The organism is Pseudomonas gebzensis (assembly GCF_034427815.1).
In the GTDB taxonomy this organism is placed as follows: Bacteria; Pseudomonadota; Gammaproteobacteria; order Pseudomonadales; family Pseudomonadaceae; genus Aquipseudomonas.
Genome location: NZ_JAXQNS010000010.1, coordinates 114,598 through 170,085 on the forward strand (window position 1 = coordinate 114,598; position 55,488 = coordinate 170,085).

Annotated in this window: 54 protein-coding genes, 1 tRNA gene and 1 riboswitch (2 of these 56 cut by a window edge); of the genes, 26 read left to right on the forward strand and 29 right to left on the reverse strand. The window is 63.5% G+C overall.

What is annotated here, in order from left to right:
- The 3 genes from SJI00_RS18465 to SJI00_RS18475 form a co-directional block, all read right to left on the reverse strand.
- Window positions 1–429, reverse strand: partial view of a leucine-rich repeat domain-containing protein gene (locus tag SJI00_RS18465; RefSeq protein ID WP_322463117.1) — the 5' portion only. 597 nt of this gene lie to the left of the window's left edge; 429 of the gene's 1,026 nt are visible here — the first part of the coding sequence; it begins with the start codon at window positions 427–429; its stop codon lies beyond the left edge, outside the window.
- Between the two features lie 181 nt (window positions 430–610).
- Window positions 611–1,270 (reverse strand): hypothetical protein, encoded by a 660-nt coding sequence (locus tag SJI00_RS18470; protein WP_322463118.1) that lies wholly within the window; start codon window positions 1,268–1,270, stop codon window positions 611–613.
- 106 nt (window positions 1,271–1,376) lie between these two features.
- On the reverse strand, window positions 1,377–2,837 hold the full coding sequence (locus SJI00_RS18475; RefSeq protein ID WP_322463119.1) for a M48 family metallopeptidase: 1,461 nt from the start codon (window positions 2,835–2,837) through the stop codon (window positions 1,377–1,379).
- A gap of 542 nt (window positions 2,838–3,379) precedes the next feature.
- On the opposite strand from SJI00_RS18475, the gene SJI00_RS18480 reads away from it, so the two are divergent.
- A complete protein-coding gene (locus SJI00_RS18480) occupies window positions 3,380–4,327 on the forward strand; it encodes an AraC family transcriptional regulator (RefSeq protein WP_322463120.1) in 948 nt (315 codons plus the stop codon).
- A gap of 140 nt (window positions 4,328–4,467) precedes the next feature.
- Here the strand turns inward: SJI00_RS18480 and SJI00_RS18485 are convergent, their stop codons facing one another.
- Window positions 4,468–6,135, reverse strand: a complete 1,668-nt coding sequence (locus SJI00_RS18485; protein WP_322463121.1) for a phosphoethanolamine transferase — start codon at window positions 6,133–6,135, stop codon at window positions 4,468–4,470.
- Between the two features lie 360 nt (window positions 6,136–6,495).
- On the opposite strand from SJI00_RS18485, the gene SJI00_RS18490 reads away from it, so the two are divergent.
- Complete coding sequence (locus SJI00_RS18490; protein WP_322463122.1) at window positions 6,496–7,245, forward strand: phosphatase PAP2 family protein; 750 nt, start codon at window positions 6,496–6,498, stop codon at window positions 7,243–7,245.
- A 251-nt stretch (window positions 7,246–7,496) separates the two neighbouring features.
- On the opposite strand, the gene ychF is transcribed toward SJI00_RS18490, so the two are convergent.
- The 8 genes from ychF to SJI00_RS18530 form a co-directional block, all read right to left on the reverse strand.
- Window positions 7,497–8,597, reverse strand: a complete 1,101-nt coding sequence (gene ychF, locus SJI00_RS18495; RefSeq protein ID WP_322463123.1) for a redox-regulated ATPase YchF — start codon at window positions 8,595–8,597, stop codon at window positions 7,497–7,499.
- A 22-nt stretch (window positions 8,598–8,619) separates the two neighbouring features.
- The gene (pth, locus tag SJI00_RS18500; protein ID WP_322463124.1) at window positions 8,620–9,204 is read right to left on the reverse strand and encodes an aminoacyl-tRNA hydrolase; all 585 of its coding nucleotides are present in this window, start codon (window positions 9,202–9,204) and stop codon (window positions 8,620–8,622) included.
- A gap of 76 nt (window positions 9,205–9,280) precedes the next feature.
- Complete coding sequence (locus SJI00_RS18505) at window positions 9,281–9,883, reverse strand: 50S ribosomal protein L25/general stress protein Ctc (RefSeq protein ID WP_322463125.1); 603 nt, start codon at window positions 9,881–9,883, stop codon at window positions 9,281–9,283.
- Between the two features lie 123 nt (window positions 9,884–10,006).
- Complete coding sequence (locus SJI00_RS18510) at window positions 10,007–10,948, reverse strand: ribose-phosphate pyrophosphokinase (protein ID WP_028696334.1); 942 nt, start codon at window positions 10,946–10,948, stop codon at window positions 10,007–10,009.
- A gap of 46 nt (window positions 10,949–10,994) precedes the next feature.
- Window positions 10,995–11,069: transfer RNA gene (locus SJI00_RS18515), tRNA-Gln, on the reverse strand.
- A 34-nt stretch (window positions 11,070–11,103) separates the two neighbouring features.
- Window positions 11,104–11,943 (reverse strand): 4-(cytidine 5'-diphospho)-2-C-methyl-D-erythritol kinase, encoded by an 840-nt coding sequence (gene ispE / locus SJI00_RS18520; protein ID WP_322463126.1) that lies wholly within the window; start codon window positions 11,941–11,943, stop codon window positions 11,104–11,106.
- A 3-nt stretch (window positions 11,944–11,946) separates the two neighbouring features.
- Complete coding sequence (gene lolB, locus SJI00_RS18525; RefSeq protein WP_322463127.1) at window positions 11,947–12,564, reverse strand: lipoprotein insertase outer membrane protein LolB; 618 nt, start codon at window positions 12,562–12,564, stop codon at window positions 11,947–11,949.
- Between the two features lie 3 nt (window positions 12,565–12,567).
- Window positions 12,568–14,295: a tetratricopeptide repeat protein gene (locus tag SJI00_RS18530; RefSeq protein ID WP_322463128.1), complete on the reverse strand. Its 1,728-nt coding sequence runs from the start codon at window positions 14,293–14,295 to the stop codon at window positions 12,568–12,570.
- A gap of 168 nt (window positions 14,296–14,463) precedes the next feature.
- Between SJI00_RS18530 and hemA the strand changes: the two genes are divergently transcribed.
- Genes hemA through murI form a run of 5 tightly spaced genes read left to right on the forward strand, consistent with a single transcriptional unit; the run spans window position 14,464 to window position 19,190 of the window.
- Window positions 14,464–15,741: a glutamyl-tRNA reductase gene (gene hemA / locus SJI00_RS18535; RefSeq protein ID WP_322463129.1), complete on the forward strand. Its 1,278-nt coding sequence runs from the start codon at window positions 14,464–14,466 to the stop codon at window positions 15,739–15,741.
- Complete coding sequence (prfA, locus tag SJI00_RS18540; RefSeq protein ID WP_322463130.1) at window positions 15,738–16,820, forward strand: peptide chain release factor 1; 1,083 nt, start codon at window positions 15,738–15,740, stop codon at window positions 16,818–16,820. Before hemA ends, prfA begins: the two co-directional genes overlap by 4 nt.
- Complete coding sequence (gene prmC, locus SJI00_RS18545) at window positions 16,821–17,651, forward strand: peptide chain release factor N(5)-glutamine methyltransferase (RefSeq protein ID WP_322463131.1); 831 nt, start codon at window positions 16,821–16,823, stop codon at window positions 17,649–17,651. It begins immediately after the preceding gene.
- Window positions 17,645–18,400, forward strand: coding sequence for a molybdopterin-synthase adenylyltransferase MoeB (locus SJI00_RS18550; protein WP_322463132.1), 756 nt, complete (start codon window positions 17,645–17,647; stop codon window positions 18,398–18,400). Before prmC ends, SJI00_RS18550 begins: the two co-directional genes overlap by 7 nt.
- Window positions 18,393–19,190, forward strand: a complete 798-nt coding sequence (gene murI / locus SJI00_RS18555; RefSeq protein WP_322463133.1) for a glutamate racemase — start codon at window positions 18,393–18,395, stop codon at window positions 19,188–19,190. The genes SJI00_RS18550 and murI overlap by 8 nt, the downstream gene beginning before the upstream one ends.
- A 223-nt stretch (window positions 19,191–19,413) precedes the next feature.
- Here the strand turns inward: murI and SJI00_RS18560 are convergent, their stop codons facing one another.
- The 5 genes from SJI00_RS18560 to SJI00_RS18580 all read right to left on the reverse strand — a co-directional run bounded on the left by SJI00_RS18560 (window position 19,414) and on the right by SJI00_RS18580 (window position 24,475).
- Window positions 19,414–20,094: an SDR family NAD(P)-dependent oxidoreductase gene (locus SJI00_RS18560; protein ID WP_322463134.1), complete on the reverse strand. Its 681-nt coding sequence runs from the start codon at window positions 20,092–20,094 to the stop codon at window positions 19,414–19,416.
- A gap of 21 nt (window positions 20,095–20,115) precedes the next feature.
- Window positions 20,116–21,534 carry a deoxyribodipyrimidine photo-lyase gene (gene phrB, locus SJI00_RS18565; RefSeq protein WP_322463135.1) on the reverse strand — a complete coding sequence of 473 codons (1,419 nt, stop codon included), beginning with the start codon at window positions 21,532–21,534 and terminating at the stop codon, window positions 20,116–20,118.
- Window positions 21,535–21,564: 30 nt separating this feature from the next.
- Window positions 21,565–22,437, reverse strand: a complete 873-nt coding sequence (locus SJI00_RS18570) for a MerR family transcriptional regulator (protein WP_322463136.1) — start codon at window positions 22,435–22,437, stop codon at window positions 21,565–21,567.
- The gene (locus SJI00_RS18575) at window positions 22,427–23,395 is read right to left on the reverse strand and encodes a YbgA family protein (protein WP_322463195.1); all 969 of its coding nucleotides are present in this window, start codon (window positions 23,393–23,395) and stop codon (window positions 22,427–22,429) included. Before SJI00_RS18575 ends, SJI00_RS18570 begins: the two co-directional genes overlap by 11 nt.
- Before the next feature lie 93 nt (window positions 23,396–23,488).
- The gene (locus SJI00_RS18580; protein ID WP_322463137.1) at window positions 23,489–24,475 is read right to left on the reverse strand and encodes an NAD(P)/FAD-dependent oxidoreductase; all 987 of its coding nucleotides are present in this window, start codon (window positions 24,473–24,475) and stop codon (window positions 23,489–23,491) included.
- Between the two features lie 189 nt (window positions 24,476–24,664).
- Here SJI00_RS18580 and SJI00_RS18585 point away from each other — a divergent pair, with 189 nt between their 5' ends.
- The gene (locus SJI00_RS18585; protein WP_322463138.1) at window positions 24,665–25,570 is read left to right on the forward strand and encodes a TIGR01777 family oxidoreductase; all 906 of its coding nucleotides are present in this window, start codon (window positions 24,665–24,667) and stop codon (window positions 25,568–25,570) included.
- Between the two features lie 13 nt (window positions 25,571–25,583).
- Window positions 25,584–26,600, forward strand: coding sequence for a ferrochelatase (hemH, locus tag SJI00_RS18590; protein WP_322463139.1), 1,017 nt, complete (start codon window positions 25,584–25,586; stop codon window positions 26,598–26,600).
- A gap of 85 nt (window positions 26,601–26,685) precedes the next feature.
- On the opposite strand, the gene SJI00_RS18595 is transcribed toward hemH, so the two are convergent.
- A complete protein-coding gene (locus tag SJI00_RS18595; RefSeq protein ID WP_322463140.1) occupies window positions 26,686–27,960 on the reverse strand; it encodes a uracil-xanthine permease family protein in 1,275 nt (424 codons plus the stop codon).
- 2 nt (window positions 27,961–27,962) lie between these two features.
- Window positions 27,963–28,601 carry a uracil phosphoribosyltransferase gene (gene upp / locus SJI00_RS18600; protein ID WP_312931291.1) on the reverse strand — a complete coding sequence of 213 codons (639 nt, stop codon included), beginning with the start codon at window positions 28,599–28,601 and terminating at the stop codon, window positions 27,963–27,965.
- A gap of 165 nt (window positions 28,602–28,766) precedes the next feature.
- On the opposite strand from upp, the gene SJI00_RS18605 reads away from it, so the two are divergent.
- From SJI00_RS18605 to SJI00_RS18615, 3 genes are all read left to right on the forward strand, one after another.
- Entirely contained in the window at window positions 28,767–29,324 is a 558-nt protein-coding gene (locus SJI00_RS18605) for a hypoxanthine-guanine phosphoribosyltransferase (RefSeq protein ID WP_322463141.1), read from the forward strand.
- Between the two features lie 146 nt (window positions 29,325–29,470).
- Window positions 29,471–29,941, forward strand: a complete 471-nt coding sequence (locus SJI00_RS18610; protein WP_322463142.1) for a hypothetical protein — start codon at window positions 29,471–29,473, stop codon at window positions 29,939–29,941.
- A 70-nt stretch (window positions 29,942–30,011) separates the two neighbouring features.
- Window positions 30,012–30,302 carry a PA4642 family protein gene (locus SJI00_RS18615; RefSeq protein WP_322463143.1) on the forward strand — a complete coding sequence of 97 codons (291 nt, stop codon included), beginning with the start codon at window positions 30,012–30,014 and terminating at the stop codon, window positions 30,300–30,302.
- Between the two features lie 56 nt (window positions 30,303–30,358).
- Here the strand turns inward: SJI00_RS18615 and mqo are convergent, their stop codons facing one another.
- Both mqo and SJI00_RS18625 read right to left on the reverse strand, forming a co-directional pair.
- Window positions 30,359–31,864, reverse strand: coding sequence for a malate dehydrogenase (quinone) (mqo, locus tag SJI00_RS18620; RefSeq protein ID WP_322463144.1), 1,506 nt, complete (start codon window positions 31,862–31,864; stop codon window positions 30,359–30,361).
- Between the two features lie 583 nt (window positions 31,865–32,447).
- Window positions 32,448–32,681, reverse strand: a complete 234-nt coding sequence (locus tag SJI00_RS18625) for a hypothetical protein (RefSeq protein ID WP_322463145.1) — start codon at window positions 32,679–32,681, stop codon at window positions 32,448–32,450.
- Window positions 32,682–32,826: 145 nt separating this feature from the next.
- Here SJI00_RS18625 and SJI00_RS18630 point away from each other — a divergent pair, with 145 nt between their 5' ends.
- A complete protein-coding gene (locus SJI00_RS18630; RefSeq protein WP_322463146.1) occupies window positions 32,827–33,411 on the forward strand; it encodes a YajG family lipoprotein in 585 nt (194 codons plus the stop codon).
- A gap of 57 nt (window positions 33,412–33,468) precedes the next feature.
- Here the strand turns inward: SJI00_RS18630 and SJI00_RS18635 are convergent, their stop codons facing one another.
- Both SJI00_RS18635 and SJI00_RS18640 read right to left on the reverse strand, forming a co-directional pair.
- On the reverse strand, window positions 33,469–33,675 hold the full coding sequence (locus tag SJI00_RS18635; RefSeq protein WP_322463147.1) for a hypothetical protein: 207 nt from the start codon (window positions 33,673–33,675) through the stop codon (window positions 33,469–33,471).
- Window positions 33,676–33,816: 141 nt separating this feature from the next.
- Window positions 33,817–34,986, reverse strand: a complete 1,170-nt coding sequence (locus SJI00_RS18640; protein ID WP_322463148.1) for a 1-acyl-sn-glycerol-3-phosphate acyltransferase — start codon at window positions 34,984–34,986, stop codon at window positions 33,817–33,819.
- 125 nt (window positions 34,987–35,111) lie between these two features.
- Here SJI00_RS18640 and SJI00_RS18645 point away from each other — a divergent pair, with 125 nt between their 5' ends.
- The 4 genes from SJI00_RS18645 to SJI00_RS18660 all read left to right on the forward strand — a co-directional run bounded on the left by SJI00_RS18645 (window position 35,112) and on the right by SJI00_RS18660 (window position 37,096).
- Window positions 35,112–35,297: a CPXCG motif-containing cysteine-rich protein gene (locus SJI00_RS18645; protein WP_322463149.1), complete on the forward strand. Its 186-nt coding sequence runs from the start codon at window positions 35,112–35,114 to the stop codon at window positions 35,295–35,297.
- Window positions 35,297–35,557, forward strand: coding sequence for a putative signal transducing protein (locus SJI00_RS18650; RefSeq protein ID WP_322463150.1), 261 nt, complete (start codon window positions 35,297–35,299; stop codon window positions 35,555–35,557). Before SJI00_RS18645 ends, SJI00_RS18650 begins: the two co-directional genes overlap by 1 nt.
- A 15-nt stretch (window positions 35,558–35,572) precedes the next feature.
- Window positions 35,573–36,193: an SOS response-associated peptidase gene (locus tag SJI00_RS18655; protein WP_322463151.1), complete on the forward strand. Its 621-nt coding sequence runs from the start codon at window positions 35,573–35,575 to the stop codon at window positions 36,191–36,193.
- Window positions 36,194–36,280: 87 nt separating this feature from the next.
- A complete protein-coding gene (locus tag SJI00_RS18660) occupies window positions 36,281–37,096 on the forward strand; it encodes a M48 family metallopeptidase (protein ID WP_312931266.1) in 816 nt (271 codons plus the stop codon).
- A 177-nt stretch (window positions 37,097–37,273) separates the two neighbouring features.
- Here SJI00_RS18660 and SJI00_RS18665 read toward each other — a convergent pair whose 3' ends face one another.
- From SJI00_RS18665 to SJI00_RS18685, 5 genes are all read right to left on the reverse strand, one after another.
- Entirely contained in the window at window positions 37,274–37,858 is a 585-nt protein-coding gene (locus SJI00_RS18665) for a TMEM165/GDT1 family protein (protein ID WP_322463196.1), read from the reverse strand.
- A 90-nt stretch (window positions 37,859–37,948) separates the two neighbouring features.
- Window positions 37,949–38,071, reverse strand: a riboswitch (yybP-ykoY riboswitch).
- A 39-nt stretch (window positions 38,072–38,110) separates the two neighbouring features.
- A complete protein-coding gene (locus tag SJI00_RS18670) occupies window positions 38,111–39,109 on the reverse strand; it encodes a class I SAM-dependent methyltransferase (RefSeq protein ID WP_322463152.1) in 999 nt (332 codons plus the stop codon).
- A 53-nt stretch (window positions 39,110–39,162) separates the two neighbouring features.
- Complete coding sequence (locus SJI00_RS18675; protein ID WP_322463153.1) at window positions 39,163–40,128, reverse strand: 2-hydroxyacid dehydrogenase; 966 nt, start codon at window positions 40,126–40,128, stop codon at window positions 39,163–39,165.
- A gap of 41 nt (window positions 40,129–40,169) precedes the next feature.
- A complete protein-coding gene (locus tag SJI00_RS18680; protein ID WP_322463154.1) occupies window positions 40,170–40,748 on the reverse strand; it encodes a hypothetical protein in 579 nt (192 codons plus the stop codon).
- The gene (locus tag SJI00_RS18685; protein WP_322463155.1) at window positions 40,729–42,000 is read right to left on the reverse strand and encodes a PAAR domain-containing protein; all 1,272 of its coding nucleotides are present in this window, start codon (window positions 41,998–42,000) and stop codon (window positions 40,729–40,731) included. Before SJI00_RS18685 ends, SJI00_RS18680 begins: the two co-directional genes overlap by 20 nt.
- A gap of 206 nt (window positions 42,001–42,206) precedes the next feature.
- Between SJI00_RS18685 and SJI00_RS18690 the strand changes: the two genes are divergently transcribed.
- The 9 genes from SJI00_RS18690 to SJI00_RS18730 all read left to right on the forward strand — a co-directional run bounded on the left by SJI00_RS18690 (window position 42,207) and on the right by SJI00_RS18730 (window position 54,806).
- Window positions 42,207–43,889, forward strand: coding sequence for a fatty acid--CoA ligase (locus SJI00_RS18690; protein ID WP_322463156.1), 1,683 nt, complete (start codon window positions 42,207–42,209; stop codon window positions 43,887–43,889).
- A gap of 303 nt (window positions 43,890–44,192) precedes the next feature.
- Complete coding sequence (locus SJI00_RS18695; RefSeq protein WP_322463157.1) at window positions 44,193–46,079, forward strand: DUF1302 domain-containing protein; 1,887 nt, start codon at window positions 44,193–44,195, stop codon at window positions 46,077–46,079.
- 168 nt (window positions 46,080–46,247) lie between these two features.
- Window positions 46,248–47,612, forward strand: a complete 1,365-nt coding sequence (locus SJI00_RS18700; RefSeq protein ID WP_322463158.1) for a DUF1329 domain-containing protein — start codon at window positions 46,248–46,250, stop codon at window positions 47,610–47,612.
- 413 nt (window positions 47,613–48,025) lie between these two features.
- Complete coding sequence (locus SJI00_RS18705) at window positions 48,026–50,737, forward strand: winged helix-turn-helix domain-containing protein (RefSeq protein ID WP_322463159.1); 2,712 nt, start codon at window positions 48,026–48,028, stop codon at window positions 50,735–50,737.
- 155 nt (window positions 50,738–50,892) lie between these two features.
- Entirely contained in the window at window positions 50,893–52,497 is a 1,605-nt protein-coding gene (locus SJI00_RS18710; protein WP_322463197.1) for a response regulator, read from the forward strand.
- A complete protein-coding gene (locus SJI00_RS18715; protein WP_322463160.1) occupies window positions 52,494–53,186 on the forward strand; it encodes a sensor histidine kinase in 693 nt (230 codons plus the stop codon). The genes SJI00_RS18710 and SJI00_RS18715 overlap by 4 nt, the downstream gene beginning before the upstream one ends.
- 186 nt (window positions 53,187–53,372) lie before the next feature.
- Window positions 53,373–53,627, forward strand: coding sequence for an AbrB/MazE/SpoVT family DNA-binding domain-containing protein (locus tag SJI00_RS18720; protein WP_322463161.1), 255 nt, complete (start codon window positions 53,373–53,375; stop codon window positions 53,625–53,627).
- The gene (locus SJI00_RS18725) at window positions 53,624–53,971 is read left to right on the forward strand and encodes a type II toxin-antitoxin system ChpB family toxin (RefSeq protein WP_322463162.1); all 348 of its coding nucleotides are present in this window, start codon (window positions 53,624–53,626) and stop codon (window positions 53,969–53,971) included. Before SJI00_RS18720 ends, SJI00_RS18725 begins: the two co-directional genes overlap by 4 nt.
- Window positions 53,972–54,080: 109 nt before the next feature.
- Entirely contained in the window at window positions 54,081–54,806 is a 726-nt protein-coding gene (locus SJI00_RS18730; RefSeq protein ID WP_322463163.1) for a YiaD family glycine zipper/OmpA-like lipoprotein, read from the forward strand.
- 59 nt (window positions 54,807–54,865) lie between these two features.
- Here the strand turns inward: SJI00_RS18730 and pta are convergent, their stop codons facing one another.
- Window positions 54,866–55,488, reverse strand: the final stretch of a protein-coding gene (gene pta / locus SJI00_RS18735) for a phosphate acetyltransferase (RefSeq protein ID WP_322463164.1). The gene runs 1,465 nt beyond the window's last position; the window shows 623 of its 2,088 coding nt (coding positions 1,466–2,088); the start codon falls outside the window, past its right edge; its stop codon occupies window positions 54,866–54,868.

Here is a 55,488-nt window from a genome sequence, read left to right on the forward strand (position 1 = left end):
ATCGAGCTTCGTCCCGATTTCCTGGGCGACCCTCAAACTGCGCAATGTGCGCAGGTTATCCAGGGCCAGCACGGGGTTGAGATCGAGCCTGTCCATGCCCAGCGCCAGGCTGTGCAGCTGAGTCAGGCCCCCTAGCCGTTCAAGGTTCTCGACCTGATAGAGGCAATCGAGGGTCAAGACGTGGACGTGGGGCAGCGACGCCAACGTGCGTCCATCGAATGGCTGCCCCGCGAAGTGGCCCCAGAAGCGCACTTCGAGCCGGGGGCCGTGGGCTGCGCACAACGCATCCAATGCCGCCAGGATGGGCGCCGGGTACTGCTCGGGGGCGGAGAACTGCACGACCAGCGCTGCTTCGGTGCTGGCCAGTCGCTCGGTAACGGTGGTCTGCAGATCGTGCAAAGACGGCGACTCAAGGCGCTGCGCCAGCATGGCGGTGTCTTCCATCGGAGGGGGATTGGTTGACCCGCCAGCGCAGGCGCGGTTCCGCGCTGCCAGCGCCCCAGGTGTTGCCGAAAACGCTCGCGCGGTGGAGGGGCGTCACGCGCGCGGGCTCGGATCAGCGAGGTTTGCCGCGCATACACGGTGCGGCGAGCGGCCCGGCGAGCACCGATCAGCGACGTTGCAGGGCATCGAGCTGCTGCTGGGCATGCGCGGCCATGCGGTAGGCATCCAGCACGGCAGCGATTTCTTCGATGTGCAGGCGTTGGCCATTGCGCATCACGCCGGCCGACTGAATGCGGATGTTCGGCGCAGGCTTGGCCAGCGCGAGGGCCTGATTGCCGAACAACTTGAACGTGGCGCGGTGCTTGGGCAGCGGCGCGCCAGGGCGCAGGGTCAGCGTCTGCTGGGTGATCAAGCCCTCATCCTTGACATGGATGTCGGCGATGTCGGTCAGCTCGACCGGGGCGCTCAGGGTGTCGACCGTCAGCTGCCGGCGGTTCAGCCGCATGAACACAGCGTTGCCGGCGTTGCGGTGTTGCCAGGTCAGGACCGCGAAGAGGGCGACCATCACCAGGGTGAAAATCATGGACTTGGTGTTGCCGGCGTGGATCGCCATGCCCAGGAGTACCAAGGCCCCCACCAGCAGGATGGGCCCCCACACCTTGAAGCGGCGGGTGTTGGTGAACTCGCTTTGCTCAGGGACCTGCGCGATGACCGCCTTGAGCTCATCGATCACTTGCTGGCGGCTGGCTTCTTGGGCCTGGCTGTGTTCACGGGTCAGCGATTCGGCCAGGTTGGCCAACGGGTCGGGATTCTGTGGGGTGCTCATGGCTGGGTTTCCTGGTAAGGGAGGGACGGGGTGAGGGGCCGTGGTGGCGCGGCCTGAAGAGAAACGGGTGGGACGCTGTGGGCGGCAACGTGCCGAGCACCGAGGCTCATGCCCAGGCCCCAGCGATGTTCGACGGCGCAGGCGCTTGGGTCAGTTGGCCGAACCACTGGCGGTCTTGCTCTCGGGGTGTGCGGGTGGCCTGGGCCAACAGCTCGGCATCGATCTCCACCTGCAGATGGCGCAAGCGCAGCGCTGTCGCGGGGTGGGTATCGAATGGGTGGTTCACGGTGTGTTCCAGCACCTGATCATCCAGCCGCATCGGCGTGCGCTGGAGATGCTCGGCCAGGGCCTGGAGCACATTGCCGTGCTGGCGGTCGTCGAGCAGTTGCCTGATTTCGCTTTCCAGCGCGATGACCCGCAGCAGGGCCTGGGCGAACAGACGTGTGCCGGCTATCTTCGCGGCGCTGCGGTCGGCCAGCAGTTCCTCGGCGCGGCCCCAGTGATGCACCGCCAGCTGAAAGTGCAGCAGGAACTGCGCGGTGATCCAGATGGCGGGGCGTTCGATCCACGAGGGGTCAGGGTCTTGGGCGCGGATCAGCTCGAAGTGCTCGCACATCAAGCGGAAATGCGCCGAAACCTCACTGCCGCGCTCAGTATCGCGGTTGTTGAAGTGGCCCAGCTCATGACCAATGATCGCGGCAGTCTCTGCCTGGCTGAGGGTGCACAGGTAGGGCAGCGGTAGATACATCGTGCGACCGCTGAGCGTCTGGCCTGAAGGCTGCAGGGTGACGTTCACGCAGGTCACGAAGAACGACTGGTCCACACCCACGACGATGTGATCGGGCATGGGCGCGTCGAGCTTGCTGGCCAGGGCCTCGACCCAAGCCCATACACCGGGCGCCTCGCTACGGCTCAGGCCACGACCGAGAACGCTCGACATCGGCGTGTCCATCGCCTGCCAGCGTTTGCGCAGACGCACGATCAGCATGATGCCAATACCCATCACCCCCAGCACGGGAATCGCCACCAGCGCCATGGCCCAGCCACCGCCTTTGAGGTGGCTCCAGCCGTAGCTCAGCTCATACAGCAGGCTGGTGCCGATGGCGGCCACCAGCAGGCCGGTATAGGCCACCAGCCAACGCCCGATCACGTGCCAGCTCTGGCTCAGGTGGTTGTACAGGTACTGTTGGGATTTCAGTGCGCGCCAGGCATCCATGCGCAGTTTGATCCACGTACCCGGTCCTGCCAGTAGCGCAGCCAGTGCCAGCCAGTAGGCCAGCCAGGCCAGGGCCTTGCGCATGAGCAGGGGGGGGCGATCGGCTTGGGCCTCGCGTATTTTCCACGCGAACTGGTCGCGCCGACCCTGCGCCGAGATGGCCTGGGTGCGTTCGGCGTACGACAACCGCTGCAACAGCTCATCGCTCGGGTTGGCCAGCCACTGCTGCATCACCTGCGCCTCTTCCAGCACGTTGCTGGCTCGCCAGCTTTGCAGGCTGCTCCAGGCCATCAGGGCTAGCGGCAACAGCACAACCATCAATGGCCAGGCCATCCGTCGCAGGCGATTCATCATCTATTCATTCTCGACATCATCAGGTGTGGCAGGGCTCAGGTGGGGCCTGGGGCGGCCGCGAGATCGGCAGCATCAGCGGCCTGTGACGGTGGCCGTTGCGATCGTTGCAGCGCCGGCTCGATAGCCGGTCTCGCAATGACCGCGCAATGGCTCCGCGTTTCGGTTTCCTGGCCGTGAAATTTCTGGCCTGGCCCACGGTCTACAGCGCCTGGACGATTCCTTTGCAAGGCACGCTACCGGTGCGCTTGCAGGCCGGTGAAAGTGGCCTTGCGCCATGGATGTGGGCCCGCAGGCCCTCAGTTCCTGGCCGTCCTGAAAAGGGTTTGCGCAGCGCGGCGCACTGTCGCGGCCGTTGCAAGCACGCCGCTGTATCAGGGCCTCGGGCACGCCAAAGCCGTATTGAAGGCAACCGAACACGATCTGCCAAGCACCTGGGCCGTGGCCCACAACAAACAAGCCGTTGCTCACAACGCACAAGGAATCTGCTGTGACGGCGTTATCATGCACACCGTCTTGCAGCACCCGTGGATATGCGACCGATGAAACGCTGGACCCCTTACCTGGATACGCACTTTGTGTACGACCATCCTGCGGTGCTGGCCACGGCCGGCGTGCTGGACGACAGCGCGCAGCAGGTGATCGGCAGCGCCATCGGGCATTACCGGGCGCGCACGGTGCGTGCGCATTTGCAGTACTTCGACTGCAACCTGCAATTTCCTGAGCCGGTGCGCATCGACAAGGTCCTGCCAGGCAGCCTGTGTCTGGTGCAGGTGCTCGATGGCCAGTGGCAACACCGGGTCGACGGGCAACTGAATCGTTATACCTTGGGCGGTATCCATTGCCTGGGCTTGAGCGAGAGCATGGAGGCGGTGGACCAGTTGCCCGCCGGCAGCCATGCGCGCATGGCCGGCCTGCGTATTGCGGGGGATTTCCTGCAAGAGCTGGCCGAAGAAGATGACGCCCTACGTCCGTTGTTGGGCCTGCTCTACGACGGCATGCAATTCACCGAGTTCAACCGCTGCAAGGCCCTGGGTGTGTTGCTCGAGCGGCTGTACCACTCGCCGTACGAGGGCGCACTCGAGCGCTTGAACCAGGAAAGCCTGAGCCTGGCGGTACTGGTGGAGCTGGCCGCCTTTCTCAAGGGCGAACCGGCTCGGCCCAAGCCCACGCCGCGAGGGCAACGTGACATCGCCCATGAAGCCCGCAGCATCCTCGACGCACACTTGATCGACCCACCGGGCAGCGTGGCCCTGGCGCGCCAGCTCGGGGTTGGCGAGACCACCCTGCGTCGGGCATTTGTCAGCGTGTATGGTCAGTCGATGCTGCAGTACTTGCGCCAGGCGCGCATGGAACTGGCGCGCACCTTGCTGCGTCAGCGCAAATGGCAAGTGGCGCAGATCGCTTTTCGCCTGGGCTACGCCAACCCGGCCAACTTCAGCCATGCGTACAAGGCGCATTTTGGACATCCGCCGGGGGCGCAGACCTAGGCAGCGTGAGCCCGGCGCGAATCACCCGGCCGGCCTCCTGCGGCCGTTGGCGCTCCGTTCAGGCAGGTCGCTGGACCGGTGGCACTCGCCACCTGCGCAGGTGGCTGCGCTGTGACGGAATAAGCGCGCCCTGGACGGGCCTAGTTCGTTGCCGCCAGCGCCTTGGCGGGGAGGTTGCTCGCCAGGTGGGCAGGCCGGCAGCCCGAAAACAGGTCCAGCGCGGGCTTGTAGGCCTGCGTTTGTACATTCAACAGCCCCAGCATCGAGTGGAACAGGTTGTCCTGGCTCAACGGGGTATCGCGGTCGTGTTCCAGGCAGGTCATGTCCAGCCCCGTGCTTTTCTGGTACGACGGCGACAGCCACACCAGCAACGGCACGTGCTTCTGCTGATCGGGCGCGAGCATGTACGGCGTACCGTGCAGGAACAGGTTGTACTCGCCCAGTGATTCGCCGTGGTCCGACAGATAAATCATGGCGGTGTCGACGCGGTCCTGGTTTTTGCGCAGGGTGTCGATCAGTTGCGCGAGCACATGGTCGGTGTAGAGCAAGGTGTTGTCGTAGGCGTTGACGATGCTGTCGCGGCTGCATTTGTCCAATGCGTTGCTTTTGCACACGGGCGTGAAACGCTCGAAGGCGGCGGGGTAGCGTTTGTAGTATTCCGGGCCGTGGCTGCCCATCTGGTGCAGCACCAGTACGGTGTCATGGTCGAGGTGGTCGAGGGTCTGTTGCAGGCCTTGCAGCAGGATCTCGTCGCGGCACTCATGGTCTGCGCACAGGGCGGGGTCCTTGGCGTTGCTGACATCTTGCACGGTGACATTGCCACAGGTGCCTTTACAGCCAGACTGGTTGTCGCGCCAGATCACGTGCAGGCCAGCCCGCTTGAGCACATCGAGCAAGCCCTCTCGATTGCTCACGGCCGCGGCGCTGTAGCCCGCACGCCCGAGGTTGGAGAACATGCAGGGCACCGACACGGCGGTTTCGGTGCCGCAGGAGTGCATGTCGGTAAAGGCCACCAGGCCTTGCTCTTTGCTCAGTTCAGGGTTGGTCTGGCGACCATAGCCCAGCAGGCTGAAGTTTTCAGCGCGGGCGCTTTCACCCACCACCAGCACGGTCAAGGATTTGCGTGTCTGCGGGCTGGTCGTTCGGGCGCGCACGGCATCTTCGCCGACCGGCGTGAACGGGGTTTGTGCGGTGACCCATTGTTCACGCAGGTAATTGATCGAGGCGCCGATATAGTTGCTGGGTACCACCAGCAACCGAAGTTCATGGTGATTGCGCAGCATTGACGACAACCCTTGATAGTTGATCAAGCCCGCTGCCGTGATCAGGGCTGCGCAACTGGCTGTGACCAGCGTTTTGCTGAATAGGCTTGGTAATACCGAGCGGTAGTGTATGGGCGTTCGCCAGAGCAGCGCCGACGGCAATACCCCTAACAGCGCTATATAAATAAAAAGTTTCGGAGAGAGCAGGTCGCGTACTTCTGTGGCATTGGTTTGTACGGTATTGCGTAGCATCCCCGCGTCGATCATGATGCCGTAGCGGTTCATGAAATAAGTTACACCTGCACTGACCATGAACAGTGTGATCAATACCGGTTTCAACAGTTTCGGCAATGCCAGCCAGGTAAGAATTGCGGTGAACACGCCGAACAGCATGACGGCAAACGCCACGGCCGGCTGCCAGCCGGCGCCGGCCGAACCGGTGATGCTATCGAGGTGCCGCCAGAGCGGCAGGTTGAAGGCTGCCAGAAGGAACCCACTGGCAAGTACCGTCACAACTTCAGGACGCACAGGTTTGATGTTCAGCATGGGAGTCTTTGAGGAAAGGTAAAGGAGTCGAGGCGTGAGCCGTTCTTGGATGGCGCCAACTCTATGCCGCCAATCATCAAGTTTTCGTGAAAGCTTTTTGCTGAAAGTGTAATTATTTGTAGGGAAATTATTAAAGTCTGTGCGCGCTGGATGAATGATTATTTAGAATGTGCCGCGGCACTGTTTTGAACGGATTTTTTACAATCTTTTCACTAGTTGGCGATACCTGTCGAACTATCGTCGCGCCGAAATCGATCTACTGTAATTGCGCGCCAGTGCTGGGTAACTGCGCGCCTTTCGACGGCAGCCGACGCCTTTCGCTGAGCGCTGTGTCATTTCCTTTATTAGCGGAGTTTCTGCATGGCTATCGCGCTTTCGTCCACTGCCTCGCGGCCGTTCAATTTCCGCCTGGCGCTGGGCATTCCTCTGTTGCTGATGGGGTTGATGCTGTTGTTCGACATGACCCACATCGACTTCCAACTGGCCCATCTGTTCTACCAGCCCGGTACAGGTTTCATTGGCCGCAACAGCTACTGGCTGGAAAACATCCTGCATGACCGCGTCAAGCAGGCGGTGATCGTGCTGGCGGTGCTGCTGTTGGTGGCCTTTGTGGCCAGTTGGTTCTATGCACCGCTGCGCCCGTGGCGCAGAGTCTTGGGCTATGTGGTGCTGGCCTTGAGCCTGACCACCTCGGTGGTGATGCCGCTGAAGATCGCCACGGGCGTGCACTGCCCATGGAGCCTGAGCGAATTCGGCGGCAGCGAAACCTACACGCCATTACTCGCCCATCGCGCCGAAACCCTCAAACCCGGCCTGTGCTGGCCAGGCGGGCACGCCTCCACCGGTTTCTCGCTGCTGGCGCTGTTCTTCGCGTTGCGTGATCGGCGTCCGAGGGCCGCGCAGGTGGCGCTGGTGCTGGCGCTGAGCTTGGGTGCGGTGTTGTCACTGGGGCGCATGGCCCAAGGGGCGCATTTCCTCTCGCACAATCTGTGGACGCTGTTGATCGACTGGATGATCTGCGTGCTGTGTTACCGGGGGCTGGTGTATCGACCCGCAGGTGAGCGAGCGAGGGGGAAGGGCTTGCGCGGGGCGGTGCGCATCGGTAGCTGAAAGATCCTCGCGGCAAGGATGTTTTGCGCTCGGAAACAACAAAGCCCCCCATCGGGGTCATACCAGTCAGTTAACGATTCACGGTAGAAGCGAAGGAAAGCCCAGTTCTTGCTCGCGAAGCGCGCCTAGGCAACGCGTTCATGCTCGATAAGCGCGCTGGCCCTGAGTGCTTCGCGAGCAAGCTCGCTCTTACGTTAACTGACTGGCATGACCCCGATGGGGGGCTTTGCCGTGGTGCTGCGCGCAGCCGCTTAGACGTTGAAGCGGAAGTGCATCACGTCACCGTCCTTGACGATGTAGTCCTTGCCTTCCAAGCGCCATTTGCCCGCTTCCTTCGCGCCGCTTTCACCCTTGAACTGGATGAAGTCGTCGTAGGCCACGACTTCGGCGCGGATGAAGCCCTTTTCGAAGTCGGTATGGATCACGCCAGCCGCTTGTGGGCCGGTGGCGCCGATGCGCACGGTCCAGGCACGGACTTCCTGCACGCCGGCGGTGAAGTAGGTCTGCAGGTTGAGCAGCTCGTAACCGGCGCGGATCACGCGGTTCAGGCCGGGTTCTTCAAGGCCCAGGGCCTCGAGGAACATGTCTTTTTCTTCGCCGTCATCGAGCTCGGCGATTTCGGCTTCGATCTTGTTGCACACCGGCACCACGACCGCGCCTTCTTCTTCGGCGATGGCGCGCACCACATCAAGGTGCGGGTTGTTGTCGAAGCCGTCTTCGGCGACGTTGGCGATGTACATCACCGGCTTGCTGGTCAGCAGGTGGAAGCCGTGAATCTGGGCTTTCTCGTCGGCGCCCATGTTCTTCATCAGGCTGCGCGCAGGCTTGCCTTCGGTGAAGTGGGGGATGAGTTGTTCCAGGATGGCTTTCTGCGCCAAGGCGTCCTTGTCACCGCCCTTGGCGTTGCGGGTGACTTTCTGCAGTTGCTTCTCGCAGCTGTCGAGGTCGGCGAAGATCAGTTCCAGGTCGATGATCTCGATGTCGCGCTTGGGGTCGACGCTGTTGGAGACGTGGATCACGTTCTCGTCTTCAAAGCAGCGCACCACGTGGGCGATGGCATCGGTTTCGCGGATGTTGGCCAGGAACTTGTTGCCCAGGCCTTCACCTTTCGACGCGCCCGCCACCAGGCCGGCGATGTCGACGAATTCCATGGTGGTCGGCAGGATGCGGTTGGGCTTGACGATCTCGGCCAGCGCTGCCAGACGAGCGTCGGGCATCGGCACGATGCCGCTGTTGGGCTCGATGGTGCAGAAGGGGAAGTTCTCAGCGGCGATGCCCGATTTGGTCAGCGCGTTGAACAGGGTGGACTTGCCAACGTTGGGCAGACCGACGATGCCGCAATTGAAACCCATGTGAATTCCCCTCTCTAGGAAGTCAGGCCTTCTGGCCGTGCAGCTCGCGCATCGCCTTGGCGAAGTCGCCAGCGAGGACATCTGGCAGCACGCCGAGGGCGTAATCGATACTGGTGTCTAGCTTGTCCTGTTCGGCGCGCGGTGCGCGGCCCAGCACGAAGTTCGATACCAGCTTGGCGTCGCCCGGGTGGCCAATGCCAAGCCGCAGGCGGTGGAAATCGTTCTGGTTGCCGAGTTGCGCGATGATGTCGCGCAGCCCGTTGTGCCCGCCATGGCCGCCGCCTCGCTTGAGCTTGGCGACGCCGGGGGGCAGGTCGAGTTCGTCGTGGGCCACCAGGATTTCTTGCGGCGTAATGCGGAAGAAATTGGCCAGAGCCGCGACGGACTGGCCGCTGCGATTCATGTAGGTGGTGGGGATCAGCAAACGAACGTCGCGGCCCTGATGGCTGAATTTTGCCGTCAGGCCGAAATACTTGCGGTCAGCGCTGAGTGAAACACGCTGGGCGCTGGCAATGCGTTCAACGAAAAGAGCCCCTGCGTTATGCCGGGTCTGTTCGTATTCGGGGCCGGGATTTCCCAGGCCAACGATCAACTGGATGGCGGTCACGTCAGGGGCTCTTCCTTGGGGCAGTCAGGTTACAGTGCGCGGCACTGTACCCTGACCTACACCGGCGTGCGAGTGATTACTCGGCAGCGCCTTCTTCACCTTCTTCTTCAGCAACGACGCGCGGTGCGTGAACGTTGGCAACGGCTTTGTCGTCGCCGTGGGCCAGGGCCACGAACTCGACGCCTTTCGGAGCCTTGAGGTCGGACAGGTGAATGATGGTGCCGACTTCAGCGCCATTGAGGTCAACTTCGATGAACTCAGGCAGGTCCTTGGCTTCGCAGGACACTTCGATCTCGGTTTCGGTGTGGGAGATCTCGCCGCCGTTCTTGACGGTGGTTTCTTCGTTGACGAAGTGAACCGGAACCTTGGCAGTCAGTTTCTGGCCAGCAACGACACGAATGAAGTCGGCGTGCATGATGAACTGCTTGACCGGGTGACGCTGCATGGCCTTGACGATGACGTTTTGCTTGGTGCCGTCGACGTTCAGCTCGATGACGTGGCTGAAAGCAGCTTCGTTTTCGAACAGCTTGGCGATTTCCTTCAACACGATGGTCAAGGATTCAGCTTCTTTGTTACCACCGTAGACAACGGCAGGGATGCTTTGCGAATGACGCAGGCGGCGGCTCGCACCTTTCCCCAGGTCAGTACGCTTTTGGGCGTTCAGGATGAAATCAGTCATGGTATATCTCCAAAATAGCCAGCTCCCGAAGGCGTTTGCGACCAGCGCCAAACGGGGTGGGCAAAAAAGCCCCGCCCCAACAAGAGGTTGGGGCGGGGCGCTTTTCGTCAGGGCGGGTTCCGCTTAGCGGAACATCGCACTGATCGATTCTTCGTTGCTGATGCGGCGAACCGCTTCGGCAACTACCGGTGCGATATCCAGTTGGCGGATACGGTCACAGGCTTGAGCAGCGGCGGACAGCGGGATGGTGTTGGTCACCACCAGTTCGTCCAGGACCGACTTCTCGATGTTCTCGATCGCGCGGCCGGAAAGCACAGGGTGCGTGCAGTAGGCATAGACCTTGGCAGCGCCGTGTTCTTTCAGGGCCTTGGCCGCATGGCACAAGGTGCCGGCGGTGTCGACCATGTCGTCTACCAGGATGCAGGTGCGCCCCTCGACGTCGCCGATGATGTGCATCACTTCGGAGTGATTGGCCTTTTCACGGCGTTTGTCGATGATCCCGAGATCGACGCCCAGTGACTTGGCCACGGCACGTGCACGCACGACGCCACCAATGTCTGGGGAAACGATCATCAGGTTGTCGAAACGCTGGTCTTCGATGTCATCGACCAGTACGGGCGAGCCGTAGATGTTGTCGACGGGAATATCGAAGAAGCCTTGGATCTGGTCAGCGTGCAGGTCGACGGTGAGTACACGGTCGATACCGACGACAGTGAGCATGTCAGCGACGACTTTGGCGCTGATGGCTACACGTGCCGAACGCGGACGGCGATCTTGGCGGGCGTATCCGAAGTAGGGAATCACGGCGGTGATTCGAGACGCTGAGGAGCGGCGGAAGGCATCTGCCATCACGACCAGTTCCATCAGGTTGTCATTGGTTGGAGCGCACGTGGGCTGGATGATGAAGACGTCTTTACCGCGAACGTTTTCATTGATCTCAGTGCTGATCTCGCCGTCGGAGAACTTGCCGACAGAAACATCACCCAGTGGAATATGCAGCTGACGTACGACACGCCGAGCCAGATCGGGGTTGGCATTCCCCGTGAAGACCATCATCTTGGACACGCGCAGTACCTGAAGGCTGAGGGTAACCTGGATGAGAATAGGAAAATGGCAGGGGCGGCTGGATTCGAACCAACGCATGGCAGGATCAAAACCTGCTGCCTTACCGCTTGGCGACGCCCCTGTATCTGTTGCTGCGAATACGCTGTATTCGACTTCTAGAGCAGACTTTGCAGCTTCCGATGCAACATTGAAGTGTTGCAACCTTTAGCGACAAACCCTGTTTGGGTCTCTGAAAGAAGGGCCAGAACTTTATCAGCTTCGGCTTTGCTTGGGAAGGCCCCAAACACGCAACTTCCAGTACCGGTTAATCGAGCTTCCGTGTATTTACCCAATGAAATCAGCGAATTGCGAACTTCTGGATAACGTTGCTCTACCACCGGCTGGCAGTCATTACGACTGTTTCCCTCGGGAACGGGGCGCATCTTAAGGGGGAGGGAATCCCGTGTCAACTCTGGATGTGAAAAAATTTCTGCTGTGCTGACAGACACTTGCGGCACCAGCACCACATACCAGGGCTCGACGGGATCGACAGGCGTGAGCTGTTCGCCCACCCCTTGTGCGAAGGCGGCGTGACCGCGCACGAACACCGGAACATCCGCACCCAGTGCCAGGCCCAGCGTGGCCAGCCGGTCAGGGCTCCAGCCCAGTTGCCAGAGATGATCGAGCCCCAGCAGGGTGGTGGCGGCATCGGAACTGCCGCCGCCAATGCCGCCGCCCATGGGCAGCACCTTGTCGAGCCAGATGTCGGCGCCCAGCCTGCAGCCCGACTGCTGCTGCAGTTGCCGGGCGGCGCGAACGATCAGGTTGCTGTCGTGAGGCACCGACGCGAGGCTGTGGTGCAGGCGGATCTGCCCGTCTTCGCGCAACGCGAAACGCAGCTCGTCAGCGTGGTCGAGAAACTGGAATACCGTTTCCAGCAGGTGGTAGCCGTCATCGCGTCGACCCAGGATGTGCAGCCACAGGTTCAACTTGGCCGGGGCGGGCAGGGTCAGCATGGTTCAGCGGCCCAGCTGGCGCGGTTGCCAGTCCTTGATCACCAGGGTCACGTCGATCTTTTCGCCATGCAGCTTGATGCGCTCGGGCAGCCAGTAGCCGTTCTGCTCGGTGTAGCTCAGGTATTCGACCTTCCAGCCATCCTGGGCGAGGCTGGCCAGGCGGCTGTCGCCATCGAGGGTGAGCTGGCTCTTGCTGTCGGGTGCGGGCAGGCCGCGAACCCACCAGACCAGATGCGAGACGGGCAAACGCCAGCCCAGCTGTTCTTCCAGCAACGCTTCGGGGGTCGGGGCCTCATAGCGGCCCTGGTTGGCCACTTCCAGCACCACCGCCCCAGGGCGGCCGGTAAGCCGTGCAGCACCCCGACCCAGTGGGCCGGACAGGCGGATATCGTAGTAATCCTGGCGCTGCAGCCAGAACAGCGTGCCGCTGCCCGAGTCCTGCGGCGCGCGGATACCGACCTTGCCGTTGATCTGCCAGCCGTCCAGCGCGGTCAGTTGCGCCTTGTGCTCGCGCCATTGCGTGGGGTTGCCTTGGCCCTGAAGGGCTTCGTGGGAGCCGAAACCGGCGCAGCCAGCCAGTACGGCGAGCAGGCTGAAGGTGATGCAGTGGCGCAAAAACATGTCTTAGAGAGCCTCGGAGCCGGTCATGCGCAGGATGGTCTGGCGCAGGACGGTGCTGTCGGATTGGATGTCCAGGCCCTTGGCCCAGACCTGACGGGCGTCGCGGCGCTTGCCGTTGGCCCAGAGCACTTCACCCAGGTGTGCGGCGACTTCAGCGTCGGACAAGCGCTCGAAGGCCTTGCGCAACGCACGCTCGGCCTCGTCGAGATTGCCCATGCGATAGTTGACCCAGCCCAGGCTGTCGAGCACTGCCGGGTCGTCAGGGGTGATGCTCAGGGCTTTCTCGATCAGCCGCTTGGCCTCGTCGTAGCGTGTGGTGCGGTCGGCCAGGGTGTAGCCCAGCGCATTCAGCGCCATGGCGTTTTCCGGCTCGCGGGTGAGGATGGTGCGCAGGTCTTTTTCCATCTGCGCCAGGTCATTGCGTTTTTCCGCGAGCATGGCGCGGCTGTAGAGCAGGTTGAGGTCGTCGGGGTAGCGCTGGATGGCCTGCTGCAGCACCTGGTCGGCCTGGGCGGTCTTGTCGTTGTTGCTGTAGCTCTCAGCCTCGATCAGGTAGAGCTGGATGGCGTAGTCGGGCTGCGCTTCACGCGCTTCGGCGAGCAGGCGCGAGCCTTCGCGGGCGCGGCCGTTGGCAATCAGGATATCGGCCTGGCGCAGTTGTGCGGCGAGGTAGTCCGGCCCTGGCCCGACCAGCGCGTATTCGCGCAGCGCAGCCTCGGGGTCGTTGCGTTGCTCGCGGATGCGACCCAGGTTGAGGTGCGCGGCATCGGCGTTGGCGTCGCGCTCGACCAGTTCCTGCAGGTAACCCTCGGCTTCGTCGAGGTCCTGATTTTCCAGGCTGACCAGCGCCAGCGAGTAGCGCAGGTCGTCGTCCTCGGGGTACTGCTGTACCAGGCTGATGAACTCGGCTTTGGCGTCCTTGATGCGATCGAGCTCGACCAGGGTGCGGGCGTAGGTCAGGCGCAGGCGCTTGTCGTCAGGGTTGTCGGCAATGGCGCTGCGCAATAGCGGCAGGGCTTCCTCACCCCGATCGAGGGTCTGCAGCAGGCGCGCGCGCAACAGGATCGGCGCGACTTCACCGTCTTGTACAGGGTGCGATTCGAGCAGCTCCAGCGCTTCCTGGGTCTTGCCATCCTGGTTGAGCAGCAGGGCCTTGCCGAAAATCAGCTGACCATTGGCCGGATGCTTGGCCGACAGGCGATCGAAGCTTTGCAGCAGGCCGTCACGCGTGCTCTGGTCGGTTTCGGCCGCCGACAGGGCAAGGAAATCGAAGTGAGTGTCGCCCTTGGCCTGCAGGACTTTTTCCATGTAGGCCATCGACTCGTCGTAGCGCCCGGCGCGGGCCAGTTGAATGGCCGCAGCGCGCTGTGCTTCGAGGTTGTCGGCATCGTTGCGCGCCCAGAGCAGCGCGGTGTCCAGTGCCGGCTCATCGGCGCCGAGGTATTCGGCAATGCGATAAGCGCGCTCGGAAACGGCCGAATCCTGGGTTTTTTCGGCCTGGTCGACGTAGTTGGCCAGGGCGATGTCAAAACGATTGCGCTGGCCGGCCAATTCAGCCACCAGCAGGCTGTACAGCGTATCGGGCTTGAATGACCCGTAGACCACCGGCTCGGCCGGTGTCTGTTGGGCAGTGTCCTCGGCCGGCGCGCTGTGCTCGGTGGAATGCGGAGCCAGGCTCTGGCAGCCCTGAAGCAGGGCGAGGGCAAGCAGCAATGCGTAGCGTCTGTTCATAAATGAGGCTTTAGAGGGCTAACCGGCGGTCTGCAGATGATGACACAAGCGTTGTGGCAAACCCACCAACGATGGTCTTGGTTTATAGGGACAATAGCGAACGGTGGTTGTTCTGAATCCTGTGAAGTAGGACAATTATCGGCTTCTCGTCACAATCAGCGACCTCGCATGGCCTTTCTTGCACTCGGGATCAATCACAAGACTGCCTCGGTCGACGTCCGCGAGCGCGTGGCGTTCACGCCCGAGCAACTGGTCGATGCCTTGCAGCAGCTCTGTCGCCTGACCCCAAGCCGCGAAGCGGCGATCCTCTCGACCTGTAACCGCAGTGAGCTTTATATAGAGCAAGACGTGCTTTCGGTCGATCAGGTGCTGCAATGGCTGGCCGACTATCACCGCCTGAGCCTCGCCGAGCTGCGCGCCTGCGCCTATGTCCATGAAGAACACGCTGCCGTCAAACACATGATGCGCGTCGCCTCCGGGCTCGACTCGCTGGTGCTTGGCGAGCCGCAGATCCTCGGCCAGATGAAATCCGCCTACGCCGTTGCGCGTGAAGCCGGCACCGTCGGCCCGCTGCTGGGCCGGCTGTTCCAGGCCACGTTCAGCGCCGCCAAGCAGGTGCGCACCGACACGGCCATTGGCGAAAACCCGGTGTCGGTGGCCTTCGCCGCCGTCAGCCTGGCGCGGCAGATCTTCAGTGATCTGGGGCGCAGCCAGGCCCTGCTGATCGGTGCCGGTGAAACCATCACCCTGGTCGCCCGCCACCTGCATGAGCAGGGCGTGCGGCGCATCGTGGTGGCCAACCGCACCCTGGAGCGCGCCAGCCTGCTGGCCGAGCAGTTCGGCGCGCATGCGGTGCTGCTGGCCGACATCCCGCAGGAGCTGGCCAACAGCGACATCGTCATCAGTTCCACCGCCAGCCAGTTGCCGATTCTGGGCAAGGGCGCAGTGGAAAGTGCGCTGAAGCTGCGCCGGCACAAGCCGATCTTCATGGTCGACATCGCCGTGCCGCGCGACATCGAGCCGGAAGTGGGCGAGCTCGACGATGTGTACCTCTATACCGTCGATGACCTGCACGATGTGGTTGCCGAAAACCTCAAGAGCCGCCAGGGCGCGGCACATGCCGCCGAAGAACTGGTGGCCGTGGGCGCCGACGACTTCATGGTGCGCCTGCGCGAACTGGCGGCAGTCGATGTGCTGCGCGCCTACCGCCAGCAAAGCGAGCGCCTGCGTGACGACGAGCTGCAGAAGGCGCAGCGCCTGCTGGCCAACGGCGGCAACCCGCAAGAGGTGCTCGCGCAGCTGGCCCGCGGCCTGACCAACAAACTCCTGCATGCCCCCAGCGTGCAACTGAAAAAGCTCTCTGCCGAAGGCCGCGTCGATGCGTTGGCCATGGCCCAGGAACTCTTCGCCCTCAACGAGGGCTCCACGGACAAAACCCCGCAATGAAAGCGTCGCTGCTGAACAAACTGGACACGCTCCAGGACCGCTTCGAAGAACTCACCGCGTTGCTGGGCGATGGCGAAGTCATCGCCGATCAGACGCGTTTTCGCACGTACTCGCGCGAATACGCCGAAGTCGAGCCGGTGAACGCGGTCTATCAGGCCTGGCGCAAGGTCCAGGCCGATCTTGAAGGCGCCCAGGCGCTGCTCAAGGACAGTGACCCTGACCTGCGCGAGATGGCCGTGGAGGAAGTCCGCGAGGCCCGGGAGCGCCTGGTCGAGATCGAGTCGCAGCTGCAGCGCATGTTGCTGCCCAAGGACCCCAACGACAACCGCAACGTGTTTCTCGAAATCCGCGCCGGCACCGGTGGCGACGAGGCGGCGATCTTCTCCGGCGATCTGTTCCGCATGTACGCCCGCTATGCCGAGAAACGCGGCTGGCGGGTCGAGGTGCTTTCCGAAAACGAAGGCGAGCACGGCGGCTACAAGGAAATCATTGCCCGGGTCGAGGGCGACAGCGTCTACGCCAAGCTCAAGTTCGAGTCCGGCGCCCACCGCGTGCAGCGCGTGCCGGAAACCGAGAGCCAGGGGCGCATCCACACCTCGGCCTGCACCGTGGCCGTGCTGCCTGAGCCCGACGAGCAAGTGGCGATCGAAATCAATCCGGCCGACCTGCGCGTGGACACCTACCGCGCCTCGGGCGCGGGGGGGCAGCACATCAACAAGACCGACTCGGCGATTCGCATCACCCACTTGCCCACCGGCATCGTGGTCGAGTGCCAGGAAGAGCGTTCCCAGCACAAGAACCGCGCTCGCGCCATGTCGTGGCTGTCGGCCAAGCTCAACGACATCCAGACCAGCGCCGCGCAGAACGCCATTGCCAGTGAGCGCAAGCTGCTGGTGGGCTCGGGTGACCGCTCCGAGCGCATCCGCACCTACAACTATCCGCAAGGGCGGGTGACCGACCACCGCATCAACCTCACCCTGTACTCGCTGGACGAAGTGCTGGCCGGTGGCGTGGAGGCGGTGATCGAACCGCTGCTCAGCGAATACCAGGCCGACCAACTGGCCGCGCTGGGGGACTGAATGACCATCATCGCCAGCTTGCTGCGCAGCGCGCAGTTGACCGATTCGCCCACCGCGCAGCTGGACGCCGAGCTACTGCTCGCAGCCGCCCTGGGCCGTTCGCGCAGTTACTTGCGCACCTGGCCCGAGCGGATCGTCGAGCGCGACGCCGCGCAACGGTTCGAGCACTACCTGCAACGCCGTCGTGGCGGGGAGCCGGTGGCGTACATCCTCGGCCAGCAGGGTTTCTGGACCCTGGACCTGGAGGTTGCGCCCGACACACTGATTCCCCGGCCTGAAACCGAGCTGCTGGTAGAAGCCGCGCTGGCCCTGCTGCCCGCCACCCCTGCCAAGGTACTCGACCTGGGCACCGGCACCGGGGCCATTGCCCTGGCCCTGGCCAGCGAACGGCCGGTCTGGCAACTGACCGCCGTGGACCGTGTCGAGGCCGCCGTGGCCTTGGCCGAGCGCAACCGTCAGCGTTTGCGCCTGGACAATGTGCAGGTGCTTGCCAGCCATTGGTTCGACCAGTTGGCCGACCAACACTTCGCCATGATTCTCAGTAATCCCCCTTACATCTGCGAACACGACCCGCACCTGGTACGCGGTGACGTGCGTTTCGAGCCCAGCAGTGCTTTGGTGGCCGGACGTGACGGCCTCAGCGACCTGCGCCAGATCATCGAGCAGGCCCCGCAGCACCTGCTGCCGGGCGGCTGGCTGATGCTCGAACACGGTTACGATCAGGCCGCCGCGGTATGCGCCTTGCTCAGCGAGCAGGGTTTCGTCGAGGTGGAAAATCGGGTCGATCTGGGCGGCCAGCCACGGGTGTCCCTGGGGCGGCTGCCATGCTGAGCGACCAGGAGCTGCTGCGCTACAGCCGGCAGGTCCTGCTGTCACAGGTCGACATCGCCGGTCAGTTGCGCCTCAAGCAGAGCAAGGCGCTGTTGGTCGGGCTGGGGGGGCTGGGTTCCCCGGCTGCGCTTTACCTGGCCGCGGCCGGTGTCGGTGAGCTGCACCTGGCAGACTTCGACAGCGTCGATTTGACCAACCTGCAACGCCAGGTGCTGCACGACAGCGCCAGCGTCGGCCAAAGCAAGGTCGATTCGGCGTGGCAACGCTTGCAGGCCCTCAACCCCGAAGTGCGGCTGGTCGCCCACCGCCAGGCGCTCGATGCCGAGCGCTTGGCGGTAGCGGTCGCCGACGTCGACGTGGTGCTCGACTGCTCCGACAATTTCACCACCCGCGAGGCGGTCAATGCCGCCTGTGTGGCCGCCGGCAAGCCGCTGGTGAGCGGGGCGGCGATTCGTCTGGAAGGGCAGTTGTCGGTGTTCGACACCCGTCGTCCCGACAGCCCCTGCTATCACTGCCTGTATGGGCATGGCAGCGAAGCCGAACTGACCTGCAGCGAAGCCGGCGTGCTGGGGCCGCTGGTGGGGCTGGTCGGCAGCCTGCAAGCGTTGGAGACGTTGAAGCTGCTGGCCGGGTTCGGTGAGCCTCTGGTCGGGCGGCTGCTGCTGATCGATGCCCTGACCACGCGCATGCGCGAACTGCGGGTCAAGCGCGATCCGGCCTGTACGGTCTGCGCCGAGCGCCATGGCTGAGCGCGCAGCGCCGGTGGGCGTGATGGATTCGGGGGTGGGTGGCCTGTCGGTGCTGCGCGAAATCCAGCAACGGCTACCGCACGAATCCCTGCTCTATGTTGCCGACTGCGGGCACGTGCCCTACGGCGAAAAGTCGGCGGACTACATTCGTCAACGCTGCCGGCACATCGCGGGTTTTTTCCGCGAGCAGGGTGCCAAGGCCATGGTATTGGCGTGCAATACCGCCACCGTGGCGGCGGTCGCTGACTTGCGCAGCCTGTACCCGGACTGGCCGCTGGTGGGCATGGAACCTGCCGTGAAACCTGCCGCAGCGGCAACGCGCTCGGGGGTGGTGGGGGTGCTGGCCACCACCGGCACCCTGCAAAGCGCCAAGTTTGCGGCGTTGCTCGACCGCTTCGCCGGTGATGTTCGGGTCGTCACGCAGCCGTGCCCGGGGCTGGTGGAATGCATCGAGTCAGGTGACTTGCACAGCCCACGCTTGCGCCAGTTGCTCGCGGGTTTCGTCGAACCGCTGTTGGCTGCGGGCTGCGACACGCTGATCCTCGGCTGCACGCATTATCCCTTCCTGCGCCCCTTGTTGGCCACGCTGGTGCCGGGTGAGGTGGCCATTATCGATACCGGCGCGGCCGTGGCGCGACAGCTGCAACGGCTGCTGCACGAGCGCGCGCTGCTGGCAGACGGCCCGGCCCGGGAAACCGCGTTCTGGACCAGTGCCGACCCCCACGCCTTACTCCGTATTCTGCCTTTGCTATGGGGTAAGGCCGACTGCGTGCAGCGCCTGCCGCTGTAACACGGCGGGGCGCTGCGGTGTCTGCCTGGCCCGTGGCGCTAGCGGCGATCATCGAATACTTCCCATTGGCTGGTGGGCCGCTCACTGCACGAGTCGATGGCGCTATGCAGAGAGAGCGGGGAGCGTACTGGCGTGTCCAGAGCGCATCGTTCCAGCGTGGCTTGGTCGAAGGCTGGTTCAATTGGGCTGACGCGGTCTGCCTGACGCGGTCAGACCGACTGGGTCAGACTGACTTCAATGGCCAGAGTGTCCTGAGGCCCAAGGCCTCCAGCACCAGTTCCTCCCTGCGCTCGGGCACCTTCGACAAGATTTCGGCCGCCGCCGTCTGAGCCGTCCAGTGCTCCGGAATGCGCTGGGTGTTCCAAGGGGCATGCTGGCTGTGCGGGGTCACGATGGTTAAATCAATGCCGGCCGTTCGGAGTGTGGCGCGCCGCTCACGCAGCCGCTCGGGCAGGCTGCTGGCAGGGCTGGCGGGAAGGCAGGGCTCAGACAGTTTGCAGGCAGTGTACAGGTTGAGGATCACCACCACCTGCGGCCGTGGGGCTTTGAGCAGCAGGGGCATGGCCGCCTCCAGGTAGCGCTCGAGCGCCTGAACATTGGTGGTGATCAGCGCGTGGAGGATCTGGCTGTCAGCGATGTCGGCAGGCAAATAGTCACAGGTACCGGCATTGACGATGAGCGTGTCCAGCACGCCCCATTCCTGCCGTAGCCCAGCCGCCTGCTGATCCGGCGTGCCCGACAGCGCCAGCAGACGGCGGCCATGGCGCCTGGCCATGGCATGGAACTGCAAGTTGTCGCGACCGCTGGCGGCCACGCAGGCCTGCTGGTGCACCAGTTGCTCTACCAAGGCCGCACCTAACCCATTGGTACTGGCCGTTACCCAGAAACGGTGAGCAGTGTTCACGATCCGGCCCCCTGGCTTTTGTCAGCGGGGGAGGTTCTTGAACGCCTCCAAGGCACGCTGACGACTGCTATCAAGACTCACGATGGGTTGTGTGTAGCTACTTTTAGCAGAGTGACCTGCCGATTTCACCGGGAAGTGGATGGTCTTGCTGTCCAGGTGCTCCAGCTCTGGCAGCCAATGGGCAATGAAGCGACCTTGCGGGTCGAAACGCCTGGACTGCGTGACGGGATTGAAGATGCGGAAGTAGGGCACCGAATCTGTGCCGGTAGACGCGCTCCATTGCCACCCGCCGTTGTTTGCCGACAGGTCGCCATCGATCAGATGGCGCATGAAGTGCCGCTCGCCTTCGCGCCAGTCGATCAGCAGGTTCTTGCTGAGGAACATCGCCACTACCATGCGCAGGCGATTGTGCATCCAGCCGGTTTCCAGCAGTTGTCGCATCGCCGCATCGATCAGCGGAAAACCGGTGCGGCCCTCCTGCCAGGCGCTGAGTTCCGCAGGCGCCTTGCGCCACGGCAGGGCTTCGGTGTGCTGGCGGAACGCGCGGTGCATCGAGACCTGCGGGTAGCCCACCAGGATATGCTTGTAGAACTCGCGCCAGATCAGCTCGCTGATCCAGGTCTGGATCCCGCGGTTGCCGCTGTCGAGCTCGCCCTGGTTACCCGCCAGGGCGGCATGCAGGCACTGCCTTGGGGAGATCACGCCGGCGGCCAGATAGGCAGACAACTGACTGGTGCCAGGCCGGGCTGGGAGGTCACGGGCAATATCGTAGTCTTCGATGGCCTCGTCGACGAACCGTTGCAAGCGTGCGTGGGCCTCGGCTTCACCCGCAGGCCAGAGGGCTTGCAAGGCCTTGCTGGGCGTTTCGAAACCTTCGAGCTGGTGGGGAACCGAATCACTCTTGATCGGCAGTGGTTTCTGCGCCTTCAGGCGTGCGGCGCTTGTCGGCGCACCGACCTGCAGGCGCTCCAGGCAGACCTTCTTGAACTGGCTGAACACCTGGAAATAACCACCGCTGCGGGTCAGGATGGTGCCGGGCTTGAACAGCAGTTGGTCGAGGTGGCTGGTCACCCCGATGCCGGCATGTTCGAGCACTTCGCGTACGCCCGCATCACGACGCTGCTCGTTGACGCCGTACTCATCGTTCCAGTGCACTGCCTCGATCGAGTGCTCCTGGCACAACCGCAGCACGGCCTGCGGGACCTGGGCCCAGGTGTCGGTGGTGCCGATCAGCAAAGGAATGTTCAGCGCGTCGAGCTGTTGGCGCAGCGCGTGCACATTGCGCAGCCAGAAGTCGACCTTGCACGGTGCGTCGTCGTGCTGTTGCCATTGCCCTGGGCTGGCGATCCACAGCGCGACCGTCGGGCCGCGTTCGCAGGCCGCTGCCAGCGCGGTGTTGTCGGTGATGCGCAAGTCGCTGCGCAGCCAGATCAATTGCATGAAGAGTCCCCGGTCATGGATGCATGGCGCTCAAGTGGCGCGCAGGCGTTGGAATTGGCGCAAGGCCTCGGGCGCACTGTTGAACAGGTGCAGGTCGGCAACGCCCAGCGCAAGCAGCTCGGCATCGTGGATGCTCACCGCCAGCCCGCCCAGCAGCACCGGTACCTCGACGTCATGCAAGGCCTTGAACAGGCTGGCGCGTTCAAACTGCGCGCCGATGCACAGCACCACGGCGCTGGGCCGCAGCTGGGTAACGGCGTGGCGCAGTTGAGCCAGGCCGATCGATTGTTCCAGAACCACGACGGGCTGGCCGTTGCTGCTCAGCAGCCAGGCGCACAACCACACATCAGCGCTGAAGGCGGCGTCGTCTTCCTGCACGATCAGCACAGGCTGGCCGTCGAGTGACTGATTGTCGTGATACACCCGCGCGCCCAGCTTGCTGCGCAGCCAGGCATGGAAAAAGGCCTGTTCGAGTCGAGCATTGAACTGATTGCGCCAGCGTTCGGCCAGCTGTGCCAGCAGCGGCAGCAGCAGGTGCTCGCACAGGGTCATGGAGGGGTACAGCGCCATGACCTGATTCAGGTGGTGATCCAGGCTGCGCGCCGACAGCTGAGTGATGGCGTCCGACAGCTGCTGGCAGCGAATCTGCCAGTCCCCCTGCGGTGCCACGGTCGGCTGACGATCGAGCAGCTCGCGCACTTGCCCTACCGAAGCGCCTCGCGCCAGCCAGTGCAAGATGTCCTGAACGCGCTGCACCTGGGCGGGTGAATACAAGCGGTGACCTTTGGCCGTGCGGTGTGGCACCAGCAGGGCATGACGTCGCTCCCAGGCGCGCAAGGTCACGGGGTTGACTCCGGTCAAGCGCGCCACGTCCCGAATCGGAATGAGGTCTTCAGAGAGCATTGCGCAGCCCTAGCTTGGAGGGGTGAGGGTGCAGATAGGCCTGTTGCATCAGGTACGGGTCCGGGTGATTGCGCAGGTGATGCTTGAACAGCGTCAGGGGCACCACCAACGGCACGCTGCCACTGTGGTACTGCTCGATGATCTGTTGCAGCTCCTGACGATCATCGACGTCCAGGGCGTCACGCAGGTATCCGGACAGGTGCTGCAGCACGTTGCAGTGAGTGCCCCGGCTGGCACAGCGGCGCAGGGCCTGCATCAACTGACTGAAGTAGCGCGGACCGACCTCGTTGGCGTCGTCGTCGCGCTTGAGGGTGCCGAGCATTTTGCCGATTTCGCGGTAGGCCTGCGGGTTGTTCGCCATCAACAGGTACTTGTAGCGGGCGTGAAAAGCGATCAGCGCGCCGCGGCTCAGGCCTTGGCCGAGCAGCTGTTGCCAGTCGATGTAGGCATAGACGCGGCTGATGAAGTTTTCGCGCAGCACCGGATCATGCAGGCGACCTTCTTCTTCGACGGGCAAATCGGGACGTTTGGCCGTAAATGCCTCGGCGAAAGCGCCGCGCCCTTCTTTGAGTGCCGGGCGGCCGGCGCTTTGGTACACCTTGACCCGCTCCAGACCGCACGACGGAGACTTCTGCATGAACACGTAGCCGCAGATGTCGTCGAGGTGCTCGGCCATGTAGCTACCGTATTCACGCAGGGGGGCGGAGAAGTCTTTGGCTGCATCGCGGGTGCCGACCACTTGCGGATGGTTCGGGTCACCCACCAGGCGAATGGGTTCGCGCGGAATGCCCAGGCCGATGGCTACTTCCGGGCAGACCGACACCCATTCGAAGTCTTCATCGAACAGTTCGTGGCACAGCGATGAGGATTTGTGGCCGGCGTTGTAGCGTACGTTTTCGCCGATCAGGCAGGCACTGATCCCTATGCGGAACTTGCCCGTTGAAGAAACACCCGTCATCGCAGCCTCCAAATTCTTGTACAAGGTTGAAATCTTATACAAGTAATACACATGAATGACGGGCGTCGTTCAATAAAAATTGTGCCGGGGCGATCAGTCGAGGTGTTCAAGCAGGCGCCGCGCTGCTTCCTGGCCGCTCAGCCACGCGCCTTCCACGCGCCCCGACAAGCACCAGTCGCCACAGGCGTACAGCCCTTGGTCGGGGTCGGCCAGTGCCCCCCATTCATGGTTGCCCGCAGGGCGTGCGTACAGCCAGCGGTGGGCAAGGGAAAAGCTCGGTGCGGGCACTACGCAGCCAACCAACTCGGCGAACTCGCCCCACAGGCGCTCGATCACGGTGTCTTTGGCCAGGTCGATGTGCTGTTTGCTCCAGTTGGATGTGGCATGCAGCACCCAGGTGTCGGGCTGCGCGTCGCGCCCGGGCTTGCTGCGGTTGCGCGCGACCCAGTCAAGAGGGTTGTCCTGCACGAAACAGCCATCCATCGGGGTCGGCAAGGCGCTGTCGAAACCCACTGCGACGGCCCAGGTGGGTTCCATCTGCACGCCGGCAGCAATGCCGGCCAGCTTGGGCGCTGCGGCCAGCAACGGCGTGGCCTGAGGGGCCGGCACGGCAATTACCACGCGCTCATAGGGGCCATGGCTGACGCCCTCGGCGTCTTGCAGGTGCCAGTAGTCGACGCCGCGAAACACCTCGGTGATACGGCAGCCGAAATTGACCGTGATGCCTTCGAGCAATCCGCGCGTGATCGCGCTCATGCGTGGGGCACCCACCCAGCGGGTCTGCTCGTCGGGGGAGGGCGTCAGCATGCCGTCGCGATAATTGAACAGTTGTGGTTTCCACTCGGCAGCCCAACCTGCAGCGACCCAGCCTCTCACCTGCTCGACGAAGCGCCGATCACGGGCAGTGAAATACTGCGCGCCCAGGTCCAGCGCGCCAGCATCGCTGCGCTTGCTGGACATGCGTCCGCCGCTGCCGCGGCCCTTGTCGAACACATGAACGGTCTGCCCGGCCGATTGCAATGCCTGGGCAGCCGACAGGCCGGCAATGCCGGCCCCGATGATGGCGATGGGTACTGTCATGGTGGCCTCTTCTAACCGTGCTTCGGGGCAGCCTACGTGGCCGAGCGAACCTGTACAATGGCAAATGCTTGTATAAGGTTATACCGCCTGACACCGCAGCCTGACCTATGTTTATCCGAGAGCGTTGGGTCAAAAAAGTGCCTTGGCCTTAAAAATAGACCACACCTGTTCATTGCGAGGACACATGCCATGCATATTTTGCTGACCGGCGGCACCGGCCTGATTGGCCGGCACCTTTGTCGTCTGTGGCGGGGCCAGGGCCACCAGGTCACGGTGTGGAGCCGTTCCCCAGATGAGGTTGAAAAGCGCTGTGGGCCCGGCGTGCAGGGCGTAGGCCGGCTCGAAGACATCGCGCCCGATGCCGCGCTGGATGCGGTGGTCAATCTGGCTGGCGCGCCGATTGCCGACCGCCCCTGGACCGGGGCCCGCCGTACGCAGCTGTGGAACAGTCGCATTGCCCTCACCGAACAGCTGCTGACGTGGCTCGAAACGCGCACTCAACGGCCCGAGGTGCTGGTGTCCGGATCGGCAGTGGGCTGGTATGGCGATGGCGGCGAACGTGAGCTGACCGAGGCCGCCGCACCGGTCAAGGCGGATTTCGCCAGCCAGCTGTGCATCGCTTGGGAAGAAACCGCGATGCGCGCGCAGCGTCTGGGCATCCGTGTGGTGCTGGTGCGCACCGGGCTGGTGCTGGCCAGCGATGGCGGTATGCTGGCGCGCTTGCGCTGGCCGTTCAAGCTGGGCCTGGGCGGGCCGATCGGCAGCGGGCGGCAATGGATGCCCTGGATCCATATCGACGATCAAATCGCCCTGATTGATTTTCTGGTGCGTAATGCCGCGGCCAGTGGTCCGTATAATGCCTGCGCCCCGGCGCCCGAACGCAACCGGGCGTTCAGCCGGTGCCTGGGCCGCGCCCTGCATCGTCCGGCATTCCTGCCACTGCCGGGATTCCTGCTCAAGGCGGGCCTTGGCGAGCTGTCGGTGCTGCTGCTGGGAGGCCAACGGGCCCGGCCGGCGCGGCTACTGGAGGCGGGCTTCAGGTTCCGCTTCAATGATCTGCAATCTGCCCTGGACGACCTGTCCACGGCGCTCTGACATAGGACGCTGCATGACCGATCACGCGCTGCTACTGGTCAACCTTGGCTCCCCGGCCTCCACTTCGGTGGCCGATGTGCGCCGTTACCTGAACCAGTTCCTCATGGACCCTTATGTGGTCGACCTGCCGTGGCCGCTGCGCCGCCTGCTGGTGTCGCTGATCCTGATCAAGCGGCCTGAACAGTCGGCGCATGCCTACGGCTCGATCTGGTGGGACGAAGGTTCGCCCTTGGTCGTACTGACCCGCCGCTTGCAAGCGGCGATCACCCCGTACTGGCCGCATGGTCCGGTGGAGATCGCCATGCGCTACGGCCAACCGGCCTTGCCAGAGGTGCTGGCGCGCCTCGCGGCGCAGGGCGTGCGGCAGGTGACACTGGCGCCGCTGTACCCGCAGTTCGCTGACAGCACCGTCACCACGGTGATCGAGCAAGCCAGGCAGACCATTGCCGAACAGCAACTGCCGTTGCAGATGCGCGTGCTTGCACCGTTCTATGACGACCCTGCCTACATCGAAGCGCTCGCCAACAGTGCCAAACCGTACTTGGAACAAGGCTACGATCACCTGCTGCTGAGCTTCCATGGCTTGCCCGAACGCCACCTGAAGAAACTGTTCCCCAAAGGCACCCAGCACGATCTGCGCGCGGCCAACTGCTGCGCCGATGCCAGCGCCGAGGTGCGTGCGGTCTGCTACCGCGGGCAGTGCCTGGCCACTGCGGCGGCCGTGGCCAGGCACCTGGGGCTGCCGGACGGCAAGTGGTCGGTATCGTTCCAGTCACGGTTGGGGCGTGACAAATGGATCGAGCCCTACACCGAGAACCGTTTCGATGAGCTGGGCGAGGCGGGGGTGAAGAAGCTGCTGGTCATGTGCCCGGCGTTCGTTGCCGACTGCATCGAAACGCTTGAGGAAATCGGCATTCGTGGCAGCGAGCAGTTCGTTGAAGCGGGTGGGCGGGAACTGGTGCTGGTGCCGTGCCTGAATGACCAAGTGGCATGGGCGCAGGTGCTGGCAGGCTTGTGCGAGCGAGCTTGAGGCGCAAGCGCAGCGGCGCCTCGCTGAATGTTGAACCGGCCGCAACGAGCGGCCGGTTCAGGTTTCCCGCACAGCGCGCCTGAGATCAGGGCAACTGGTCGTCGAGCTTGTTGTTCTTCCAGCCATCGTTACCCGGCAGGATCAGGTTCAAGGCAATGGCCACCACGGCGCACAAGGCGATGCCTTTGAGGCCCCAGTCGTCCGGGCCGTCGCCGCTACCGATCAGCACGCCGCCGATACCGAACACCAGGGTCACCGAAACGATCACCAGGTTGCGCGCTTCGGCCAGGTCAATCTGGTGGCGAATGAGGGTGTTCATCCCCACTGCCGCGATCGAGCCGAACAGCAGGCAGAGGATGCCGCCCATGACCGGGATCGGAATGCTCTGCAACAGCGCGCCGAACTTGCCGATGAAGGCCAGGGTAATGGCGAATACCGCTGCCCAGGTCATGATTTTCGGGTTGTAGTTCTTGGTCAGCATCACCGCGCCAGTGACTTCGGCGTAGGTGGTGTTGGGCGGCCCACCGAACAGGCCGGCGGCGGTCGTGGCCAGGCCATCACCGAGCAGCGTGCGGTGCAAGCCTGGCTTTTTCAGGTAGTCACGGCCGGTCACGCTGCCCACGGCAATCACGCCACCGATGTGCTCGATCGCAGGCGCCAGCGCCACTGGCACGATGAACAGGATCGCCTGCCAGTTGAACGCAGGCGCCGTGAAGCTGGGCAATGCGAACCACGGCGCGTTAGCGATCTTGGCGGTATCCACCACACCGAAGAAGAACGACAGGGCAAAGCCCACCAGCACGCCCGAGATGATCGGCACCAGGCGGAACATGCCCTTGCCGAACACCGCCACCAGCAACGTCGTGAGCAGGGCAGGCATGGAGATCAGCATGGCGGTCTGGTAATGGATCAGTTCGCTGCCGTCGCCGGCTTTGCCCATGGCCATGTTGGCCGCGATGGGTGCCATGGCCAGGCCGATGGAAATGATCACCGGACCGATGACGACCGGCGGCAGCAGGCGGTCGATGAAACCGGTGCCTTTGATCTTCACCATCAACCCCATGAAGGTGTAGACGAAGCCTGCCGCCATGACGCCGCCCATGGTTTCAGCCAGGCCGAACTGCCCTTTGGCGAGAATGATCGGGGTGATGAAGGCGAAACTGGAGGCCAGGAACACCGGCACCTGACGACCCGTGACGATCTGGAACAGCAGCGTGCCCAGGCCTGCGGTGAACAGAGCGACGTTAGGGTCGAGTCCGGTGATCAGCGGCATCAGCACCAGAGCGCCGAATGCCACGAAGAGCATCTGCGCCCCCGAAACGACCTGGCGCCAGAGCGGGTCGTTGAAGCCGTCCTGCATGATCAGGCGTCCTTCTGCTTGGTGCCGAAGATCTTGTCACCGGCATCGCCCAAGCCTGGGACGATGTAGGAATCCTCGTTCAAGCCCTCATCGATTGACGCGGTGAAAATGCGCACGTCCGGGTGTGCTTTCTCGACCACGGCGATGCCTTCCGGGGCGGCCACCAGCACCATGGCGCGGATGTCCCGGCAGCCAGCGCGCTTGAGCAGGTCGATGGTGGCAACCATGGAGTTGCCGGTGGCCAGCATCGGGTCGATGATCAGGGCCAGGCGCTGGTTGATTTCCGGCGCAAGCTTTTCCAGGTAGGTGTGGGCTTGGAGTGTTTCTTCGTTACGCGCGACGCCGACGGCGCTGACTTTGGCGCCCGGGATCAAGCTGAGGACGCCTTCGAGCATGCCGATACCGGCACGCAGGATCGGCACCACGGTGATCTTCTTGCCAGCGATTTTCTCGACCGGCACCTTGCCGCACCAGCCGTCGATTTCGTAGGTTTCCAGGGCCAGGTCCTGGGTGGCTTCATAGGTCAGCAGCGCGCCGACTTCCTGGGCGAGTTCGCGAAAATTCTTGGTGCTGATATCAGCGCGGCGCATGAGGCCGAGCTTATGACGGATCAGCGGATGGCGGATCTCACGAGTGGGCATAAAAAGAAGGCTCCGGAAGGCGGGCAAAAAAACCGCGCTAGATTAATCTATTCGCTTCGGCATGTCGTCCAGCTTTGTGGACGTTAGTGCATATTCGCTTGATCTGCGGCGAACGGATGCGTACCTTTGCCCGCTTTTCCATTTCCAAGCCCCCTGGAGCGCGCCATGCCCGCTGATCTCGAGCATATCCGTCAAGTCATGCACGAGGCTGACTGCCTGTACACCGAAGCTGAGGTGGAAGCCGCCATCGCCAAGGTCGGCGAGCACATTTCCCGCGAGCTGCACGACAAGAACCCTGTGGTGTTCTGCGTGATGAACGGCGGCCTGATCTTTGCCGGCAAGCTGCTCACCCACTTGCAGTTCCCGCTCGAGGCCTCGTATCTGCACGCTACCCGCTATCGCAACCAGACCAGCGGCGGCGAGCTGTTCTGGAAGGCCAAACCGGAAGTCTCGTTCATCGACCGCGACGTGTTGATCGTCGATGACATCCTCGACGAAGGCCACACGCTGAGCGCCATCATCGATTTCTGCACGCACGCCGGCGCCCGCGCCGTGCATACCGCCGTGCTGATCGACAAGGACCACGACCGCAAGGCCAGCCCTGACCTGAAGGCCAACTACGTCGGCCTGCCGTGCATCGACCGTTACATCTTCGGTTATGGCATGGACTACAAAGGCTACTGGCGCAACGCCAATGGCATCTTCGCCGTAAAAGGCATGTGAGCTGGCGCCCTGGGCGCCAGACGAAGGTGAGCTCCAGGTCGGTCGATACCTGGCCTGGATGCGCCCGCGGCTCGACTGCCCCGGGCCTGTGAGGCCCTTGCTTGAAGCCGCATGCTAGAGTGCTGCCTCATGCCAAGGAGCCTCCCATGCGTGCACTCGTTCCTCTGCTGCTGGCCTTCAGCCTGCCGCTGTCCGCCGCGCCACTGCATAGCCAGTTCCTGCCCCCTGACGACCAGTCATTGCGCCAGCAGGCGCCGACCTCTCAGCAGTTGCTGCAAGTCACCGATTACACAGTGGTGGTCGGGGCGCAGCGTCAGTCGGATCAGCAGCCGATCCCCATCACCTCAAGCTTGCAGATCACGCTCAAGGGCAAACCGCTCAGCAAGGGCGCGACCATCGCCCAGGTGTTGCTGACCTTTGACGCCGAGGGCGGCAAGAGCCTGAAAAAACCGGTCTACGATGACGCCGCGCACCGCCTCACATTGACCTACCCGGTGAGCGACTACCGCGTCATCATGGACCTGCTGCGCAATGACACCCTGTACGTGCAGTTCCTCACCTATGCGAACGGCCATATCTGGGCTGACCTGCACACCGGCACGGTGCGTACGCGTTGAGGGCGGCCGGCCGCGAAGGGTACACTGCCGCCCTTTGAATTTTCTCTGATCGTTTCAGCCGGAGCCTTTGATGCGTAAAGACAAGAAGCAGGTAATTGGTGATGAAATCAGCGATGACTACATCAAGGCATTTCTTCAGTTCGAGCCTGCCGATGAAGTGACTTCACCCTCGCTGCACAAGCTGGTCAAGGCCTACCGCGGCCTGCGCGTGGATGACTTCGAGCGTTTCATCGGGTTTTTCGTCGAGGCCGGTTTCGACCTGGATGGCAAGGACGCTGAGGGTAGAACCTTCGTCGAGCAGATCGCGGACCAGCGCACGGCGCCTGAGTACATCGAGATCATCGAAAAAGCTCGCGGCTGAGGTATTCACCGGCCATGAAAAAACGCCCCGGAGGGCGTTTTTTTGCATCTGGCGTATCAGGCGTAGTGCTGCGCCGGGTGCGTGTCGACCATCTGCAGCGTGGCGTCGTTGGCGGTGCTGATCTGCCGATACAGCGCGGCATCGGTGGCCAATGTCTTTTCGCGGGCCGGGAAGATCGCCTGCAACTTGGCGGCCCATGCACCGCGGGTTTGCTCGGGGAAGCAGCGTTCGATCAGTTCCAGCATGATCGACACGGTCACCGAAGCGCCTGGGGAGGCGCCCAGCAAGGCCGCGAGGCTGCCGTCCTGAGCGGCGACCAATTCGGTGCCGAACTGCAGCACACCGCCTTTTTTCGGGTCTTTCTTGATGATCTGTACGCGCTGGCCAGCCACTTCCAGGCGCCAGTCCTCGGCCTTGGCTTCGGGGTAGAAGCGGCGCAGCGACTCCAGGCGCTGCTCCATCGACTGCATCACTTCGCTGACCAGGTATTTGGTCAGGTCCATGTTGTCGCGCGCAACGGCGAGCATCGGGCCGATATTGCCCATGCGCACCGAGAAGGGCAGGTCGGTGAACGAGCCGTGCTTGAGGAACTTGGTGGTGAAGCCGGCGTAGGGGCCGAACAGCAGGGAGGTCTTGCCGTCGACGACGCGGGTGTCGAGGTGCGGCACCGACATCGGCGGCGCGCCGACGGCAGCCTGGCTGTAGACCTTGGCCTGGTGCTGGCGCACGATCTCCTGATTGTCGCAGCGCAGCCACTGGCCGCTGACCGGGAAGCCGCCATAGCCCTTGCTTTCCGGGATGCCCGAGGCTTGCAGCAGCGGCAGCGCCGCGCCGCCGGCGCCGAGAAACACGAAGCGGGCATCGACGTCACGGCTGCTGCCGCTGTTGACGTCTTTGATGGTCACCGTCCAGCCGCTGCCGTTACGGCGCAGGCCGACGACTTTCTTGCTGTACTTGACCTGTGCATCCGAGGCATTGCCCAGGTGCTTGAGCAGCTGGTTGGTGAGGGCGCCGAAGTTGACGTCGGTGCCTTTCATCACGCGGGTTGCGGCGATGTGCTGGTCGGCCGGGCGGCCTGGCATCATCAACGGCATCCACTGCTGCATCACGGCCTTGTCTTCGGTGTATTCCATCTCGGCAAAGGCATGGTGCTGCTTGAGCAGCTCGAAGCGCTTCTTGAGAAAGGCCACACCTTTGTCACCTTCGACGTAGCTCAGGTGCGGGACCGGGTTGATGAAGTCACGTGGCGCGCCGAGGCTGCCGTTGTTGATCAGGTACGACCAGAACTGGCGAGAAACCTCGAACTGGGTATTGATGTGCACGGCCTTCTTGATGTCGATGCTGCCATCGGCCGCTTGCGGGGTGTAGTTGAGTTCGCACAGGCCTGCGTGGCCGGTGCCTGCGTTGTTCCAGGGGTTGGAGCTTTCTGCCGCCCCCGAGTCCATCGCCTCGACTACCTCGAGCTTGAGGCTCGGGTCGAGTTCCTTGAGCAGTACGGCCAGGGTGGCACTCATGATGCCCGCGCCTACCAGTACTACATCAACCGCTTCGTTCTGCGCCATTAACGCGTCTCCACACTCTACAGCAACCTATTTGACAGCACGGCAGGATCGCCATGTCCGACGTTTCGCAGTTCGTGCAACGCTCGTGGACACCGCCAATAAGCCTTTACGTTCGTCTATTGAACGCTGTTTGCCCCACCTGCGGCAATTCGACTTATGGTCAAGGTGTCGCGCGTGCGCTATGCACCAGCCTCAAAGCCCACCTTCGATGAGCGGATTGGCCGCCTGTTCGGCGCTGTTCGGGACGCTTTTTTCGCGTGTACACATGCCAGACTGTTCATTGCTCGCCACACTCTTGTGAAGTTGTCCTGATTTTTCACGCTCTTTTGGAGGCGTGAACCTCAAAAACAGGCTGCGCGAACACAACCCGCAGGTTCATGCTCAACCGCGCGCCTGAAAACCGCAGGCGACAGTCAGGACAAGACCTGAGTGGAAGGCTCTCTGAGGGCGAGGCGGTGTAGGTGCCGGGGTCAAGCGGCGGATGCGGGGGCCCGATCAGGAGACGTCCTTATAATCGGGGCCAGATTATAGCCAGGTCGTGGGCAGAAAAGTCGCCCGAACGCGGAATTTATTGCGACGTTTGTCAGGCCGGCAGGCTGTGGGGCTGCCAATCGCTCCTGCTTTTATGGCAAACCCGCGCGCTCAGCGGCAACGGCTGGCCGATCCAGGCCAGACGCACTTCCCAGACCTGCACCCACAGGCCGGCATCGGGCACTGCCGAGCACTGCTTGAAGGCCAGGCAACGGCCCTGGCTGTCGAGGCGGGCGTAGGTCTGGTGGCGCGGGCGTTTGAACAGCAGGTTCCAGAGCGAGGCCATGGCAGCGATTCCTGAGGTGTCTGACATGAGGGCCAGCGTAGTCGTGGTCGGTTAAACCATTGTGACAACCGCGTCGGGCTGATGGCTGGTCGCTCGGGGCGTGGGTATACTGTGGGCCTTTGCGGCTTTTTCTGGAGAAATGCGCATGTTGCAACGTCTGTTGTTCGGTGTGATCGCGGTAGCCAGCCTCAGTCTGGTCGGATGTGCACATAGCCCGCAGCAACTCACCCCACAACCCAAGCTCAACGCTCAGCTGGCGCCGGTCGGGCATGGCCAGCCGGTGGTGGTCAGGGTGGTCGACGGGCGTCCATCGCCTTCACTGGGCACACGCGGTGGCATGTACCCCGAAACCAGCACCATCAGCGTCAGCGGCAACGAGATCGTGCCCAAGCTGCAAGCCCAGGCTGAGGCCGCCGTGCGCCTGCTGGGCTTCACCCCTACGGCGAATGCTGGCAATGCGCCCAAGCTGACCGTGACCCTGGCCGAGCTCAAGTACCAGTCGCCCAAAGACAAGATGTACGTGACCGAAGCCACCATCGGCGCCACCTTCCGTGCCGACGTGGCCGGCAATGGCCGCAACTACAGTGGTCGCTACGGCGCCTCGCTGGACCAGCGTTTCGGCATGGCGCCGAACCAGGAAACCAACACCAAGCTGGTCAGCGATGTGCTCAGCGATGCGCTGACCCGCCTGTTCAAGGATCAGGCCATCGGCCAGATCCTTAGCCAGTAAGGGCCTGACAGGCACTGAAAAAGCCCGCGCAGTTGCGGGCTTTTTCATGCCTGCGATTCAGGCAGCCTGCACGTGCAGGTCCAGCATGCTGATGCCGGTGAACAGGTCGACATCCGGCAAGTCCTGATGGGCATGGCCACCGAGCGCGCAGTACACCAGCCAGTGGCGATCCTGAACATTGATGGCGAAACCGTCGATCAGCGCTTGTTGCTCATCACTCTGGGTAACCAGGTACAGACGATCCTGGTTCTGGGCATGCAGCATGATCACACTCCGTTGTGCTGTGCTTGAGCGAGGGCGCTGAAGCGGTTGCGAGAAAGGCCGACAGGGTGGCCTTTCTTGATGACGAGTGTGTGACAAGTGGATTTATCCCCCGGCCCTGGCGACCGGAGGAGGCAGTGATGATCAGCGGTCCAGTTCGACGGCGTGCTTGACCTGATACTGGTTACGCACCGGCGTGGCGTACTGCAGTACCAGATAAGGCTGCTGCTCCACCGGGCAGGCGTCCAGACGCCGCTGCCACTCGGCCTGCGCCTTGGCCAGTTCAGCCGCCGGGAACACCTCATCGGCGCCCGGCACCTGCAACGCGGCATCCTTGTCGGCCCACATGGCGTAGGCCAGGTAATGCACCGGGAACAGGCGATAGCCGCCGAGAATCTGCTGGTCGATGGCCTGGGCCAACTGTTTAGTGTCTTCGTGGTAGGTGGTGAGCGGCGGGGCGAAGTGAATGTGCACCCGGCCTTTGTAGCCGGTGATGCCCAGCGCAATGCTGTTGTCGTCCTCGCCCGGTATCTTGCTGTAGCTGCCGGTGGTCGCGCGGATGTACAGCTCGCGGGCCTTGGCCTGGTCGCAGGGGTCGTACTCGTAGCTGATCGATACCGGAATCAGGTTCAGGCTCTGGATCACGGCGCCGAAGGGTTCATCCTTGCGGCTCATGTGAAACATCTTGAGGATCGCCGAATCGGTGCGGTCATCACCGTCCTTGGCACGGCCCTCGGCCTGGGCGATCCAGATCGAGGCACCATCGTGGCGGATCGAATGGTTGATGTAGGCCGACAGCAGCTGGAACGCGGCGAGTTTTTCCCGACGCCCGGTGAGTGAGCGGTGGACGATGAAGCTCTTGTTCAGGCGCATCATGTCGCTGACGAAGGGCTTCTGCAGCAGGTTGTCGCCGATGGCAATGCGTGGCGTCGGCAGACCGGCGTGATACACGGCGTAATTGACGAAGGCCGGGTCCATGACGATGTCGCGGTGGTTGGCCAGGAACAGGTAGGGCGTGCCCGACTTGAGCTGTTCGACGCCGGTGTAGGTCACACCGTCGGTGGCCTGGTCGATCGTGCGGTCGACGTAGTGTTCGACCTTGTCCTGCAAGGTCGATACGCACGTCACGCCGGCGAACTGCTGGCGCAGGCGGCGGGCGATCAGCGGCTTGAGCAGCCAGCCGAAGGCGCCGGCAGCGCGGGGAAATCGGTAGCGGGTGAGAAGGTCCAGAAATGCCGGATCGCTGAGCAGGCGCGCCAGAACGGCGGGGACTTCAGCGTCGTCATAGGGTCGGATGGCATCGAATTCGCCCATCATGCTCTCTTGTTGGAAACGGCTAAGGTAGTAAAGGCAGGGCAGGGCCCGAGAAACGGCTCGGCCGCCCGCAGGCCCTGCAGGCAGACCGCCGATTATACGCACAAGTCCATGGGGAGACCGCGATGCTGGAAGAGGATGGGTACGATTGTCCGTACTGTGGCGAGCGTGTACAGACCCTGGTCGACCTGTCGGCCGGCGATCAGGCGTACACCGAAGACTGCCAGGTGTGCTGCCAGCCGGTGGTGTTCGTGCTGCAGGTCGATGGCGCCGAATGGTGGCTTGAAGTGCGACGCGAGGATGACGCCTGATGCGGCGGATCTACGAGCCGGAAAACCTCATGGAGGCGCAGATGCTGATCGGCATGCTGGCCAGTGAAGGCATCGAGGTGTTCCTTACCGGCCGTGATCTGGTCGGCGCCACTGGCGAGCTGCCGATGCACGGCTTGCTTGGCCTGGCTGTGGTGGATGAGCAGGCCGGTTACGCACGGCAATTGATCGATGCGTACAATACCGCCCAGCCAGTCGCTGGCGACGAGCCGGAAAGCTACCCCGGCACACTCATCTGCTAGGTCTCTGATTTCTTCATGTCCGGACGCTACGCCCTGTTTCGCTGGTCCCCATCGTTTGCCGCGCTGCCAGGCTTTCCTGCCGACCAGCAGGCGCAATGGAACATTTCTCCGGGCGCTGCGGTGCTCATGCAGCGGCGTCTCGATGGGCAGCTGTCGCTGGCCCGCGCGCGTTGGGGCCTCACACCTCCCTGGCTGACCGACATGACCCGCACCCCCGCCCATGCCCGCGCCGAAACCCTCGCCGAGCAGCCCATGTTCCGCGAGCCGTTTCGCCTGCGGCGTTGCCTGCTGCCGGCCAACGGCTTCTACGAGTGGCGCGGCACCGTGCGCAAGCGCCCGTACTGGCTGACCTCGGGTGAGGGCACGACCCTGTACATGGCCGCAGTGTGGGAGGCTTATCCAGTACAGGAGCAGGTCTGGCTCAGCTGCGCAGTCGTGACTCAGGCGGCGATGAACCAGCGTCGGCCGCTGTTGCTCGATGCTGCCGGCCAGGCGGCCTGGCTCGACCTGGATACTCCGGCTGCACGCCTGCACGAGCTGCTCGCACAACCGCCTGCGACCCTTCGGGAACGCGCCCTGGCCAATCTGGTCAATGATCCGACGCTGGATGCGCCCGAGTGCCTTACGCCTGCGTGAACCGTATCGACAAAAACCCGCCAGAGACCCTAGCAGCGCGTCAGCATCTGCGCCTAGGATACGCGGCATGTAAAAAGGAGCCTTTCCATGCGTAAAGTTTTTCTCGTCAGCCTGCTCAGTGCCGGCGTTGTGCTGGGCGGCTGTCAGGCGGTCAACACCACCAGCGGCGACTCGGTCGGCGTACAGCGCAAGCAGTACATGTTCAGCATGCTGTCGACCGATGAAGTCAATCAGATGTACGCCCAGTCGTACCAGAAGACCCTCAGCGAAGCCTCCAGCCAAGGCGTGCTGGACAAGAGCAGCACTGATGCGCGCCGCGTCCAGGCCATCGCCGACCGGCTCATCGCCCAGGCGCCGAAGCTGCGTGCCGATGCGGCGCAGTGGAAGTGGGAGGTCAACGTCATCAAGAGTGACGAGCTCAATGCCAACTGCGGTCCAGGCGGCAAGATCATCGTGTTCACCGGGCTGATCGACAAGCTCAAGCTGACGGACGACGAACTCGCGGCGGTCATGGGCCATGAAATCGCACACGCCCTGCGCGAGCATGGCCGCGAAGCGATGTCCAAGGCCTATGGGGTGCAGATGGCGCGCAATGGCGCCGGTGCCCTGCTGGGTCTGGGTGAGGGGGGCCTGGCGTTGGCCGATACCGTGGTCAACTACTCCCTGACCCTGCCCAACAGCCGTGCCAACGAGAACGAGGCTGACCTGATCGGTCTGGAACTGTCGGCCCGTGCCGGTTACAACCCGAACGCGGCAATCACCTTGTGGAACAAGATGAGCAAGGCTTCCGAAGGGTCGCCGCCTGAGTTCATGAGCACTCACCCGGCGTCCGATAGCCGCATCGCTTCGCTCGAAGCGGCCATTCCGAAGGTCATGCCGCTCTATCTGGCCTCGAAGAAGTAACGCTTCGCCCCGGCCGTGCAGTGTGTCCATCGCCCCAGCGGTTCTGCCGCTGGGGCGATGTTCGTTGAGCGGGAGCGTTTCAGGTTCGAGCGCTGCGCACGCCTGTGAACGATCAGGCCCGCTGCGTGACGCCGCTGCGTTTCGGACCGACACGCACGGCATGGCGGCTCGATCCGCTCAGCCGATCCAGCCGCTGGTCTTCATCGCCGAATACACCGCGACGATCGCCAGCACCACGAACGCGGTGGCGGCGAGTCGGCGGATCAGGGTCAGGGGCAGTTTGTCGGCGGCGAAATTGCCTGCCAGCACCACCGGCACGTTGGCGATCAACATGCCCAGTGTGGTGCCGATGATGACCATGATCAGGTCAGGGTACTGGGCGGCCAGCATCACCGTGGCAACCTGCGTCTTATCGCCGATTTCCGCGAGGAAGAAGGCGATCAGCGTGGTCAGGAAAGGCCCGAAGCGGCGCGTGTTGCTGGCTTCATCGTCATCCATCTTGTCTGGCACCAGGGTCCACAGGGCGGTGGCAGTGAAGCTGGCGGCAAGGATCCAGTGCAGCACCGACTCGCTGAAGAAACTCCCGACCCATGCACCCACCGCGCCCGCAGCGGCATGGTTGGCCAGCGTCGCGGCGACGATGCCGGCGATGATCGGCCAGGGTTTGCGAAAGCGGGCAGCGAGAATGAGGGCGAGCAGTTGCGTCTTGTCGCCGATTTCGGCGAGCGCGACGATGGCGGTGGGGACCAGCAGTGATTCCAGCATCAGGGTTCCTACGGGGGCGGGTCGACACGGCTATGACACGTACGACCTTCCCGCCCCGGGTAAGGTGTGCGTGTCATAGGTCTTGTCAAACCCTGGACCCGTCTGCGCGGGTCGTTGGGTCGTACGCGCCATGGTCGGAGGACCAAGCATGTTGACGCGTACCGGGCGAGCGCTGGGCTCGCGGGAGACTACTCCCCTAGGACGGAGCGGATTCTGCCTACGCCGGACGGTTTCGGCAAGCGCTGTTTTCTACCCGCGATGGGCTTGGTAAATACGGAAACCGGCGTCTTCCACAAGTACCGAACAGTTACCCAAGGCCGCTTCGATCAGCGGTTTGTAGCGCAGGAACGTGTTGGCCACCAAGCGCATTTCGCCGCCTTTTCGCAGATGTTTGCCTGATTTTTCCATCAGAGTTTCCGAGGCGCGGTAATCCGTGTGGACCCCGGTATGGAACGGCGGATTGCTCAGGATCACGTCGAGTTCGAGAGGGGCGTGGTCGATCCCGTCGCCGCTGATCACATCCGCTTGCAGATCATTGGCCGCCAGGGTCAGACGGCTGCTGGCCACCGCAAAGGCATCCACATCGAGCAGCGTCAGCTGGCTGTCGGGGTAGCGACGTTTGACGATCGCGCCCAGCACCCCGGCACCACAGCCAAAATCCAGCACCTGGCCGCTGGGCAGGTCGTCGAGGTGCTGCAGCAGCAGGGCGGTGCCGCGGTCGAGCCGGCCATGACTGAACACACCGGGCAGGCTCACCACCTGCAACGGGCCGTCAGCCAGAGGCAGCTCGAAGCGTTCTGCCAGGTCTTCCAGCACAGGCGCGACCGGCGGATTTTCCACGGTGACCTGCCAGAGCTGGCAGTGCCGAGCGCTGTCGAGCTTGCGCGGGGCGCCGAAGGCTTTGAGGATTTTCGCGCCGCCCTCGATGCCGCCGCGTTTTTCGCCTACCAGGTACAGCTCGCGGCCGGCCAGTCGCGAGGCCAGGGCGTTGAGCAGGTAGTGGGCCAGCTCGCGCGACTTGGGCATGAACACCACCGCCGCCTCGAACGCCACCTCCGGCACCTCGGTGCCGTAGTGGCTGCGCCCGGCGAAGCGGCTGTCGAGCAGCGCTTGATCGCCGGCGTGCCAGGTCCAGCCAGCGGCGTTGGGCAGCTGGCCCAGCAGGTCATCGGGGGCGAGGCCCGCGATCAAGAGCGGGCCTTGGAACAGCTCTGCCTGGCGGAGCAACACTTCACTGCGCGGGTCCATGGACGACGCCTCCTGAAAAAGGGGCGAAGTGTAACAGAGCAGCGATCGATGCCTCAGCCAACCACCCGGCAAGGCTGGCCGGCGAAGAACGCCTGGGCGTTGTCCGCCAGTTGGCCGACAATGCGCTGACGGGCCTCGACCGCGCCCCAGGCCGAGTGGGGCGTGACGATCAGCCGGGGAATCTCGCCGGCCAGCAGCGGGTTGCCGTTCGCCGGCGGCTCGACGCTGAGCACGTCGGTGGCGGCACCGCCCAAGTGCCCGCTGCGCAGGGCATCGGCCAGCGCCTGCTCGTCGATCAGCCCGCCACGGGCGGTGTTGACCACCAGCGCACCGGGCTTGAGCAGGGCCAGTTCAGCCGCGCCGATCATATGGTGGGTGTGATCGTTGAGCGGGCAGTGCAGGGTCAGCGCGTCGACTTGCGGCAGCAGCTCGGCCAGTGGCAGGCGCTCGTCACGGGCCGGGCGCCCCGGAATCTGGCCGCTGAGCACGCGCATGCCGAAGGCTTCGGCCAACCGCGCCACCGCGCTGCCCAGCTCGCCATGGCCGAGCAGGCCGAGGGTCTTGCCCTGCAGTTCGACGATGGGGAAGTCCAGCAGGCAGAACTGCCGGGCGTTGGCCCAGCGCCCTTCGCTGACCGCGCGCTGGTAATCGCACAGGCGCGTGGCCAGCGCCAGCAGCAGGGCCAGGGTGTGCTGCGCCACTGATGGCGTACCGTAGCCCTGGCAGTTGCACACCGTCACGCCGTGCTCGCGGGCGGCTTGCAGGTCGACGTTATTGGTGCCTGTGGCCGCTACCAGGACCAGCTTGAGCTGCGGATTGGCTGCGAAGGTGTCGGCGTTGATCATGACCTTGTTGGTGATCACCGCCACGGCGCCGGCAAGGCGCTGCGCCACCTCGGCCGGTGCGGTGGCATCGTGCAGGTGCAGTTCGTCGAACGCCCTGTGCAGCGGCGCCAGATCGAGGTCGCCCAGATCGAGAGAGGCGTGGTCGAGGAATACGGCGCGATGCGGGCTGGACATGAAGGCTCCGGGGCTGGGTGCGAGTGGAAGGGGCGATCAGCCTACTGTGGCACCGGGCAACTGTCGGTGGCAATCTGCAACGCCTTGGCGTAATCGACGTAGGTTTCGCGGTCATAGGGTTTGGCGATGATTCTGAAAGTTGATTGGCCGTCATAGCCAATCCTCTGATCGACTTCCAAAGCCCACTTGCGGCCATCGTGCTCAGCAAGCATGTAGAAGTTGTGGGATCTCAAGTCGCTGTACTCGTCCAGGCCGGAGTACAGATACCTCAAGGCCTTTAGCCAATCTGGCAGAGCGGTGACAGCCTTGATCGCTTGCTTGGATAGGACTTCATCGGCGTCGTTCAGGTGGTACATGTGGCCGATCGCAAACGTTTCGACATTTTCTAGTTCCGCCAAGGGCGTTGGCAACGGTTCGCGGCTGACCAGCCTGCTGTAATTGCAGTCAAATACCCAACGCCCTGTTTTTACATAGTTGTCGGCATATATCACCACACCGTTGCCAAAATCCGTCTTGTAGACACTTGTGATTCGCTTGACTCCGTAGGCAGCGGCCAGCAGCAGTAAGAAACCGATAGGTGTAATAACCGCCAAAAACGTTTTACTTCGGTAGAAATTCAAAGTAGCCCCCCGGTGATCCAAAAGGCGTTGTGCCTGATGTAACTGGATTGGAAGCGCCAGTGGTCTGATAGGTGTACTGGAGTGTTATGTGGGTTTGGGACCTCTCTTCAGCGAGCGTATTCCACCGGCCACACCAATCAGTCGCGGGCGCTCTGTCACTAGTGAGCCCACACAACTTTCCAAGCTGCCGTTCTTCAATCGATCCCCACGTGTCCTGGTAGTCTGACCGCCGCACAAACGCACGCACTTTAATGCGCAAATGGTCAGCCAGTAATTGAGCGAGGCTCTCATTGGTCTGCGGAAAGAACTGAACTCCCGCTTCAATAGACAAGTCCGGCGCATTCCCCATCCCGGTCTGACAGGCATAACTCTCCAGTTGCGCGGTGCTGGAGAACGCCGAAGGTGAAAGTCCGGTATGTGTCAGCACGTCAAACGACATCCGAGCGTCCTCGGCCAACTGATAACCAAAGGCGATCCGATGCGGTACGCCATGGCTGAACAACGATAAGTGCTCAATGGGCGACTGCCGTCGATCCTTCCCATGATTCAGGTAGTCGATCAATTCCTCGACACCTGCGACTTCGACCACCTGCGCGCCGTATCCGCGAGCCGAAACGCGCGCTGCCTCTAGCATCTGCGCTGTGTAGCCCGGCGTAAACACCACCATTGTCCGCGTCATCGCCGATCGGTTGCGCTTGAACTCCCCCAGTTCACGCACCGCCTGCCCAACGAACATCATCTTGTTGCCCGAGCGGTCGTCATGCTGGCTGCCGGCCACGGCGATCAATTCAGGTGTCAATGGCACATCAGAAGATGCAGAGGCTGCGCCACCCGGCTGCACCAGCGCACCGGACAACAACGCGCGTTGTTGCAGTTGCGGGTCGGCCAGCAGCTCGGCCATGCGCACTTCATCGACCGTACCATCCGCACGTATCGCGCCAAGCTTGCCGAAGTCGACGACCGCCTGGCTCGTCGCGCCGCCAAACTGCAGGCCGCCGAACGTATCCGGACTGCCGGAAATCAGCGTGCCGCCGTGATCGGTGGGGCTGCCCAGATGCGCCAGAGGCCGATGATTGATGACGATGGACGGGAAGCCTGCAGTGATGACCGCCCCACAACCGCAGACATCACCAACGCGGGCAGCGCCGAGGAAATTGATGTGGGTATCGGTTGATGCAGAAACGATGGGCGTGACGCCATGACCGGGTAACGGGCACAGGTGTCTGTCGCCAAGCCGAGCTACGGGAAACATGTCAGGGCCTCAGGAATCTGGAAGGTGCGGAGCATAATTCCCCTGCTTTTCACAGGGGGAAGTAATGTGCAACCGCTCGTAACTGCACACCCGTGCCAGCAAGGCGGGTCCAGACCGACAACGCGCTTTGGCTAACTTGACCTGGTCGCTACCGGTCTACAGTTGTGCACAGGTCTCCCCTTCCACACGTCACAAAAAGGATCCCCATGCTACAGACGCGCATTCTTCCGCCCACCGAGGGCGCCTACGCCTACCCGCTGCTGATCAAGCGTCTGCTGCTCTCGGGCACGCGCTATGAAAAAACCCGCGAAATCGTCTACCGCGACCAGTTGCGCCTGACCTACCCGCAGCTCAACGAGCGCATCGCGCGGTTGGCCAACGTATTGACCGAGGCCGGGGTAAAGGCCGGGGACACCGTGGCGGTGATGGACTGGGACAGCCACCGCTACCTGGAATGCATGTTCGCCATCCCGATGATCGGCGCGGTGGTACACACCATCAACGTGCGGCTTTCCCCTGAGCAGGTGCTCTACACCATGAACCATGCCGAGGACCGGCTGGTGCTGGTCAACAGCGAGTTCGCCGGGTTGTACCAGGCCATCGCCGGGCAACTGAGCACGGTCGACAAGACCGTGCTGCTGACCGACGGCGTCGCGCACGGCGCTGAACTGCCGGGCCTGGTCGGGGAGTACGAGCAACTGCTGGCCGCCGCCAGCCCGCACTACGACTTCCCGGACTTCGACGAACACTCGGTGGCCACCACCTTCTACACCACCGGCACGACCGGCAACCCCAAGGGTGTGTACTTCACCCACCGCCAACTGGTGCTGCACACCCTGGCTGAGGCGTCGGTGCTGGGCGGGTTGGACAGCGTGCGGCTGATGAGCAGCGACGACGTCTATATGCCCATCACGCCGATGTTCCACGTGCACGCCTGGGGCATTCCCTACGTGGCCACGCTGATGGGGCTCAAGCAGGTCTACCCCGGTCGCTACGAGCCGCAGATGCTGCTCAAGCTCTGGCGCGAAGAGCAGGTCACCTTCTCTCACTGCGTGCCGACCATTCTGCAGATGCTGCTCAATTGCCCTTCAGCCCAAGGCGAAGACTTCACCGGCTGGAAGATCATCATCGGCGGCAGCGCGCTCAATCGCGCCTTGTACGACGCAGCGTTGGCGCGGGGTATCCAGCTCACCGCTGCGTACGGTCTGTCGGAAACCTGCCCGCTGATTTCCTGTGCGCACCTCAACGCCGAGCTGCGTGCCGGGAGCACTGACGAGCAAGTGACCTATCGGCTCAAGGCCGGCGTACCGGTGCCGCTGGTGGAGGCGGCCATCGTCGACGAGCAGGGCCAGTTCCTGCCGGCTGATGGCCACACCCAGGGCGAACTGGTGCTGCGCGCGCCCTGGCTGACCCAGGGCTACCTGCACGAGCCGCACCAGAGTGCCCAGCTGTGGCGCGGCGGCTGGCTGCACACCGGTGACGTGGCGACCCTCGACGGCATGGGCTTCATCGACATTCGCGACCGCATCAAGGACGTGATCAAGACCGGCGGTGAATGGCTGTCTTCGCTGGCACTGGAAGACTTGATCAGCCGCCACCCGGCTGTGCGCGAAGTGGCGGTGGTGGGGGTGGCCGATCCGCAGTGGGGCGAGCGGCCCTTTGCGCTGCTGGTGGCCCATCCAGGCCAGGACCTTGACGCGCACGCGCTCAAGGAGCACCTCAAGCCTTTCGTCGAGCAGGGCCATATCAACAAGTGGGCGATTCCCAGCCAGATTGCCCTCGTTACGGAAATTCCCAAGACCAGCGTGGGCAAGCTCGACAAGAAGCGCATCCGTGTGGAAATCGCCGAGTGGCAGGCCAGCAACAGCCCATTCTTGTCGACCGTGTGAACCGGGTCATGACTGGGCATAATGCCGCACCGCCCGTGGTAGAGCAGATGGCACCTTGCTATCGCTGAACATTGAGCCATCCTTCATCGCGTCTCTGCTCCCGCTGCGCGCGACGCTGCGGGAGGGGGCAGGGGGCACAAATCACACTTTCGAGGGATCTGAGCCGCTGCCCAAGCTGGCTATAGTCCCGGCAGGGGATGCTCAGCGACGGAGGGAGCGCAGGCGCCGCGTACCGCGCGCAACGCCTGATCCGTGACTGGCCGCACTCGTTGCCATAACAAGAAACGACATGGAGTAGGGTCGATGAAATCTGCCAATACATTGTGGCGCCGGGCCAAGCTGCCCTTGGCTGCCAGCCTCGCGTCCACCCTTGCTGGGCCTGCGTTCGGCGTCAGTTTCAACATCGGCGAGATCGAAGCTCAGTTCGACTCTTCCCTGTCGGTCGGCGCCAGCTGGTCGACCGCCAGTCCCAATCGCAACCTGATCGGCGTCAACAACGGCGGCAAGGGTCTGTCGCAGACCTCCGACGACGGCCACCTGAACTTCAAGCGCGGCGAGACCTTCTCGAAGATCTTCAAAGGCATCCACGACCTGGAGCTGAAATACGGCGATACCGGTGTGTTCGTCCGCGGCAAGTACTGGTACGACTTCGAGCTCAAGGATGAAGGCCGCGAGTTCAAGGACATCAGCGACTCCAACCGCAAGGAAGGCGCCAAATCGTCCGGCGCCGAGCTGCTCGATGCCTTCGTCTATCACAATTATTCGATTGCCGATCAGCCCGGCTCGGTACGTCTCGGCAAGCAGGTGGTGAGCTGGGGCGAAAGCACCTTCATCGGTAATGGCATCAATGCCATCAACCCCATCGATGTCTCCGCCTTCCGGCGCCCTGGCGCGGAGATCAAGGAAGGGCTGATTCCGGTCAACATGTTCTACGTGTCGCAAAGCCTGACCGACAATTTGTCGGCCGAAGCCTTCTACCAGCTGGAATGGGACCAGACGGTGGTCGACAACTGCGGGACGTTCTTCTCCCAGCCCGACATCATTGCCGACGGTTGCGACAACAACCTGCGCGTACTCAACAGCAGCCGTACGCTGCCGGCCGCCGCCCAAGGGTTCCTGGCCAGCCAGGGGGTGAACGCCAACGCAGAAGGCGTGTTGGTGCGCCGCGGCCCGGACCGCGATGCCCGTGACAGTGGCCAGTTCGGCGTGGCCTTGCGCTATATGTTCGAGCCGTTGGACACCGAATTCGGTGCCTACTTCATGAACTACCACAGCCGTGCGCCGATCTTCAGCGCCACCGGCGCACCGGTCTCGGCGTTCCGCGGTGTGGGTGGCCTGCCGGCAGCGTTGCGTCCGCTGGCGCCGCTGGTCATCGCCGGGAGCTCGCAATATTTCGTCGAATACCCCGAAGACATCCGCCTGTATGGCCTGAGCTTCTCCACCACCTTGCCCACCGGCACGGCCTGGAGTGGCGAGCTGAGCTACCGGCCCAATGCACCGGTGCAGCTCAACAGCACCGACATCCTCTATTCCGGGGTGCGGCCACTGGGCGGTGCGCTGAGCAACGCTTCTTTGCTCAACGGCGTGCCCGGGCAGGACCTGCACGGGTACCGGCGCAAGGAAGTGACCCAGTTCCAGACCACCCTGACGCATTTCTTCGACCAGGTGATGGGCGCCAGCCGCATGACCCTGGTGGGTGAGGTGGGCGTGACCCATGTCGGCGGCCTGGAAAACCCTTATGAGACGCGCTATGGCCGTGACCCGGTGTTCGGCCCAGGCCCGCTGCCGGCCACGGGTGGGCAAGACACCTGCCTGGCACTCAACACCAGCACCATCAACGGCGCCGGGCCCGGCAGCTCCACTGCCAACCTCAGCCGCAAATGCGAAAACGATGGCTACACCACCAGCACCTCCTGGGGCTACCGCACCCGGGTCATCTGGGACTACCCGGACGTGTTCGCCGGGGTCAACCTCAAGCCCAGCGTGGCCTGGTCTCACGACGTCTCCGGTTACTCGCCGGGGCCTGGCGGCAACTTCGAGGAAGGCCGCAAGGCGGTCAGCCTGGGGGTCGATGCGGAGTACCAGAACACCTACACCGCCAACCTCTCGTACACCAACTTCTTCGACGGCAAGTACAGCACCGTGGATGACCGCGACTTCGTCGCCCTCAGCTTCGGCGTGAACTTCTAAGGCCTGTATGAACAGTCTTGAGACGAAGCTCAGGCAAGGCGAACACAGGTGAGAAAGCGCAGCGTACGGGAGTACGTGAGCCTTTCGAATCTGTTTTCAACGCAACCTGAGCGAGTATCGAGGCTTTTTGTACAGAGCCTAAAGCCTCTGGATCAGGACGATAACGCTATGAAGACCCCCTCACGTCTGCTCACCGCCAGTTTCCTCGGGTTGTCCCTGCTCAGCAGTGGCGTCATGGCGGCCGTTTCCGCCGAGGAAGCGGCCAAGCTGGGTACCACGTTAACGCCCATGGGCGCGGAAAAGGCCGGCAATGCCGACGGCTCGATCGGCCCATGGGAGCCGTTGTCGAAAACCGCCGGCAGCGTCGACGGCAAAGGCTTCCTATCTGACCCGTACGGCAGCGAGCAGCCGCTGTTCACCATCACCGCGCAGAACGTGGAGCAGTACAAGGCCAAGCTCTCGCCCGGCCAGCTGGCGATGTTCAAGAGCTACCCCGACACCTACCGCCTGCCGGTGTACAAGACCCACCGCAGCGCCACGGTGCCCGATGCGGTGTTCGCCGCGATCAAGCAGAACGCTACCCAGACCACCCTGGTGCAAGGCGGCAACGGCTTGAACAACTTCCAGACGGCCATTCCGTTCCCGCTGCCCAAGTCAGGCCTGGAGGTGATCTGGAACCACATCACCCGTTACCGTGGCGGCAGCGTCACGCGGCTGGTGATCCAGGCCACGCCGCAGCAGAACGGCTCCTACAGCCCGGTGTCGTTCCAGGACCAGTTCGTCTTCAGCGACCGGATGAAGGATTACGATCCGGCCAAGCCCGGCAACATGCTGTTCTACTTCAAGCAGAAAGTGACCGCCCCGGCGCGCCTGGCCGGCACCGTGCTGTTGGTGCACGAGACGCTCGATCAGGTGAAGGACCCGCGCAAGGCGTGGATCTACAACGCCGGCCAGCGCCGTGTGCGCCAGGCACCGCAGGTCGCGTACGACGGGCCAGGCACTGCCGCCGATGGCCTGCGGACCTCGGACAACCTGGACATGTTCAACGGTGCGCCCGACCGCTATGACTGGGCGCTCGAAGGCAAGAAGGAGATGTACATCGCCTCCAACGCGTTCAAGCTCGATTCGCCAAGCCTCAAGTACGACCAGATCATCAAGGCCGGGCACATCAATCAGGACCTCACCCGTTACGAGCTACGCCGTGTGTGGCATGTGGTCGCCACCCTCAAGCCCGGCCAGCGACACATCTATGCCAAGCGTGACTTCTACATCGACGAAGACACCTGGCAGGCCGCGGTGATCGACCAGTACGATGGCCGCAACCAGCTGTGGCGGGTCTCGGAGGCCCATGCGCAGTCGTACTACAACGTTCAGGTGCCGTGGTACACGCTGGAGGCGATCTACGACCTGCAATCCAAGCGCTACCTGGCGTTGGGCATGAAGAACGAAGAAAAGCGCGCCTATGACTTTGGCTTCACCGCCAACAAGTCTGATTTCCAGCCGGCGGCGCTGCGCCAGGAGGGGGTGCGCTGACCGCGCGCCAGGACTCGGGCCCGCCGCTATCGGCGGGTCTGAGCAGGGGGAATGGGGCCGGTTGCGCCTGCTGCTCGCCGGCCCCGTGATCGGGGTTGCTTGCGGCCCGTGGTGGCAGACCGGCCGCACGGGGTTACGCCCATCCTGTTGAAGCGGCTGGCCCCGCATGCGGGCCAGCCGCCCTGGGCTTCGAGGCAGCCTCCGCTGCTTCGACTCAGCGTGACCGGCCCGCAGCAGCCGGCGGCGCCGGCCTCTCTTGCTGATTACGCTGGCCAATCAAGATCAATCAGCTTTGTTTCTTTTTGTTGTAGTCTTTTTCCTGCATTAGCCCTCCGTTGCCTTCAAATTCCCCTCATCGCCCGCTAGTCTCGAACGGCGCACTGCCCTGCGTCCGTCACTTGCACGAGCCGGCCATGACCGATATGCCTTCCTCGCCCGAATACGTCAGCCAGGCCTTGAGCCTGTTGGACGGGCGATTCTTTCGCCCGCCGTTGCCTGACGGGTACGTTGCGCGGCCGGCCTTGTGCCAGCGGCTGCAGGCCGGGGCGAACGGCCGTCTGCTGTTGGTCACGGCGGCAGCGGGGTTCGGCAAGAGCTCGCTGGCCATCGAGTTCTGCGAAAGCCTGCCATTGACCTGGCGCACTTTGTGGCTAGGGCTCAGCGCGCGCGATGCCGAGCCGGGGCGGTTTTTCGAGCGGCTGATCGCCGGGCTGCAACACCACTGCCCCACAGTCGGTGCACAGGCCATGGGCCTGCTGAAGCTGCGCCAGCCCCACCAGCCCTTTGCCTATGACACCTGCCTGGAAAGCCTGCTCGACGAGCTGAGCGTGTACGTGCAAGCCGACGCGCCGCTGCTACTGGTGCTGGACGACTATCACCTGGCCCAGGGCGCGGTGCTCGACCGCTGCCTGCAATGCGTGCTCAACCATAGGCCGGCTGGCCTGGTGTTGCTGGTGACCAGCCGTCAGCGCCCAGACTGGCACTTGGCGCGCCTGCGCCTCTCGCGCCAGGTAGTGGAGCTCACTGAACAGGACCTGCGCCTGACCCCCACGCAAGCACTGGCGGTGCTCGGCTGCCAGCCCAGTGACGCGCACGATCCGGCGCTCGACACGCTGGTCCAGCGCAGCGAAGGCTGGGTCGCGGGGTTGCGCTTCTGGCAATTGGCGGCCAGCGAGGCCGGCGCGCTGAATGCCGTGCCGAACGTGCTTCACGGCGGGGAACGGCTGGTCCGTGATTACCTGCTCGAAGAAGTCATCGAGCTGCTGGCTCCGCCAGTGCAAGCGTTTCTCTATGACACCGCCTGCCAGGATCGCTTCTGCGCCGCGCTCTGCGATGCGGTGCGCGAACGCCAGGACAGCGCCGCGATGCTCGATTTCCTGCAAGCGCATCAGGTGTTTCTGGTGCCGTTGGACGAGCACGGCCGCTGGTTCCGCTACCACCATCTGTTCTCCGACCTGCTGCGCAGTCGCCAGGCAGACCCTCTCTTGCCCGGACCGCACGTGCGCGCCTGCGACTGGTTTCGTCAGCACGGCCTGCTCGATGAGGCCGTCGAGCAAGCTCTGCGCGCCGGTGACTTGCCTGCGGCGGCCGAGCTGGTGCAGCGCCTCTCGGAAGAGCAACTGCTGGCCGAGCAGAACGTCGCCATGTTGCTGCGCTGGAAGATGGACCTGCCCGAGAGCCTGCTGATCAGCTCGCCGCGGTTGATCGTGCTGTACAGCTGGGCGCTGGCCCTGGCCTGTCAGCTGGACGCCGCCCAGGCGCTGGCGGCGCACCTCAGCCGCTTTCTGCCGGCACCCTCGGCCAGCGCGCAGCGTTCGATGCTGGCGCAGTGGCTGGCCCTGAGCGGGCTGATCGCCCGCGGTCGAGGGCAGCGTGAGCGTGCCCTGACGTATTGCCAGGAAGCCCTGGCAAGCCTTCCGGAGAAGCGCTACGGCCAGCGTCTGGTCTGTCTGTCGACGCTGTCGAACCTGGCCATCGCCGAGGGCGACTTCTGGCAGGCGCGCAGTTGCAACCGCGACGCGCTGGAGTTGGCCCAGCGGGTTGGCAATCCACTGTTCGAGGCGCTGGCCCATTATGACCGCGCTCGCGTGCTGCATGCGCGGGGCCAGGTGCTGCGTGCCCAGGACGAAGTGCAGCAGGGCCTGCAGCGCCTGCACGGCTTGCCCGCGCAGCGGCTGTATGCCGTGCGTGCCAGGCTGACGCTGTACGACGGCTACTTGCTGGTGAGCCGCCTGCAACTGGCTGACGGGCGTGCACGCTTGCGTGCCGGGCTGAGCGAGGCGCGCGCCTGTCGCGACATCAGCGTGCTGATCGGCCACTGCGTACTGGCCTCGCTGGAAGGGCGCGAAGGGCGCTTGGCCCACGCTTTTGCGGAACTCGCCGAGGCCGAGCGGCTGATGCACATCTGGGACGTGCCGGCGATCTTCTACCTGGCCATGATCACCACGGTGAAATGTGAGCTGTGGCTGGCCCAGGACCGGACCGACCTGGCCGAGGCCTGGCTGCAGCGCTTGGCGCAGACCTACCGCGGCGCCCAGGCAGCGGCAGCCCCGGAGTTTCAGCCGTTGCTCGCACTGCACATCGAACTGCAACAGGCCCTGTTGGAGGCAAAGCAAGGCCAGCCCGGGCAGGCGGCGATACGGCTGCAAGGGTTGGTAGCGCAGGGCCAGGCGGCGGATAACCAGATGCTCTGTGCCAGCGCCTTGTGCCAGTGGCTGGGCGTGCTGCTGGACGCGCGCCAGTGGAGCACAGCGGCTGCGTTGCTGGCCCAGGCGCTGGCGGCGGCGCAAGGGGGGGCGTTGCTACCGTTCCAGCGGCTGATCGAAGCCCATCCCCATTGGCTGCGTGAGCAGTTGGCGCTGCACCCGGCCAGTGCGGTGCAGGCAGCATTGCTCGCGCACCTGCCGGCAGCGCCTGCTGGCCCGGTGGCCGACCCCCTGAGCGCACGCGAGCTGGCCGTGCTGGCGCTGATCGCGCAGGGCTGCTCGAACCAGCAGATCAGCGAACAACTGTTCATTTCCTTGCACACGGTCAAGACCCACGCCAGCCACATCAACAGCAAGCTCGGCGTCGAGCGCCGTACGCAGGCGGTGGCGCGGGCCAAATCTCTCGGTTTGCTGGCCTGAGGGCAGGGCGGTCGATACAATACTGGCTTTGCGCCATCGCCTGGCCGCGAGGCAGATTTCTTCAGGTTTTCTCCGCCATGGCCGATACAGCAGCCGGCGGCTCTGCGTTCTCGCGCGCCATGTGTCCAACTTCCCAACCACAACAGGGCGTGTTGATGCTGCAGTACGGGCAAAAAAGCTTTCTGATCGTCGACGACTTCACCGACTTCCGCACCTCGACCCGTTCCATGCTGCGCGAGCTGGGCGCCACCGAGGTCGATACCGCCGACAGCGGTGAACAGGCGTTGCGGATGTGCGCGCAGAAGCGCTACGACTTCATCCTCCATGACTTCCACCTCGGCGACGGCAAGAAGAATGGCCAGCAGGTGCTCGAGGACATGATCCTCGACCGGTTGATCAGCCATGAAAGCGTGTTCGTCATGGTCACGGCCGAGAGCAGCCAGTCGATCGTGTTGTGCGCGCTCGAACACGAGCCGGACGCCTACATCACCAAGCCGTTCAACCGCGTGGGCCTGGCCCAGCGTCTGGAAAAGCTGGTGCAACGCAAGACCCTGCTCAAGCCGATACTGCAGGCGCTGGACCGCAACCGTCCGGCCGAGGTGCTGGCGGCCTGCGCCGAGATCTGCAAGCAGGACCCGCGTTTCGCGCCACTGTGCCTGCGCTTTCGCGCCGATGCGCTGCGTGACCTGAACCGTTTCGACGAGCTGGAAAAGTACCTCACCGCGATCCTCTCCAGCCGTCCGCAGCCGTGGGTGTACGCCGCGCTCGGCAAGCTGCTGCACAAGCGCGGTCGCAATGCCCAGGCGCAGGGCGTGTTCGAGCAGGCGATCAAGGCCTTCCCGATCATGCCCAACCTGTATGACGGCATGGTCGATGTGCTGATCGCCCAGGGCGACAACCGCCGCGCGCAGGGCTTGCTCGAAGAGGCGGTGCGGTTGTCGCCGCTGTCGGTCAAGCGCCAGGCGACCCTGGGCAAGCTGGCCCATGAGAACGAAGACTTCGACACCGCGGCCAAGGCCTTCCGCCAAGCGGTGAATCAGGGCCAAAGCTCGCGCTACAAAGACCCGGAAAGCAACCTCGGCCTGGCCCAGGCCTTGATGAGCCGAAGCGCGGGCGGCCTGGATGCGCGCACTCGCGTCGAGATCAACAACGCCTTGGGCGAAGTGGCCAAGGACTACCCCGAAGACCAGGGCATGCAAGTGCGTGCGCGAATGATGAAGGCCGCCAGCCTGGTGCAGGCCGGCGATGCCGAATCGGCCGCCAAGCTCACCGAACAGGCGGTGCAACGCCTGGGCAAGATGAACCAGTTCTTCTCGGTCGAGTCGGCCTTGACGGTGGCCACACAGATGAAGGCCATGGGCCAGGGCGTGGCGGCGAAGGCCGTGCTCAAGGCGTGCGTGGAGTCCTACGGCGATGATCCGAAGGTCATGGAAAGCGTCGGCAAGCTCACCGAAGACCCTGACGTGCTGAACGCCGTGGCCGATGCCGTGGACCTCAACCGCCAAGGCGTCAAGGCCTACCAGGCCGGGCATCTGGAACTGGCCCTGAGCATGTTCCGCCGCGCCCTGGCGCAGCAGGGCAAGAACATCAGCATCGCGCTGAATACCGCCCAGGCGCTGCTGCGCGTGGCCGGCGACAAACTGACCCCGGCGGTCATCGAGGAATGCCGCGCCTGCCTGAGCAGCGTGTCCGGCATTCCGCCTGGCGACAGCCGTTATGACCGTTACCGCAAGCTGCATATCCGAGTGTTCGGCGCATGAATCAGACAGACCAGGGGCTGGATTTTTCCACGGTGATCGCCTCCACCGTGCATGACATGAAAAACTCGCTTTCGGCACTGATCCAGGCCCATCACCAGTGGCTGGAGCGCATTCCCGAAGCGCTGCGCGAAGGCAGCGAGCCGGGGGTGGTGGAGCATGAGCTGAGCCACCTCAACGGCATGCTGGTGCAGTTGCTGGGCTTGTACAAACTGGGCGTGAACCAGTTGCCGATCTGCCCCGATTACCACGAGGTCGACGACTTTCTCGAAGCGCAGCTGGCGGTCCATGAAGATGTCATCAAGCATCGCGGTATCGTCGCCACCTGCCGCCTGGACACCATGGCGCCGCTGGCCTTCTTCGACCGCGAGCTGGTGGCTTCGGTGGTGTCGAACATGCTCACCAATGCCATCCGCCATGCCGACAAGGCACTGCTGCTGAGCATCGAGGAAGCGGGCAGCGAGCTGGTGATCTGCATCAACGACGACGGCCCGGGTTACCCCGAGCGGCTGATCGAGCAGCAACTGGACTATGTGCCAGGCATCGATCAGAGCAGCGGCAGCACGGGCCTGGGCTTGTACTTCGCCTCGCGCATTGCCGCGCTGCATGAGCAGGGCGGGGTGCGTGGACGCATCGAGATCGCCAATGGCGGGGAGTTGGGGGGCGGGTTGTTCAAGTTGTATTTGCCGTAGCCTGACGCTGTTGCCGAGTATTGCAGAACGTGGGACGTATCCGGCTTTGGCGCAGGACCCGTCCCGGACGGTCGGCCGAGGCTTCACGGGGATCGCATGCAGTGAGAGTGTAAATACAGCGTTTCTACATTTGACTTGCAATCACCGGGAGGGTTTCCACGATGTATCTACCTTGGGGAGATACCTATGCAGATCAAGATCCAGCAATGGGGCAACAGTGCTGCCATCCGCCTGCCCTCGGCGGTGCTCAAGCAGCTGCAGTTGGGGGTTGGATCGACACTGAGCCTGGATACGTCTGGGGAGGCCCTGGTGCTCAAACCTGTCGGGCCCAGGCCTCGCTACACGCTCGATGCACTCATGGCGCAATGCGACCTCACCGCGCCCGACCCCGAAGATCTGGCTGACTGGAATGCCATGCGGCCTGTGGGCCGTGAGTCATGAGGCGAGCAGGCTTTGGCAGGGGCGATATCGTTTGCATCAACCTGGAGCCTGTAGCCGGACGGGAACAACCAGGGATCGCCCGCCCGGCAGTGGTACTGACACCGGCCGCGTTCAATGCATCGGGCCTCGCCGTCATCGCGCCCATCTCGCAAGGCGGCGACTTCGCCCGCCATGCAGGCTTCGCAGTCACGCTCAGTGGTGCAGGTACACAGACCCAAGGGGTCGTGCTGTGCAATCAACTGCGCACCGTCGACCTGAGCGCTCGGGGCGCCAGGCGCGTTGAGTTCGCCGGTGAAGCGGTGACAGAAGACGCCTTGGCGCGTGTCCAGACGCTGTTTGATTGACCGGGACCCGCAGCGCCGAGAGGGAATTTTCCTCCCCCACCACACTCCAACCCCGGTACAGATCGCTCAACGATCGTTGCACTTTTCATCCTGCCTCAGGAGCTTGCCCATGTTCACCCTGCGTCCTTTGATCGTCCTCGCCACCGCCGCTGCGCTGATGACCGGCTGTGCCGGCCAGAACCCTTACGAGAACCAGGGGCAAGACTCTGGCGGTATGAGCAAAACCGTAAAATACGGCGGGCTTGGCGCATTGGCCGGTGCCGTGGCCGGCGCTGCCATCGACCACAATCACCGCGGCAAAGGCGCGGCAATCGGCGCTGCCGCCATTGGTGCTGCCGCTGCCGGCTATGGCTATTACGCCGACCGCCAGGAAAAGGCACTGCGTGAAAGCATGGCCAATACAGGTGTCGAAGTGCAGCGCGACGGCGACCAGATCAAGCTGATCATGCCGGGCAACATCACCTTCGCCACCGACTCGGCCAGCATCGCGCCAAGCTTCTACTCGCCGCTGAACAACCTGGCGAGCTCCTTCAAGCAGTTCAACCAGAACACCATCGAAGTGGTCGGCTTCACCGACAGCACCGGCGCACGCCAGCACAACATGGACCTGTCGCAGCGCCGCGCGCAGTCGGTGGGTACCTACCTGACCTCCCAAGGCGTGGACGCCTCGCGGGTGTCGGTCCGTGGCCTGGGCCCGGATCAGCCGGTGGCGAGCAACGCCGACGCCAATGGTCGCGCGCAGAACCGCCGTGTGGAGGTCAACCTCAAGCCGATCCCTGGCCAGCAGTATCAACAGCAAGGTCAGCAACAGGGTACGGTTCAGCAATACCCTTGAGCCTGTGAACGCGTGATACGGCGGGGCAGTTCGGGCAACCGACTGCCCCGCCTTGCGTTTCAGCTCACCTGGCTGGCCTGAATGGCGGTCAAGGCGATGGTGTGCACGATGTCATCGACCTGTGCGCCGCGCGGCAGGTCATTCACCGGCTTGCGCAGGCCTTGCAGCATCGGCCCGAGGCTGACGCCGTCGGCGCTGCGTTGCACGGCCTTGTGCGTGGTGTTGCCGGTGTTCAGGTCGGGGAAGACGAACACCGTGGCGCGGCCAGCGACCTGGCTGTCGGGTGCCAGTTGCCGGGCAATGGTTGGATTGGCGGCGGCGTCGTACTGCAGCGGCCCGTCGATCATCAGCCCAGGCACCGCCTCCTGGGCCAGGCGGGTGGCCTCGCGCACCTTGCCCACTTCTTCATCGCTCGCCGAGTCGCTCGAATAGCTGATCATCGCCACCCGCGGCGCGATGCCGAAAGAGGCGGCCGAGGCTGCGCTCTGCCGGGCGATTTCGGCCAGCTCCTCGGCGCTGGGGTGCGGGTTCATCACGCAGTCGCCATAGATCAGCACCTGATCGGGGAACAGCATGAAGAACACCGACGACACCAGGCTGCAGCCCGGTGCGGTCTTGATCAGTTGCAGTGCCGGGCGGATGGTGTTGGCAGTCGAGTGCACCAGGCCCGAAACCATGCCAT

What these genes read in the sequence shown, in the direction of transcription:
- SJI00_RS18470 (WP_322463118.1), bottom strand. Translation starts at nt 1,270, where the DNA reads ATGAGCACCCCACAGAATCCCGACCCGTTGGCCAACCTGGCCGAATCG.
- SJI00_RS18475 (WP_322463119.1), bottom strand. Translation starts at nt 2,837, where the DNA reads ATGAATCGCCTGCGACGGATGGCCTGGCCATTGATGGTTGTGCTGTTG.
- SJI00_RS18480 (WP_322463120.1), top strand. Translation starts at nt 3,380, where the DNA reads ATGAAACGCTGGACCCCTTACCTGGATACGCACTTTGTGTACGACCAT.
- SJI00_RS18485 (WP_322463121.1), bottom strand. Translation starts at nt 6,135, where the DNA reads ATGCTGAACATCAAACCTGTGCGTCCTGAAGTTGTGACGGTACTTGCC.
- SJI00_RS18490 (WP_322463122.1), top strand. Translation starts at nt 6,496, where the DNA reads ATGGCTATCGCGCTTTCGTCCACTGCCTCGCGGCCGTTCAATTTCCGC.
- ychF (WP_322463123.1), bottom strand. Translation starts at nt 8,597, where the DNA reads ATGGGTTTCAATTGCGGCATCGTCGGTCTGCCCAACGTTGGCAAGTCC.
- SJI00_RS18505 (WP_322463125.1), bottom strand. Translation starts at nt 9,883, where the DNA reads ATGACTGATTTCATCCTGAACGCCCAAAAGCGTACTGACCTGGGGAAA.
- ispE (WP_322463126.1), bottom strand. Translation starts at nt 11,943, where the DNA reads ATGCTGACCCTGCCCGCCCCGGCCAAGTTGAACCTGTGGCTGCACATC.
- lolB (WP_322463127.1), bottom strand. Translation starts at nt 12,564, where the DNA reads ATGTTTTTGCGCCACTGCATCACCTTCAGCCTGCTCGCCGTACTGGCT.
- SJI00_RS18530 (WP_322463128.1), bottom strand. Translation starts at nt 14,295, where the DNA reads ATGAACAGACGCTACGCATTGCTGCTTGCCCTCGCCCTGCTTCAGGGC.
- hemA (WP_322463129.1), top strand. Translation starts at nt 14,464, where the DNA reads ATGGCCTTTCTTGCACTCGGGATCAATCACAAGACTGCCTCGGTCGAC.
- prfA (WP_322463130.1), top strand. Translation starts at nt 15,738, where the DNA reads ATGAAAGCGTCGCTGCTGAACAAACTGGACACGCTCCAGGACCGCTTC.
- prmC (WP_322463131.1), top strand. Translation starts at nt 16,821, where the DNA reads ATGACCATCATCGCCAGCTTGCTGCGCAGCGCGCAGTTGACCGATTCG.
- SJI00_RS18550 (WP_322463132.1), top strand. Translation starts at nt 17,645, where the DNA reads ATGCTGAGCGACCAGGAGCTGCTGCGCTACAGCCGGCAGGTCCTGCTG.
- murI (WP_322463133.1), top strand. Translation starts at nt 18,393, where the DNA reads ATGGCTGAGCGCGCAGCGCCGGTGGGCGTGATGGATTCGGGGGTGGGT.
- phrB (WP_322463135.1), bottom strand. Translation starts at nt 21,534, where the DNA reads ATGCAATTGATCTGGCTGCGCAGCGACTTGCGCATCACCGACAACACC.
- SJI00_RS18570 (WP_322463136.1), bottom strand. Translation starts at nt 22,437, where the DNA reads ATGCTCTCTGAAGACCTCATTCCGATTCGGGACGTGGCGCGCTTGACC.
- SJI00_RS18575 (WP_322463195.1), bottom strand. Translation starts at nt 23,395, where the DNA reads ATGACGGGTGTTTCTTCAACGGGCAAGTTCCGCATAGGGATCAGTGCC.
- SJI00_RS18580 (WP_322463137.1), bottom strand. Translation starts at nt 24,475, where the DNA reads ATGACAGTACCCATCGCCATCATCGGGGCCGGCATTGCCGGCCTGTCG.
- SJI00_RS18585 (WP_322463138.1), top strand. Translation starts at nt 24,665, where the DNA reads ATGCATATTTTGCTGACCGGCGGCACCGGCCTGATTGGCCGGCACCTT.
- hemH (WP_322463139.1), top strand. Translation starts at nt 25,584, where the DNA reads ATGACCGATCACGCGCTGCTACTGGTCAACCTTGGCTCCCCGGCCTCC.
- SJI00_RS18595 (WP_322463140.1), bottom strand. Translation starts at nt 27,960, where the DNA reads ATGCAGGACGGCTTCAACGACCCGCTCTGGCGCCAGGTCGTTTCGGGG.
- upp (WP_312931291.1), bottom strand. Translation starts at nt 28,601, where the DNA reads ATGCCCACTCGTGAGATCCGCCATCCGCTGATCCGTCATAAGCTCGGC.
- SJI00_RS18605 (WP_322463141.1), top strand. Translation starts at nt 28,767, where the DNA reads ATGCCCGCTGATCTCGAGCATATCCGTCAAGTCATGCACGAGGCTGAC.
- SJI00_RS18610 (WP_322463142.1), top strand. Translation starts at nt 29,471, where the DNA reads ATGCGTGCACTCGTTCCTCTGCTGCTGGCCTTCAGCCTGCCGCTGTCC.
- SJI00_RS18615 (WP_322463143.1), top strand. Translation starts at nt 30,012, where the DNA reads ATGCGTAAAGACAAGAAGCAGGTAATTGGTGATGAAATCAGCGATGAC.
- mqo (WP_322463144.1), bottom strand. Translation starts at nt 31,864, where the DNA reads ATGGCGCAGAACGAAGCGGTTGATGTAGTACTGGTAGGCGCGGGCATC.
- SJI00_RS18625 (WP_322463145.1), bottom strand. Translation starts at nt 32,681, where the DNA reads ATGGCCTCGCTCTGGAACCTGCTGTTCAAACGCCCGCGCCACCAGACC.
- SJI00_RS18630 (WP_322463146.1), top strand. Translation starts at nt 32,827, where the DNA reads ATGTTGCAACGTCTGTTGTTCGGTGTGATCGCGGTAGCCAGCCTCAGT.
- SJI00_RS18635 (WP_322463147.1), bottom strand. Translation starts at nt 33,675, where the DNA reads ATGCTGCATGCCCAGAACCAGGATCGTCTGTACCTGGTTACCCAGAGT.
- SJI00_RS18640 (WP_322463148.1), bottom strand. Translation starts at nt 34,986, where the DNA reads ATGGGCGAATTCGATGCCATCCGACCCTATGACGACGCTGAAGTCCCC.
- SJI00_RS18645 (WP_322463149.1), top strand. Translation starts at nt 35,112, where the DNA reads ATGCTGGAAGAGGATGGGTACGATTGTCCGTACTGTGGCGAGCGTGTA.
- SJI00_RS18650 (WP_322463150.1), top strand. Translation starts at nt 35,297, where the DNA reads ATGCGGCGGATCTACGAGCCGGAAAACCTCATGGAGGCGCAGATGCTG.
- SJI00_RS18655 (WP_322463151.1), top strand. Translation starts at nt 35,573, where the DNA reads ATGTCCGGACGCTACGCCCTGTTTCGCTGGTCCCCATCGTTTGCCGCG.
- SJI00_RS18660 (WP_312931266.1), top strand. Translation starts at nt 36,281, where the DNA reads ATGCGTAAAGTTTTTCTCGTCAGCCTGCTCAGTGCCGGCGTTGTGCTG.
- SJI00_RS18670 (WP_322463152.1), bottom strand. Translation starts at nt 39,109, where the DNA reads ATGGACCCGCGCAGTGAAGTGTTGCTCCGCCAGGCAGAGCTGTTCCAA.
- SJI00_RS18675 (WP_322463153.1), bottom strand. Translation starts at nt 40,128, where the DNA reads ATGTCCAGCCCGCATCGCGCCGTATTCCTCGACCACGCCTCTCTCGAT.
- SJI00_RS18685 (WP_322463155.1), bottom strand. Translation starts at nt 42,000, where the DNA reads ATGTTTCCCGTAGCTCGGCTTGGCGACAGACACCTGTGCCCGTTACCC.
- SJI00_RS18690 (WP_322463156.1), top strand. Translation starts at nt 42,207, where the DNA reads ATGCTACAGACGCGCATTCTTCCGCCCACCGAGGGCGCCTACGCCTAC.
- SJI00_RS18695 (WP_322463157.1), top strand. Translation starts at nt 44,193, where the DNA reads ATGAAATCTGCCAATACATTGTGGCGCCGGGCCAAGCTGCCCTTGGCT.
- SJI00_RS18700 (WP_322463158.1), top strand. Translation starts at nt 46,248, where the DNA reads ATGAAGACCCCCTCACGTCTGCTCACCGCCAGTTTCCTCGGGTTGTCC.
- SJI00_RS18705 (WP_322463159.1), top strand. Translation starts at nt 48,026, where the DNA reads ATGACCGATATGCCTTCCTCGCCCGAATACGTCAGCCAGGCCTTGAGC.
- SJI00_RS18710 (WP_322463197.1), top strand. Translation starts at nt 50,893, where the DNA reads ATGCTGCAGTACGGGCAAAAAAGCTTTCTGATCGTCGACGACTTCACC.
- SJI00_RS18715 (WP_322463160.1), top strand. Translation starts at nt 52,494, where the DNA reads ATGAATCAGACAGACCAGGGGCTGGATTTTTCCACGGTGATCGCCTCC.
- SJI00_RS18720 (WP_322463161.1), top strand. Translation starts at nt 53,373, where the DNA reads ATGCAGATCAAGATCCAGCAATGGGGCAACAGTGCTGCCATCCGCCTG.
- SJI00_RS18725 (WP_322463162.1), top strand. Translation starts at nt 53,624, where the DNA reads ATGAGGCGAGCAGGCTTTGGCAGGGGCGATATCGTTTGCATCAACCTG.
- SJI00_RS18730 (WP_322463163.1), top strand. Translation starts at nt 54,081, where the DNA reads ATGTTCACCCTGCGTCCTTTGATCGTCCTCGCCACCGCCGCTGCGCTG.